This window comes from Flavobacterium sp. GNP011 (assembly GCF_056428925.1).
The window spans coordinates 1-57,671 of sequence record NZ_JBWJVJ010000015.1; the positions used below are offsets into that span (position 1 = coordinate 1).

Below are 57,671 nucleotides of genomic sequence, written 5' to 3' on the forward strand. Positions count from 1 at the left end.
CCGACTCAGCGAGTCTCTGCCGAGTACCACGGACAAGCACGAATCGATACCAAAAACAAACATCTACCTGAAATTGCTTCTGCTAAAGAAATGCAAAAAGAAGGTATCAATTTATCTGAAATGAACATCAAGTTGTTGCAAAAGATTGAGGAATTGACGCTGTATTTAATTGAATTGAAAAAGGAAAACCAAATAATTAAAAAGAATCAATTAAACTTAGAAAAAAGAATTGAAAATTTCGAAATTAAATAATTATGAATAAAATATTTTTTTTGACAGCATTAGTTTTTGCTATTTATAATATTAACGCACAAACATTAAACCCGACAGTATCGATTCAAACAGCAAATACTGCAGACAATTTTAGAGGCGGATATACATTTGCTTATGCAACATCGGGAACACCTTGGAACGGTTCATTAATAAGTTTTGGTGGATTTTCAAATCAATACGATACACAAATTAGTTCTGATTATGGGGTAAATGGAGGAAATCATATTTCTTTCAGAACCAGAAACGGAGATTTTGGTAACGGTGTTGGAGTTTGGAATCCATGGGTAGAATTAGCATCTAAAGGTGCGAATAATTTTATTGGTAATCAAATTATAAATGGGAATGTGGGTATTGGTACTATTACACCAACAGAAAAACTTGAAATTGGAGGAGACTCATTTTCAAATATTAAAATTGGTCAATGGGCAACTATAGGAAGTACTGGAGGAGGTTTAGCAACAATAATTGGAAATAATATTAAAGCTTCACAAACTATTAATAATAAAATGGAGTATATTACGAGTACAGTTGATGGTGCAAAAGCGATAAAATTGCAATATAATGAAGGTATTACTTTTCATACCATGTTGGGAACTGTTAATGCCAATGAAACTTTTTCAAACTTTGAAAGGATGAGGATTGATAATAACGGCAACGTAGGCATCGGTACCACGAACCCCACTTCAAAACTAACTGTTGCCGGCAACATCAATTCTAGAGAAGTAAAAGTTTCAGTAGATGCAGGAGCTGATTTTGTGTTTGAGAAAGACTACGCTTTACCCTCGCTACAAGAAGTAGAAAAGTATGTAACTAAAAACAAACATTTACCCGAAATTGCTTCTGCCAAAGAAATGCAAAAGGAGGGTATCAACTTGTCCGAAATGAACATCAAGTTGTTACAGAAGATTGAGGAACTTACGCTGTATGTGATTGAGCAGAATAAGAGGATTGAATTATTAGAAAAGAAAAATAAATAGTCATGAATAGTAAAATTATAGTATCAATTTTTTGTTTTGTTGTTTTTGCCACTAATGTGTTGGCGCAGACTGCCAATGCAATAAATATTCAGGACACCAGAGCGGTAAATGATTTGCCTAACTTTTTTGGACATGGAATTCGGGCCGATTTTAAACAGATAGGAACAATTGGAGCCCCTGGTCAAGGATATTATGGAACAAATATAACTATTGGTCAATGGGATGATTGGAATAATTCGGGAGGAAAAAATCACCAATTGAACTTTAACGATGGAGGGTTTTTTTATAGATCAGCTTATCCAATGGATCCACAATGGGGAACTTGGAGACAGGTTTTAATGACTAATGAAAATGGTAATGTTGGTATTGGAACATCTGCCCCTTCAAATGATCAAGGATGGAGTAAAGTTTTAGATGTTGCAGGTAGTGGAAACTCTAAAATATTAGTTACTTCAGATAATGCTTCACTTAAAACGGGTGTTTTTACTCATTCTTCATGGCATGGAGGGGGAGGGTATGTTGGAACAGAAAGTAATCATTCTCTATTTTTATTGGCGGGTTATGATCCTAAAATGACTATTCTAACTAATGGTAATGTAGGTATTGGATCTAAAACACCAGCAACTAAATTACATATTAGTAGTGCAGGTAACAGTGGATCATTAGATTATAATATGATATTACAAAAAACAGTAGTTACAGACAATGATAAAAGTGCTGTTGGATTGTTATTTTCAACTGAATGTTGTGGTCCTTTTGGTAAAAGTGCAATCGTACATGAGAGAACAGGTGGTTATGGTGTAGGTGATTTACACTTTTTGAATAATAATACAATAGATAATACAAACCCAACCTTAGTTAATTCTAGAATGACCATTAGTTCTAATGGCAACGTAGGCATCGGTACCCCCAAACCCACTTCAAAATTAACCGTAGCCGGCAACATCAATTCTAGAGAAGTAAAAGTTTCAGTGGATGCAGGCGCTGATTTTGTATTTGAGAAAGATTATGCTTTGCCTTCTTTACGAGAAGTAGAAAAGTTTGTAACCGAGAACAAGCATTTGCCAGAAATCGCTTCTGCGAAAGAAATGCAAAAGGAAGGTATCAATTTATCCGAAATGAATATAAAGTTGTTGCAGAAGATTGAGGAACTTACTTTATATGTGATTGAGCAAGAAAAGAAAAATACTATTCAATCGAAAGAAATAGAAAAATTAAAAGAAGAGAAAGAGTCTTATAAAATTATATTCGAAAGATTAACGGAGATAGAAAAAAAAATAAAATAACTTAAAATGAAAAACAAGTATAGAATTTCCGTTATTATTTATTTAGTCTTTATTGTTTTAAAAACTAATGCACAAAATACTACTTTTAACAATGTTGCAATTGGAACAGATTCTCCTGCTCATGGTGTAAAAATAAAAGCTAATTTCCCTGGATATACTGGAGGTTGGGGGCGTGCTTATTTTATTACAAATGAAACTGGAGATCAATCCTTTTTTACATTTGGTTCTACTGGGTATTCCTCTAATGGAGTTTCAAGTGTAACTAGTAGTTATATAGGCAAAGACTTGGAATCTAGATATATGACTTTTTTACCTAGTGGTAATATTGGCATCGGCACTACAAATCCTAGGGCAAATCTTGACATGGCAAAGGACATATCTAATGGTCAACTTGGGACTGTTTTTGGAAGATTACCCGAAGGTGATACAACTGGATTAGGAACTTATTTGGGTGTTAAGGGGTATGCTACACAGGGAGCTGATCCGTATAATATAAAAAGCTTTTCGCTTGTACATGATTTTTATGGTCAAACCAATAGTTCAATCAATTTTTATAGGGGAGGGGGTGTTTTAGGTGGTTTTATTACTTTTAACACATCAGATAATACAGAAAAAATGAGAATTGCAACTGACGGCAACGTCGGCATCGGCACCACTGCACCAGCTCATAAACTCGATGTAATTGGTACTATTCGCTCACGAGAAGTAAGGGTAGATATGAATGGAGCAGATTTTGTTTTTGAAGAAAAATATCCCTTAATGCCTTTGACGGAATTAGAAGCTTATGTAAAGAAAAACAAACACCTACCAGAAATTGCGACTGCTAAAGAAATGCAAGAACAAGGCTCTAATTTAGGCGATTTGAACACCAAACTTTTGCAAAAAATTGAGGAATTGACTTTGTATGTGATTGAGCAGCAGAAATTAATTACTCAGCAAGCAAAAGAATTAGAATCCCATAAAGTGATGTTGGCCAAAATTGATCAGATGGAAAAAACTTTAGCTAAAATGAATACGGCTAATGAAAAATAAACGCGCTATTTATATTTTACTTCCAGTGGTGCTAGGCATTTGGGGTTTGGTGGTTTATGAATTTGTTTCTTTTGGTTCAGCCGAAGAAATAGTTCATGAGTCTCCAAGTAATTGGGTCGTACAACCTCATACCTACAAAGAGCCACAAAAAATAATTATTGAAACCAACTATAGAGATCCTTTTTTGGGAATACTGCATGTTTCGGCTGCACCTGTGACCCAGACCAAAAAACAAAAGAAACCCATAAAAGTAAAAGCAGTCCCAGAACTGGTTTGGCCCGCAATACAATACAAAGGGGTACTCTCTGACGTAAAAGAGAAGAAAAAAACATTCTTATTGATTATCAATGGGAAGAATTGTTTTATGAGTATTGGGGATACCGCTAATGGGATATTTTTAAAGTCAGGAGACAAAGAATCGGTCTATGTTAAATACCAAGGCGAATTGAATTTAATTATGTTAGCCGATTAAATATGCTTAAAAAACTGCGCTCGGGTGCGCTTCAATTTACCGTGTTTATTGGACTATTGATTGCTTTATTGCTTGGAGCATTAGTCTTATATGCCTATACTTTTTATTATATGAAAGAGCAGGCCAAAGGCACGGTAGCGATGATACAGCTTTCTAATTTTGGAATAGATTATGTAATAGCTGCTCCCATAATGTCTTCTGATACGCTTCAAGTGCCTCTACAAGAGGAGGCGAATAAGAGTATACAAGTGCAGCTTGCTCCATGGGGCGTTTTTGGGAAGGCTCATAGTAAAGCACATTTTAGAAACAAGCATTTTGTAAAAACAGCCATCATTGGCGGAAAATTTTCTGCTGAAAATACACCTGTGCTTTATCTACAAGAGACACAAAATGGCCTGTCTTTGGTTGGAACTACTGTGATAAAAGGAGCAGCTTTTTTGCCATCACAAGGAGTAAAAACGGGCTACATTGCAGGAAATAGTTTTTATGGAGTAACGCTAATTGATGGCGCAACAGAAAAAAGTGAAACAAGTTTACCTCCTTTGTCTAAAAATGTTTTAGCATCTTTAGACGAACTTTTTAAAACGAATCCATCAGAACAGCAAGAGATGGGAGCTGTAAATTCAGTAAAACCTTCGGTGCATTCTTTTGAAGCCGCTACAAAATATTGGACTTCTAAAAATTCCATAGTATTAGAAAACCTTTCAATCACAGGGAACGTTATTATCAAATCTACCCAGCAAATACTAGTAAAAGCATCAGCACATTTGAAGGATGTTATTATTATAGCCCCAACGGTTATTATTGAGGACGGCACCAAAGGAGTGTTTCAGGTAGTGGCTTCAAAACAAATCACGGTGCATAAAAATTGTGAGTTAAGCTACCCTTCTTCTTTGGTATTATATCAAGAAGCATTAGATACTAGTCAAAGAAATATGCCCAAAAGTACGATCAATCAAATCTTCATTGATTCAGGTAGCTTAATAAGAGGAGTAGTCTTGTATTACAACAAAAAAGAGGTGTCTAATTTTGATACGGCAATCAAAATAGAGAGCGGCGCTACCGTTAAGGGACAAGTCTATTGTAACGGAAACGTTGACTTGCAAGGCACGGTCTCTGGAACAGTATTAACCAAACAGTTTGTAGCCAATCAAGCGGGGTCTATTTATGTGAATCATATTTACAATGGAAAAATTAACAATGATGATTTACCAACTACTTATGGAGGATTACTTTTTGAACAACAACCCAAAACAATTATGAAATGGCTGTATTAAGAAAAGTAAGCTCGGCTACCTTGGTGGAAGTGTTGGTCGCTACCGTTTTAGTAGTAATACTATTCATGATTGCGAGTTTGATTTTAAATAACCTTATCCTAAATACTTACAAACAGAATGCGCATGCCATCGAAACAAGATTAAATCGATTAGAATATGATATTCAGCATCACACGATTGACTTACCCTATGAAGAAAAATTTCAAGACTGGCAAGTCAATATCGAGTTAAAAAAAAGGGAGAATAAGGATGTAGTGATTTTGAAAGCAAAGAATAATAATGGTAAAAAAGAAAGTTTTAGGGAAGTGATAACGGATGACGATGTTGACACCAGTTTTAAATAAAGTATATGCAAAAGAATAAAAATAAGTTGGACTCCTTTACCTTGTCTGAGTTGTTAGTAGTACTAATTATCACAGCCATCGTTATTGGTATGGCATTCAGTGTCCTGCGATTAGTGCAACGAGAGATTCATGCTATTCAAACCAATTATGATAAAACGAGCAGTTTAGTTCTTTTTGAACAACGCCTTTGGAAAGAGGTGAATCAATTACATGATATCACCTATACCGCTTCCAATGAAACTTTAGCAATGGTTTCAGAGACGGATACCGTATTTTATTCCTTTAAAGGAAATTATGTTTTGCGTAATGCGGATACCATAGCGTTAAAATTGAAGCCCATTCATTTTTTATTTGAAGGCAAAACGATATCCGAAGGAAAAGTTGATGGCATTTATATCTCAGCGGACGAAGAGGTAAAAGGCTATGAGCTTTTTATTTCGAAAAAGAATGATGTAACCTATAGCATGAATCAATAATATGGCTTTTCAACTCGATACACCATCTAATACACCTATTCATTCAAAGAAAGGTGCTACTTTAGAATCCCTACTGAAGCAAGAAATTGTCTTGTTTGGTGAACGCTTTGGGGCTAAGAAAAAACAAGAATTGTATCACGAACTAGCGGTGCTATTACGTGCTGGAATAACTCTCAAAGAGGCCTTGGGATTAATCATAGATTCTCAAAAAAAGAATGCCGATAAAGTCTTACTCGAATCCATACTCCAGCAAGTCATCAATGGAAAGTCCTTTTCTCAAGCTTTGATTGAGGCCAAAGTATTCTCAGAATATGAGTTTTATTCGTTGCAAATAGGGGAGGAAACAGGAACTACCGCACAAGTTTGTAAAGAATTAGGGGAGTTCTACAAACGCAAAAACGAGCAAAAAAGAATCATCATTGGTGCTTTAACATATCCTGCAATTGTGATGTGTACAGCAATTACAGTAGTAGTTTTTATGTTGACGTATGTTGTGCCTATGTTTCAAGATATTTTTAGACAAAATAAAGTCGAATTACCCATGTTGACCAAAGTTATTGTGAAATTGTCAGATTTCACGAGAGCTTATGCGTTATATGTTTTTATCTTGATCCTCATCTCAGCTATTCTTTTTAGAATTTTTAAAGACAATGCCAAGCTTAAGCGCGTGGTAGATTATAGCCTTTTGAAAATTCCTGTTTTGGGCTCTTTTTTGGTAAAAATCTATCTGGCTCAGTTTACACAAGCTATTGCTTTGCTAACCACCGCCAAAGTTCCCTTATTGAACAGCATACAAATGGTAAAAAAAATGATTCAGTTTGCTCCCTTACAAGAATCTTTGACTGCTGTAGAACATAATATCTTAAAAGGACATAGCTTAAGCGAAAGTCTAAAAGCGAATTCTTTGTTTGATAATCGCATCATCTCTATGGTAAAAGTGGCAGAAGAAACCAACCAAACCGACTATGTTTTTCAGCAACTCAGTGAGCAATACAGTCAAGAAGTAGTGCAGCAATCCAAAGTTTTAACTACGGTGTTGGAACCTTTTATTATTCTTTTTGTAGGGGTTTTAGTAGCGGTATTGCTTGTGGCTATGTATTTGCCAATGTTTCAGTTGAGTAGTGTGATTGGATAAAATAATAAATATTATTTTTTTATCTAAAAAAAAATAAACAAGAAATATAATATTAAAATTTATTAATATTGTACTGCTCAATTTTAGCGACTGATATTTTACTAAAGTTTAAAGACTTTAATTTGTTATGATTTACCTATTACAATTATTATATAAACTATGAAACTACATAAATTTATTTTTCTTTATATCATTTTATTTTTTGGCACTCAAGAAGTAAAAGCGCAGGATCCTACAAATCCTATTAAACAATATATTCCGAACATAACTACAGCTTCGCCTCAGGTTGCTTCAATGGGTAAGGTTGGCGAAATACCGATAGATATCTCCACTGGCAGAATTAATTATACAATTCCAATATTTGAAATTCAGGAAGGAAATTTTAATATGCCTATTAGCCTTTCGTACAATTATTCTGGATTATTATTTGATGAAACTCCTGGACACGCTGGTGTAGGATGGACTTTTAATATTGGAGGTTCGATATTGCATACTGTAAATGGATTGGACGACTATCATCATGAACAAGACAAAAAAATAATCGACGATTATTTAAATCGTGTACCTCCTTATGATAATAATTCCTCTGACGGAATTAATCCTACATCAAATTTATTGAAGAGAATTTCAGATGGTTTTATAGATGGAGAACCAGATAAATATTCTATAAATGTTGGTAATATAAATAGTAGCTTTTATCTAGATAAAAATGGGAGTCCTGTATTTTTAAAAAATGAAAATTATAAAATTACTCGCACACAGAATGGTGGTTTTATATTGATTGATGACCAAGGGATTAATTATATATTTGATTTGATTGTAAGAGCCGATAAAGTGCAAAGTGATAATGCATTAAGTTATGCTTCGGGGTATTTGGTAACAGAAATTAATTTTCCAAATACTAGCAATAAAATTATATTTCAATATGAAAAAACTAATTTGTTGAATGAAATCTATCTTAATGAAACTTTAACAAAAACGTATAATCAATTTGGAAATCCTAACTCTTCAGGAAGTTTAGTTACAAACGAGACAACAATAGCAATAAACAATTTTAATTTAAAAAAAATAGTATCAAACAAATGTTCAATTGATATACAGTATAAATACAACCCAATAGAGTCGGGAATTTGTGTTATTAACAACTTAATTGTGAAAAATAATCAAAATAACGAAATAAAGAATTTTGTTTTTTCATATTCTGATTGGGTAGGTAGAAGAAGTAATCTTCTAAGTGTAAGTTGTAATGGAGCTTTTACTAACCAAATGGAATATGATATGACTGTTAATTATCCAATATTTCAAGATATAAATGATTCTTATTTCAAGAAGGATCTTTGGGGTTATTATAATAGTAAAGCTTTGAGAGCAACTAATGCAACAGATCCTTTCTTTAATCCTAGTATAAAGCCTGATTTTACAAGTGTTAAGATAGGCTGTTTAAAAAAAATAACGTATCAAACAAAAGGGTATTCGTTGATTGATTATGAGCCAAATATGGTTGCTTTAACAGGACTATCTTATGATCTTCCTTATAATCCCGATGCAACATTATATTCTGATTATGCTGTGAAAACAAGTTATTCAAGTGGAGGTACTAACGAAAAACAATTTATAGTAAAAACGGTGCCTTGTTATATTGATTTGAATTATAATTTAGTAAATAATACTGCTAGTAATGATCCTTATGAAAGAGAATCCAGTGTGTCATTATTTTTAGATGGAAAAGAGGATAATCCTATATTTAAAGAAATTCAAAGTTGGAATTGGGAGATGCAATGGATTCCTTCTATACGGTCGAAAACTGGAGTTAAGAATAGAATATTAATCAAGCAAGCTGGTACCTATCATTTGAAAGCAACTTCAACATTAGGCATAAGTGCTTCAATGCAAATAAAATTAGCGCAGTATCCAGATTCTTTTAATGAGATTGTCGGAGGTGTCAGAGTTAAGGAAGTTCAAAATTGTGATTTTAACGGCAAGTGTATAACTACTGTTTATAATTTTTCTCAAAACGGAAAAAGTACAGGGTTAATGATCCAAAAACCAAAATTTCATTCAGGATCATTTATTGATGATAGAAAGGATTGTATTGGGGGTTCTTATAATAAAAGTGATTTTTTTACATTCAATAGTGTTTATCCATTATCAGAATATAGAGGAAGTCCTGTTTTATACAAAACAGTAGAGAAATATAATATTTCAGGTACAAACACTAATGGAAAAATTGTATCCTCTTATCTAGGAGAAAAATTAGTAATCCCAAACGAAGATCGATTATTGAATATAGGCCTTTTGGAAAGTGAAGTAATGAAAGATCAATCAAACAATACTATTTCTCGAATTAAAAACAATTATTTACTAGAAAAATCACCTGATCCTTCTAAATATGTTTACGCTTTAGAGTCAAAATATATCTTAGAAAAAAGATGGCAATTTAGTTTTGATGGAAAAACCGATTGTGTTTATTCAACCCCAATTCCTTTGAATAGTTTTAGACAAGGAGGGGTGACGCATAGGGCTAGAAATTATAAGTTGCAGAAAGAAGAAAATATAAGTTACTTCAAAGGAGATTCAATTGTTCAAACTACAGAGTACAATTATAATTTAAGTACAGGATTTCTTAAAAGCCAAAAATCAACAACATCAACAGTTGAAGAATTTAAAGAAATCCAATATTTTTACCCACAAGATCCTGTAATGTCAAGTGAACCTTTTGCATACGATATGGTATCTAAAAATATGATTGGCAGTCCGCTAAAGACAGAAACTTATAAAAACGGAGTTAAATTATCTGAGCAAAAAACCGTTTATGCCAAAGATCCCACAACCAATAATATATTGTTACCAAAATACATTTTAGCTTCGAAGGGGGGACTAACACCTGAAACTAAAATCACCTACAACAGTTACGACCCCAAAGGTAATTTAACCCAATACACTCCAGAAAGTGGTGTGCCTGTTTCAATAATCTGGGGATACAACAATACATTAGTAGTTGCAAAGGTAGAGGGTGTGGCATATAGCAGTATTCAATCGATTCTCATTACCGCAATACAAACTGCTACTGATAGTGCTACAGCGACAGAAGCCCAAGTAATCACTGCGTTAAATGCCTTAAGAACAAATTTACCTAACGCTATGGTCACTACCTATACTCATATCCCATTAGTTGGAGTAAGTACCATTACAGATTCAAAAGGACTAAAAACCACCTATGAGTATGATGCTTTCAATAGATTGAACTGGGTGAAAGATCAGGATGGAAATGTGTTACAAAAATACTGTTACAACTACAAAGGTGAAACTGTTAACTGTCAATAAGTAAGTAGTAGTTCATTTTAAGATTCTTAAAAATATAGAAACACAGCACATGAAAAAACATATTTATCTAATACTAATACTATTTCTTTCTCAGGTACAGATGCACTCTCAAACCTTAAGTAGTGAGAATTTTATTTATACCGAGGCACCGCAAAAGCCGTTCACTAGTGCTAATTATAGCAGTTTGCCGGCATCACAGAAGCAAAAGACCGTAACGTATTTTGATGGCTTAGGTCGTCCTATGCAGACTATTGCTATTGGGCAAGGCGGAAATGGAGAAGATATCATTACACCAGTTACCTATGACGGATTTGGCAGACAAGATAAAGACTATTTGCCTTATACAGCAGCGAGTACTGGAGCATATCGCACGGATGCATTGACAGGTGTTGCTAATTTTTACAATACCGTAAAATATGAAAATACGTTAAACCCCTATAGCCAAAAACAATTTGAAGCATCCCCTTTGAATCGAGTAATGCAGCAAGCAGCTCCTGGGAATGATTGGTCCTTGTCAAACAATCGCACCATCAAGATGGAGTATCAAACCAACACTGCAACTGAGGTAAAATTGTTTCAGGTGACAACAAACTTAGTTTCGGGCTTGTACAATCCAACAATAAGCCAATCGGCTACCTATGGATTAGGTCAATTGTATAAAACCATTACCAAAGACGAAAACTGGAGCGTAGCAGATGGTAACAATAAAACCACCGAAGAGTTCAAAGACAAAGAAGGGCGAGTAGTTTTAAAAAGAACCTACAACAACAATACAGCTCATGATACGTATTATGTGTATGATGATTATGGTAACTTGACGTATGTGCTTCCCCCTAATGCAATGGAGGTATTGAACTCTGGGACCTCACAAGCAACAATGACTTCTACCGCCATTGTATCCTCAGGAACGAATTTGCAGTTGACCGCCTCACAGTACATAATATTGAGTAATGGTTTTCATGCACAAGCTGGAAGTGTCTTTTCGGCAATTATAGCCTCAGGAAGTGATATGGGGTCTATCTTGAATGATTTATGTTACCAATACAAATACGATTACCGCAACCGTCTGGTAGAAAAGAAACTACCAGGTAAACAATGGGAGTATATTGTTTATGACAAATTAGATAGAGTAGTGGCTACGGGTCCTGCATTAGCACCCTTCAATAATCTAGGACAAGCAAATGGTTGGATGATTACCAAGTACGATGCGTTTAATCGTCCTGTGCTTACGGCTTGGATGCCAGCAACTGTTACTTCAGAGGCTAGAGCAGCCTTGCAAAACACTCAAAATGCCAACACGATTAATTTTAGTGAAGCCAAAAGTGCGGCCACAGATACCACAATTAATGGTGTAGCTTTTAGATATAGCAATGTGGCTTGGCCAACATCAGACTATCACGTTTTGACGGTTGCTTATTTTGATGATTACAATTATCCTAATGCCCCAATGATACCTGCAACTATTGAGACACAAAACGTTTTTTATAATAGTACAATACAACCAAAAGGCTTGCCAACGGGTTCATGGACACGCGTACTACAGGCAAGTACAGACTATGCTAATGAGTTGGCTTACTCCTTATATGACGTAAAAGGAAGGCCGATAAGGACTTACACTAAAAACTTTTTGGGAGGCTATACGTATACTGATAGCAAGCTTGATTTTACAGGTAAACCAGAATATACCATAACGTACCACAAACGACTCTCTGGTGACGGTGAGTTGAAGACAAAAGAAGTTTTTACCTACTCGCCACAAGGCAGGTTGTTGACCCAAACCCACCAAATTGGGACCGCTACTCCTGAATTGTTGGTAGAAAATGATTATGATGAATTAGGGCAACTCAAAGCAAAGAAAGTAGGGGCTAATACCCAAAAAATAGACTATAGTTACAACATTCGTGGCTGGTTAACGGAGATCAACAAGGTGGCGGCTTTGCAACAAGTGAATGATCCCAAAGATTTATTTGCCTTTAAGATTAATTACAACACCGTGTCAAGTGGTATTGCAGGAGTAAGAGCGCTCTACAACGGAAACATAGCCGAAACCCAATGGACTTCAAGTACTGATAATGTGGTGAGAACCTACGGTTATAAGTACGACGCCTTAAACCGTTTGAACGACGCCTTGTACAAAAAAGGAACTGTGGTGTCGAATGCTTATGACGAAAAGCTGACGTATGATGCCAATGGTAACATAAAGACATTAATTCGTTTTGGAAGTTTAAATGACACAACTCCTGTTATAATTGATGAACTTACCTATGCGTATAAGAACGCAGCAAGTAATCAATTGATGAAAGTTACGGATACCAAAGCGAACAATGCTAATTTTAGAGACGAGTTCAAAGACAGTGCTACTAACGCTGTGGATGATTATGACTATGATGCCAATGGTAATATGACCAAGGACAACAACAAAAACATCACAGCCATAACCTACAACCACTTGAATTTGCCTACCCAAATTACATTTGGCAGAGCTGGAAATATTAGTTACATTTACAATGCAACGGGACAAAAAGTACAGAAAGTAGTAGTGGAACCTGGCAAAACAACCATAACTACAGACTATTTAGGAGGATACCAATACAGTAACGCCGCATTCAAGTTTTTCCCAACTGCCGAAGGCTATGTAGAACCCGTTGGAAGTTCTTACAAATATGTGTATCAGTACAAAGACCATTTAGGGAACGTACGTTTGAGCTATGACAAAACCTTAGCCATACAAGAGGAGAATAATTATTATCCTTTTGGATTGAAACACAGTAGCTACAGTGTGCCTGTAATTGTTTCTACCAATGATGCGTTAAAGTATAAGTATAACGGTAAAGAGCTGCAAGACGAGCTGGGGCTTAACATGTATGACTATGGAGCGAGGAATTATGACCCTGCACTTGGACGTTGGATGAATATTGACCCGCTGGCGGAACAATATAGAAGATGGACACCTTATAATTATGTTATGAATAATCCACTTAGTTTTACTGACCCAGATGGAATGAGTGCAAGCCCGATTTATGACGAAAATGGTAAATATTTAGGAAATGATAAGAAAGGATTTACTGGAGAAGTAATATTTATGAATCGTTCGGTATTTGCTGTTTTAGGTGGATATGTGCAAGATAGTAATGGTAATTCAAATATCAGCCACGAAACTGCTTTGTCTTATGGACAAACACTTGACCAAATCGACCTAAAACAGGGAGGAATTGATAGGGTAAATAATGCAATAACAGATATAGTCTCAAAAGCAGATGGAATGAGTTTTGAAACAAGTGATTTACTTAATGGAAAGACTTCTTCGTATTTCGCTACAGCTGATACGTCGACTATTTTTCGTGGAGATGATTATATAGTAAAAGTAGCAAATAATGGTAGTCCATATAGCTTAGATAAACCTGAGGTTCCAGCTTATACCTCCGATAATAAAATAACATACAACATGTCAAGTACCTTAGTGTCTGGAAAAGGTCAATTTACTGTTGAGAATATTCAAAATGCAGCAGCTCATGAAGGAAATGGTCACATGGTTAAGGGTATTCCTGGAGATGGAACTGCTCATGCTAAAGCATATGAAATTCAAATGAAACATCCGACTTGGAAGGGTACTACTCCAACATGGCAGAGAGAAATAAAAAAAGCATATAATATGATAAAACAAGGAAAACTTTAAACTATGAAAAACATAATCATAATAATGCTGTTTGCAATAATTATACTTAGCTGTGGTCAAAAAGAGGAAGATTATAAACTTATTGCAACTTGTGATAAGATAATTGTTCAAGATACTGTTGTAAATCATACTATTAATTTTTTGGTAAGTTATAAAAACCCTTATGATTTTGATATCACTTTTTTTGCAAATTCATATGCTCCAAACCATATAAATAAAAGGTATGAAAAAATTGGTGTATTTTTAAATTTTAATAATTCTGATACTCCACTAGGTCAATTCCATCCTTTAAATAAGTTTGTAATTGAAGCGGGAAAAACGCTTAAGGTACTTTATACCTATAGCGACAAATATCCTAACATTAAAATTTCTTTCAATAAAAGTGAAAGTTATAAAAGTCAAATTAAAAGAGCTAGACTATATTATAAATTTGACCAAACTTTGATGACGAAAGCTTTTGGGAAAGAAGAGAATTACATTAAATCTGATTTTGCAATTGATATTAGTGAGGCTAACATTGAATTTAAAAAACGTCTTGATATTGAGGAAGCTATTAGGTTAGTAGATGGAAAAATAAATGGAAAGTAGGTGGTAAATGTATAAGATGTGTTGGTGGCCAGTTATTTCATTTAAGCTTCTCAGAAAACCAATTTTTCATAGTATTATCGTGTTCAAAAACTGAACATTCAGACGTTCTAGGATACATAGTAATTAACCCTGCTCTTGGCAGATGGATGAATGTGGATCCGCTAGCGGAGAAACTTCCTTTTGCTTCTCCATACGCATATTGCTTGAATAATCCAGTCAATATGGTTGACCCAGACGGTCAATTTCCTTACCCTATACACATACGTTCATTTGCACCATTTAAAACATTTGGTGGCGGTTTTTCTGGGGACGGTGTAAAAAGAGGTTATACAACTGCATTAGGGCAAGGCGAAGGAGGTAGTGTAAAATCAAAAGGCCAACACGTCTTTACTGTAGACCCAACAGCTGGAACATATAAAGCAGGCAATACTTGGGCAAATGAAAGCAGTCATCCTGTATTAGGTAAAGCAACGGCAACTCCGAGTGCCAATATATCAAACTTTAAATCAACAAAAGATAAGAACGGAAATAGTACTGCTTCATTTACTGCAAATTTAGCTTCAGCAAATCCTTTAGTTCCAGGATCTCCTGATATTGATGTTCATACAAAGTTTACACTTACTGAAAACTTGAAAGCAGGAACGCTTAATGTAAATGCAGTACAGACAGGTGATGCTTTTCCAGCTGCAGAAACTTTTATAGGAGACACAGGAGGAAATCAATTATTTATCGGAGTTAGTCCTGCTGATGGGAATCCTTATACAAGTTTACCTGACGACAATAACAGACCAATGTTTTCATCTTCATTTACCATTACAATTGATAGCAAAGGAGTTTTTACAGGTGTAAAACAAGGGAATAACACATATAGTACAGCAGATTGGAATAAAATGATGCAATCAAAACCAACAGTAAAAGAATAATAAATATGAGAAATATATTTAAAATATTGAAAACAAATTGGATAAATGTTTTGGGTGTATTCATTACTGTTTTTGTGTATTCATTTTTCAAAACACACATCACAAGTTCATTCACCTTGTATCAAGCCTTTTTATCCACATTAATTTTAGTTTGTTTATATGGTATTATATTTTGGATAGCATTTGTAATTGTTCTAGTAATATTAGACGTTTTACTAAAAATACAATATTCAAAGACTTTACAAACAAAATTAATTTCAGAATGGATTTTAATTAGTACACCATTTTTTTATTGGGTAATGAAGTATGAACAATGGATATTTTTAATAGCGATAGTTACTTTCTTAATCACTCAAATGTTAAGAAAAAAGTTAATATTAAAAATTTTAAATGAATAAAAAAAGTAAAGCAAAAACCCAGCTGTTCGAAGTCTTCCCCAACTGTTCGAAGTCTTCTCTAAAAGGAAAAGGTTATTAAAAGTTGGGCGTGCTGTGCGAATGTCTCCCATCTGTCCGAAGTCTTCTCTAAAACGAAAAGGTTATTAAAAGTTGGTCGTGCTGTGTGAATGTCCCCGCTAACTGAAGTGTTCTCATGAAAAGCTGCGCAAATGTCTCTGACTTTGCGCAATTTTTTTAATACCACACTACGTGCAGTGTTCTTATTTATAAATAAATTTCTTGTGTGTGCTGCTCGAACGTCTCTGACCCCAGCTGTCCGAAGTCTTCCCTAAAACGTAAAGGTTATTAAGAGTTGTGCTTGCTGTGCGAATGTCTCCTGTTTTGGGCTCTTTTTTGGTAAAAATTTATTTGGCTCAGTTCACACAAGCTATTGCTTTACTAACCACCGCCAAAGTTCCCTTATTGAACAGCACACAAATGGTAAAAAAAATGATTCAGTTTGCTCCCTTACAAGAATCGTTGACCGCTGTAGAACATAATATCTTAAAGGGATATAGTTTAAGCGAAAGTCTAAAAGCGAATTCTTTGTTTGATAATCGCATCATTTCTATGGTTAAAGTAGCAGAAGAAACCAACCAAACCGACTATGTTTTTCAGCAACTCAGTGAGCAATACAGTCAAGAAGTGGTGCAGCAATCTAAAGTATTAACTACGGTGTTGGAACCCTTTATTATTCTTTTCGTGGGAGTTTTAGTAGCGGTATTGCTTGTGGCGATGTATTTGCCAATGTTTCAGTTGAGTAGTGTAGTAAATTAATTTTTTTCTTACAAATTTAATTTAAAGAAATTTAATAACAAATTATTATTTGTACGTAATTTATATTATTTTTGTTCGTTCTTTATCAAATTTATATTTTTAATTATATGAAAAATTGCTTTCTAATTTTCTCTTTGCTTTTTACTACGCTTTTATTTTCTCAAAATCCGGAGATAAAATCAGAGTTACCAACAATAATTCCACCTTCACCCACTGTATCATCATTGATGAAATTTGAAGAAGTACCTGTCAGTAATTATACGGGGATTCCGGATGTTAATGTACCTATTATTAATCTTCCTACACATTCTAAAGACGTCAAAGTGGACATGTCACTTAAATATCATGCGGGAAGTGTAAATGCAAATGAATTCGCAAGTTATACAGGCTTAGGTTGGAATTTAATTGCGGGAGGAACTATTTCAAGAACAGTAAGAGGATTACCCGATGAAATATTAATTGACCAAAAACAAGGTATTCATCAAAATGATCACGGAGCGAATTCCAATAATTATTATCAATTTTCTAGTTTAGCGGGGGGGGTTATAAGCAAAAATGTTATCAAGGACTATAATAGATTTTTATGGGAAAACCAATATTCTGGTTTGTATGACTCTGAACATGATCTTTATCAATATAATTTCATGGGTAATACAGGTAGATTTATTATAGTAAAAAATAATGGAAATTATGAGGTTCATAAGCTTGATAATGATAACAACACTTTAATAGAATACGATCACGAAACAAAAAATTTTACAATTTATGATGATAAAGGAATAAAATACTTTTTTGATGTTAAAGAAACAACCACTGAAAGTACTGCGGCAAGTAACACCTGGTTTGACAATACTATTACTGCTGACCTTAGTAACTCTATAAATTATACTAGTGCTTTCCATTTGTCAAAAATTTATGATCAAAACAACAATAAGTTGGTCGAAATTATTTATAACAATGAGTCGTTGATGGAATCAACTACTGTAAGTTCAAGTACGGTTAGTAAATTACCTTATCGCATACTAGATCCTCCATTTGATATTAGGAATTATCCCGATCAAATTACAAAATGGGATCCCAATTTGCAAGAAATATCAAGTTTAAGATCAATATCTACGAAAAAAATGAAACAGTTATTGATAACTGATATTGCCAAGATAGAATTTACAAACGAGTCCGGTAGAGAGGATGATCAATTAAATAGAGACGCAGTAAAATTAAAAAATATTACCATCAAAGATTGGTTAAATAATACTATCAAGAGCTACAATTTTATATATTCTTACTCTACTGTATTAAGGAAAAGAATGATGCTTGAAAAGGTAATCGAAAATGATGGGAGTAGCGGAAGCTATAGCTTTTCATATTTCAAATCAGTTAATCAAACAGATCGCATTGGAAAAGATTACTGGGGTTATTTCAATCAAAATCCAATAAATTTCCCAGCAAAACCATATATGGAGGTTGATCCAGAAATATGTAAAACTGATGTACTAGAAACATTGACATACCCAACAAAAGGAACAACTACTTTTGTTTATGAACCGAATCAATATTCATATGAAGGAAATCACGCTTTGACTAATTTTGACGATAATCCAGAAAATTGGAATAATTCGTATAATACTTTATTTTTTAAAAGTAGAGGTGGGGCTTCACCAAAACAAAATTTAAATTTTTCTCTCACTGAAAATCAAAGAGTATCTTTTGACGTTACTTCAAGTTTTGTAGATGGTCAAGAAGGCTCATTTAGTTTATCAAAAATCAATAGTGATAATACAGAGGAATTTATAATGTTTATAGGTGATGACACAACAGACGGGATGAGTCCTTTTAATGGGATTACACTTCAGGCTGGAGTTCAGTACGCTATTCGTTTCCATTGGTTTAATAGTGAGTTTTTGGGTTATGGTAATGTTGCTATAACTTATAAAATAAAAAACGCAATTCAGAAAAATTATCTTATTGGTGGGGGAATTCGCATCAAAGAGATAAAATATTCTGATGGCTTCTCACCGATAATGAAATCCAAAAAGTTTAACTACAACAATATTGGTAATCAGCTTATATCAAGCGGATCTCTCGCCTATCCAAAACCTATATTTGATTTTGAAATCGTAAAAAAAGTCTATTATGAGGAGAAACCTGGTAGTATAGTTATGAAAAGGATACTTTTAGATGCACCATATAAAAAACACACCACCTCCAATAATATTCTTGCTATTAGAACTAAAGGATCTGATGTGGGTTATAAAAACGTTTCTGTTTACGAAACCGATAACGGAAAAAGCGAATTTGTATATACAAATGCTCAAGATTATCCTGAGGAAATGATCACTATATCTTATCCTTTTTTACCAGCAAAAAATTTTGATTATAAACGAGGACTTCTTCTTAATGAAGTAAAAAAAGACAATTACAACAGAAAATTGAGTGAAACGGCTATGACATATGAAATAGATGAAACCGAAAAGAAAACGGGTGTAAGAACATTTGTTAGTAATTCCTGTCCTTACTTATATCAGCATGCCACTTTTGAAGGTTACTGGGGAATGCTCCCATTGGCAAGAGCTAATCCAGATTCATATCCACATTCTGTATGTGGTGAGCCAAACACTATCTTCGGTTACTTATTTATTTATGAAGCATTTGGTTGGGCTAAATTGTCAACTAAGGTAACAACAAATTATTTTTATTCAGGAAGTGAAACTACCCCAACTTCATTAATTAATTTTGAAAGTTATTCGTATAATCCAACAAACAAAAAAATCCAAATGTTAACAACAACGACAAGTAATGATGAAAAGGTTATAACAAATTACGTTTACCATGAAAGAAGTAATCCATCAGTTAAAAATAGGATTTCAGAAATTGAAAGTATCACCACTCAAAAAAATAATGTATTTAGAGATGTTTTTTTATTATCAAAGTCAACAATAAATTATAGTAATCTTTGGCAGAACTACGCATCATATCTTCCATCATCTGTTATGTCTGCTAAAGGTGCCAATATTCAAGAAAACCGAATTGAATACAGTCACTACAATACATTTGGTAATCCACTAGAGCTTAAACAATCAAATGGTATCCCAATAACTTATATCTGGGGTTACAATCAAACGCAACCCATAGCAAAAATAGAAAATGCAACTTATGCACAAGTACAACAATACGAAGCAAATTTGCAAGCGTTATCAAATGGCACTGATGAAAATGCATTAACAGCTGCATTAAATGCCTTAAGAACAAATTTACCAAATGCTATGATCACTACCTATACCTATATTCCATTGGTGGGAGTGAGAACCATTACAGATCCTAAAGGACTAAAAACCACTTATGAGTATGATGCTTTCAATAGATTGAAATGGGTGAAAGATCAAGATGGAAATGTGTTACAAAAATACTGTTACAACTACAAAGGTGAAACTATTAACTGTCAATAAAATAGTAATAGTTCATTTTAAGATTCTTAAAAATATAGAAACACAGCCCATGAAAAAACATATTTATCTTATACTAATACTATTTCTTTCTCAGGTACAGATGCACTCTCAAACCTTAAGTAATGAGAATTTCATCTATACCGAGGCACCGCAAAAGCCGTTCACTAGTGCTAATTATAGCAGTTTGCCGGCATCACAGAAGCAAAAGACCGTAACGTATTTTGATGGCTTAGGTCGTCCTATGCAGACTATTGCTATTGGGCAAGGCGGAAATGGAGAAGATATCATTACACCAGTTACCTATGACGGATTTGGCAGACAAGATAAAGACTATTTGCCTTATACAGCAGCGAGTACTGGAGCATATCGCACGGATGCATTGACAGGTGTTGCTAATTTTTACAATACCGTAAAATATGAAAATACGTTAAACCCCTATAGCCAAAAACAATTTGAAGCATCCCCTTTGAATCGAGTAATGCAGCAAGCAGCTCCTGGGAATGATTGGTCCTTGTCAAACAATCGCACCATCAAGATGGAGTATCAAACCAACACTGCAACTGAGGTAAAATTGTTTCAGGTGACAACAAACTTAGTTTCGGGCTTGTACAATCCAACAATAAGCCAATCGGCTACCTATGGATTAGGTCAATTGTATAAAACCATTACCAAAGACGAAAACTGGAGCGTAGCAGATGGTAACAATAAAACCACCGAAGAGTTCAAAGACAAAGAAGGGCGAGTAGTTTTAAAAAGAACCTACAACAACAATACAGCTCATGATACGTATTATGTGTATGATGATTATGGTAACTTGACGTATGTCCTTCCTCCAATGGCAATGGAGGTATTGAACTCTGGGACCTCACAAGCAACAATGACTTCTACCGCCATTGTATCCTCAGGAACGAATTTGCAGTTGACCGCCTCACAGTACATAATATTGAGTAATGGTTTTCATGCACAAGCTGGAAGTGTCTTTTCGGCAATTATAGCCTCAGGAAGTGATATGGGGTCTATCTTGAATGATTTATGTTACCAATACAAATACGATTACCGCAACCGTCTGGTAGAAAAGAAACTACCAGGTAAACAATGGGAGTATATTGTTTATGACAAATTAGATAGAGTAGTGGCTACGGGTCCTGCATTAGCACCCTTCAATAATCTAGGACAAGCAAATGGTTGGATGATTACCAAGTACGATGCGTTTAATCGTCCTGTGCTTACGGCTTGGATGCCAGCAACTGTTACTTCAGAGGCTAGAGCAGCCTTGCAAAACACTCAAAATGCCAACACGATTAATTTTAGTGAAGCCAAAAGTGCGGCCACAGATACCACAATTAATGGTGTAGCTTTTAGATATAGCAATGTGGCTTGGCCAACATCAGACTATCACGTTTTGACGGTTGCTTATTTTGATGATTACAATTATCCTAATGCCCCAATAATAACTGCAACTATTGAGACACAAAACGTTTTTTATAATAGCACAGTACAACCAAAAGGTTTACCAACGGGGTCTTGGATACGCGTATTGCAGTCAAGTACAGACTATGCTAATGAGTTGGCTTACTCTTTATATGATGTAAAAGGAAGACCTATCCGAAGCTATACGAGCAACTTTTTGGGAGGCTATACCTATACTGATAGCAAGCTTGATTTTACGGGTAAACCAGAATATACCATAACATATCACAAACGACTCTCTGTTGACGGTGAGTTGAAGACAAAAGAAGTTTTTACCTACTCGCCACAAGGCAGGTTGTTGACCCAAACCCACCAAATTGGGACCGCTACTCCTGAATTGTTGGTAGAAAATGATTATGATGAATTAGGGCAACTCAAAGCAAAGAAAGTAGGGGCTAATACCCAAAGAATAGACTTTAGTTACAACATCCGTGGCTGGTTAACGGAGATCAATAACGTGGCGGCTTTGCAACAAGTAAATGATCCTAAAGATTTATTTGCCTTTAAGATCAACTACAATACGGTATCCAGCAATATTCCTGGAGTAAGTGCACTCTACAACGGAAACATAGCCGAAACCCAATGGACTTCAAGTACTGATAATGTGGTGAGAACCTACGGTTATAAGTACGACGCCTTAAACCGTTTGAACGACGCCTTGTACAAAAAAGGAACTGTGGTGTCGAATGCTTATGACGAAAAGCTGACGTATGATGCCAATGGTAACATAAAGACATTAATTCGTTTTGGAAGTTTAAATGACACAACTCCTGTTATAATTGATGAACTTACCTATGCGTATAAGAACGCAGCAAGTAATCAATTGATGAAAGTTACGGATACCAAAGCGAACAATGCTAATTTTAGAGACGAGTTCAAAGACAGTGCTACTAATACTGTAGATGACTATGCCTATGATGTCAATGGTAATATGACCAAAGATAACAACAAAAACATCACAGCCATAACCTACAACCACTTGAATTTGCCTACCCAAATTACATTTGGCACTACTGGTTTTCCAAATATTAATTACATTTACAATGCAATTGGAAAAAAAATACAAAAAACAATTCGCACTTATTCTTCAAAATCTCAAACTACAACAACAGTAGATACTTACTATCTAGATGGCTTTCAATATAAGAGAACAAGTTCAACTTCACCAACTATAACAACTATTCCATTGACAATTTTAGAGTTTTTCCCAACTGCTGAAGGTTATGTAGAACCTGTTGGAAATTCTTATAAATATGTGTACCAATACAAAGACCATTTAGGGAACGTACGTTTGAGTTATGACAAAACCTTAGTCATACAAGAGGAGAATAATTATTACCCTTTTGGATTGAAGCACGCAGGCTATGCTAATACAATATCTTCTACTAATAGTGCGTTAAAGTATAAGTACAATGGAAAAGAGTACCAAGACGAGAATATTGGTGGTCAACAGCTAAACTTGTATGATTATGGAGCACGTAGTTATGACCCAGCATTAGGCAGATGGATGAATTTTGACCCACTAGCGGAAAAGATGCGTAGATATTCTCCTTACAATTATTGTTTTAACAACCCGATGAGATTTACTGACCCTGATGGAATGGCACCTACTGATGATATTTTTTCAAAGTCTGGAAAATTTTTAAGACATGTAAACAATAATTCCAATAATATATATATTGAATCCGGTAAGGGGAAATATACTTTACTAAGCAGATATGACACAGGCATAGATAGGGCATATTTTATCGGTTCTGATAAAAATGCTGGAAATAGAGAAATGGTAAGTAATATTGCTACATATTTTGCAAAAAGTGCAGGTGTTAAAGATAGAATACATATTAGTTCAGGTTCTAATGAATCACTTGCTTTCTTTAATTCTAATGATAAAACACTAAATTTAAATAATGCTAATGGAGGAAAAATTAGTTCACTCTTAAATAACTCTTACGCTTTAAAGAGTGTACTTGGTCATGAAAATAATCATAAAACTGACAGTGGGATAAAAGAAACTTATACCTCACATTCTCAAGTTTATATGAATCAAATTTTAGATAACAATTTTGAAAACGCTCCTATGAAATTTCAACAGGGTACTGTTGGTTCATTTGCAAACCATATTTATAACGCGCAGGTGAATGGAGAAGATCAAATTGATGATTTAGTAAATAGTTTTAATAAAAGTCAATCCAATTGGAAAGTTGGAACTGAGTATAAGTCTGGATATGGTTATCCAATTTTCTACAAGGGAAAAGAACTTTCTGTACCGGTAAAAGAACTTAAATCACCTTCTGAATAAGTATTATGAAAAAGATAATTATAGTTACTTGTCTCTTGTCTTTGTCTTGCACCAAGCAAAATAAATTTGATGAAATTCTAACTACTAAAAGTGATAGTACATTTTGGATAAGAAAAGTCGAAGATAAAAAAGGGAATTATATTTATATGAATTCTCAATTAGTTTTTTTTGCAAACCATAAAATGATGAGTTTTAATTCGTTTGAGGAAAACAAATTAGGAAATCCTTCTGTACTAAATATAGAAGGGTCAGACGAAGAAAACTGGACTTATGATAAAAAAGATAGCACCTTTAAAATATGTGCAGTTTGTATTTACAAAATTGACAAGTATTCTGAAGATACTATATTTATGAAAAATAGGGATAATGGCGAAAAATTTATTTTAATTAGGAAATCCGATGCCAGCTGTTCGAAGTCTTCTCTAAAACGAAAAGGTTATTAAGAGTTGGGTGTGCAGTGCGAATGTCTCCAGCTGTACGAAGTCTTCTCTAAAACGAAAAGGTTAATAAAAGTTAGGCGTGCTGTGCGAATGTCTCCGACTTCGCAACCGTTCCAATAGGCAACGAACGAGATCAGACAAAACAAGTCAATGAAAAACCGAGCAATTGCTCGGTTTTTTGTTTGATATAATTAAGTTTTTATCTCCTGTTGTAATTGATTAACTTACCTATGCGTATAAGAACGCAGCGAGTAATCAATTGATGAAAGTTGTAGATGCCAGACCGAATGATGGTAGTTTTAGAGACGAGTTCAAAGACAGTGCTACTAATACTGTAGATGACTATGCCTATGATTCCAACGGGAATATGATAATGGATAATAATAAAAACATTACAGATATAACTTACAACCACCTGAATTTACCTACTAAAATTACATTTAGTACAAAAGATGCCCCAAGTATTAGTTACATATACGATGCAATTGGGAAAAAATTGCAAAAAATAGTACGCACGTATGATTCAAAATCTCAAACTAGAACAACTATAGATACTTATTACCTAAATGGTTTTCAATACAAAAGAACATTTTCAACTTCACCGACTAGCAAAACTATCGCTGTGACTAATTTAGAGTTTCTTCCAACTGCTGAAGGCTATGTAGAACCCGTTGGAAGTTCTTATAAATATGTGTATCAGTACAAAGATCACCTTGGTAATGTGCGTGTAAGCTATGACAAAACCTTAGCCATACAAGAGGAAAATAATTATTATCCTTTTGGATTGAAGCACGCAGGCTATGCTAATACAATATCTTCTACTAATAGTGCGTTAAAGTATAAGTATAACGGCAAGGAGTTGCAAGATGAGCTGGGGCTGAATATGTATGACTTTGGCGCGAGAAATTTTGACCCTGCGTTAGGTAGATGGATGAATATTGACCCATTAGCAGAGAAAATGAGAAGACATAGTCCATTTAATTATGCTTTTAATAATCCAATGTATTTTATTGACCCAGATGGTATGGAAGCAAAGTCCCCAATTTTTGATAGTAAAACTGGGGCATATTTAGGGAATGATAGTCAAGGTTTCTTAAAAGGCGAAGTACTCTTCATGGACAAGGAAAAGTTTAGTAATTTGAAGAGTGAATCTAAAAATGGAGTTATCGACCATAATGTAGCTGTGGAGAATAGCCAAGCAATATCTGAATTAAAATCGACAGAAAGTAATATGCGTCTGTTTAATAAAGCGACAGACTTTATAGATAAAACGCTTTATAAATTCTTTTATGGCGAAAATCCAACGAAAGAATTACGTGGAGGAAGTGTACAAACAGCGTCTGCGGAATTAGGAATTGGTACCCCCTATGCACGCCCTGTAGATACTGAATTTGGTAATTATCATAATGTGGGTGGGAATATAGACGTAATAACTCAAAGTTTTGACAATAGGAAGATATTAAATACAGCCGCTAATATTTTTAGTAATTTTGAGCATGAATTTAGGGGGCATGGAGGACGAGCAGATTTTAACATTTCTGTATTACCAAGTTCTTCAAAATACGATAATTTAGAACATAAGGCTATATATAAAATGCAATTGAATAGTCCAAATTTTAAATTTACTTCAGGTGCGTATCGACAACATATATTAAATGCAAACAAATTATAATTCAAAATTTAATAAACTTAGATAAAAATGAAAAATACTATTTTGATTTTTCTTGTAATTCTTTTCTTCAGTTGCAAAAAAGAAGATTTAAAAGAAGATTTAGTGATTAATTACAAAGGTTTTGATGTTTATTTGAAATCTCCAAAAGGTAGTGATGCACCACTACCACCTATATTTCATTTAAATTTTATTATTAAGAATGTATCCAATTATGAGAAATTATTCACTAGTAAAGGAAATTCATTTGATAAAACAAAGTCAGTGATGTACATATTAGATACTGTACAAAATAAAATAATTCCATTGTATTCCAAAACAATAAATTCAATTGCACCAAAAGATTCAATAAAAATGATGGGAGATATTTATTTAAATGAATCAAGGGATTATTTTGGTTTATCAGAAGAGTTTTTTCATAAGCAAGATTTTAAAAGTGATGAAGAAAAGTTAAAAAGACTTTATTTAAATATGCTTAAAAGCTCAGTAATTATATATATTCCTGATTCAACAGATTTACGCAGTTATAAAATGGATGATAAAAATCTAACTAATTTTAGAAATAATTCTATTATAAAAATTATAAAATAAATTTCTTTGTTCGAATAAAATCAAGAAAGCCATTCCATAAACGGAGTGGTTTTTGGTTTTATAACGCCAATTATGCGTACCAAAAGATTAAAATCTGTACCCAAATTAGCCTGCAATCATTAGGAAGCACAAAAAAAATGCAAATTACGATTCAATACCTCGTCTCCTCCCTGTATCAGCTATTCCAATACTAAATTCCCCGATTTAGTTCCTGAAATTACCCCCAGCTGTCCGAAGTCTTCTCTAAAATGAAAAGGTTATTAAGAGTTGGGTGTGCTGTGGGAATGTCTGCGACTTCGCACCCACAACAATGAGCGACAAACATAATTAAACGAGAAAGCCACTTCATTACGGAGTGGCTTTTGGTTTTTATAAGTCTAGTGTTGAATCTCGAAAATAAATAGCATAAATGGTTAAAAGGGAGAACACAAACAATCCACAATAGAACTCCAGCTGTCCGAAGTCTTCTCTAAAACGAAAAGGTTATTAAAAGTTGGGCGTGCTGTGCGAATGTCTTCGACTTCGCACCCGTTCCAATAGGCAACGAACGAGATCAGACAAAACAAGTCAATGAAAAACCGAGCAATTGCTCGGTTTTTTGTTTGATATAATTAAGTTTTTATCTCCTGTTGTAATTGATGAACTTACCTATGCGTATAAGAACTCGGTAAGTAATCAATTGATGAAAGTTACGGATACCAAAGCGAACAATGCTAATTTTAGGGACGAGTTCAAAGACAGTGCTACTAATACTGTAGATGATTATGATTATGATGCCAATGGTAATATGACCAAGGACAACAACAAAAACATCACAGCCATAACCTACAACCACTTGAATTTGCCTACCCAAATTACATTTGGCAGAGCTGGAAATATTAGTTACATTTACAATGCAACGGGACAAAAAGTACAGAAAGTAGTAGTGGAGCCTGGAAAAACCACCATAACTACGGACTATTTAGGAGGATACCAATACAGTAACGCCGCATTTAAGTTTTTCCCGACTGCCGAAGGCTATGTAGAACCCGTTGGAAGTTCTTATAAATATGTGTATCAGTACAAAGATCACCTTGGTAATGTGCGTGTAAGCTATGACAAAACCTTAACCATACAAGAGGAAAATAATTATTATCCTTTTGGATTGAAACACAGTAGTTACAGTGTGCCTGTAATTGTTTCTACTAATGATGCGTTAAAGTATAAGTACAACGGGAAAGAACTGCAGGACGAGCTGGGGCTTAACATTTACGACTATGGAGCTAGGAATTACGACCCTGCACTTGGGCGTTGGATGAATATTGACCCGTTGGCGGAAGTATCGAGACGTTGGACACCATATAATTATGCATATAATAATCCAGTAATAAATGTAGACCCTGACGGAATGTTATCGCAATCCTTTATGGATAAGTTGAAGAACTCTGCTAGTGGAACTAAATATACGAATAACAATGATGGAACATTTTCTGGTAATAACGGCAAGACCATTGATAATGACGGGAATGAAGTTGAAGAAGGTGGCTCTGACTGGAGTCCTTTAAATAGTGCAACTTTTAATAACTATGTTCAAAAAAAATATGGAGTTGCAGATAATCAATTAGGTGATTTTGCAGGAAAGTTATTTGAGCAAAAGTTTATAGAATTTGGAGAAAGTAATTTTGAAGAAGATGCTAACTTTCATGGTGTACCTGGTCGTTCTACATTATCAATACCTGATGCTTACTCTGATGGACAACATTTTAATTTAATGAGATTAAGAAGTTACAGATATTCTAAATCAGTTTGGTGGGAAGTTAAGGTACGTAACAAAAATGTCACTTTGGATAAACAAACTAAAGGTTTTATAGATGGTATTGCGAACGAATTTCAATATACTGCTACAAAAACGGGAGCCGCATTTTTATGTTTTGTGACAACAAGTAATAGTAATGTCAGTCCTGAAGTTTATATTTATGCGCAATCTAGGGGAGTCAATATTCAGCACTGGCAAGCGCAATATAAAATAGAAAATGGTTCAATGCATGTGGATTTTGGATATAAAAATAGTCCAGTTACTCCACCTGTTTTTCAAAGTAATTGGAAGCCAGTAAAGCTATGAGTTGTATAAAACTAATAATATTAAACATACTAATCATGAGTATGAGTTTAAAATCGTATTCGCAAAAATTTGAAATTGTTAATTCAAGTTTTGCTAGAAACCTAATGTCAAAATCAGAGCCGAAGCTTATTAAAAATTTGGAGAGAAATAATTGTCCTGTTTATAAGTTGGAAGGCAATCAATTCTTAGTTTATTCATCAATAAGTAAATTCAGTATTCTATTTAAAGACATTAAAAACTTAAAAGAAATAGAGACTGTTAAAAGATTTTCAATTGATTTAGAAACTGAAGATATTAGAGAAAGTGAGCAAGAACGAATATTAAACATGACAACATCCGCAAATGATTATACTAAAGATTTAGAAAAAAAATTTAATATAAATTTGGATTTGAAAAACTTATCAAATCTTGATATTCTTGATGAAAAAATTAAGGAATTTGTAGTTGAAAATCTTTCTGAAAAAGAAATATTTGCTATTAGTATTTATTTAGATGAGTTCTTTAGGAATAATACAGAAACATATTGGGCAATTGAGAAAGTTTTTACACTAAATACTTACTGGATTCCTTTTCTTAAAAGTAAGAATGATAACAAGGAATATAGTTTCTATAGGACATTATTTAAATCATATACTGATAATGAAAGTGGTTATCTCAACCTTAAATTAAACTATCTTTTAGAGCTGGCTAAATACAAAAACATCCCAGTCTTATCACAAGAACATATTGATTTTATAAAATCATTTCAAACAACAAATTAGACTTGAACATAGAAAAGCCACTTCATTACGGAGTGGCTTTTTGCTGTTTATAGAGTTGCTACATTTTTAGGGAATAGCCGTAAATGTACCTGTGGTGATATTGAATCTTTTTTCTACTATTTTAGTACCATCACAGTAACCTAGTGGAAAACCATTACCCCTGATGGCTCGGATATGTCGGCAACGATAGCGCAGATTTGCAATCTGTGCCCGCAAACAAAGTCAAGTAAAACAAGTTAAAAAACAAAAAACCGAGCTAAACTTGCCCCCGCTAACTGAAGTGTTCTCATGAAAAGCTGCGCAAATGTCTCTGATTTTGCGCAATTTTTTTAATACCACACTACGCGCAGTGTTCTTATTTATATATAAATTTCTTGTGTGTGCTGCTCGAACGTCTCTGACTTCGAGCTATTTTAGATCGTGTTGTAGGCTTTAAACGAGATAAAAGTCTCCTTACTTTGTCTGAGGATGTCTTTATTAGGCTTAAATAGCTTCATATTTGCATCGAATGTCTACTTAAATTAAAAGATAAATCGTAGCGTTTGCAACGCGGATAAAACAATGAAAGCCACTTCACTACAGAGTGGTTTTTATTTCCTTTGCAGACCAATTATAACTAGTTGTACTCTACTAAAAAGCAAAATTATGCTAAGTTATTCTACAAAGCGAATAAACTATCTAATGTACTTAGAATAATCATCAGGAATATATGCATTTATCTCTCTTAAGTACTTTCTAAGAGCCGTTTTACTGGTGTGGTCAGTAATAGACATTATATTTGATTCGGCTTCATCTGGTGTCATTTCTTTTATGAAGGTATTGTAAAGTTTAGTTATAAAAGTATGTCTAAAACTATACAATCCGTAATTTTTATCAAACCCAAATTTCTTTTTGACTTCTAAAAAATAATCCGAAAAATCATTTCTTCTGCTATTTTCTGTAGCCTCCCAGTATTGGCCCAAATCTTTTCTTCCAAATAAATAGGCATCACTTATAAATGGAGAGATTAGGAATTTCATCAATAAGCAGTTGAGGGATCCTCTTTACTTTGAATCTTGTTTTGGTTTTAATTTTTAAAATTTTATCATTTAAATCAATGTCGCCAATTTTAATACGATTCACTTCCACTGGTCTTAAAAAGTTAAAGGAAATGAATTTAACATACAAGGATAGTAAGGTATTGTTTTCGTTTAAATATTTAAAAATTTCAGTTTCTTGATCACTAGTAAAAGATTTATTTTTCTCAGGAGTACTTTTTAAAACTGGAATTTTATGAATAAAGTTGTCAGGGATAATTTCATTATCTGCTAAAACAGTAAACATAGAACTGATGTCAGTGCGTGTGTTATTTCTGTTTTTAGCCGATGTAGCAATTAAAATTTCGTTTAAGTAGGAGGTGACCACTTTCTTGTTTACAGATGTAATTAGGCTGTTTTTAAACCCATTTTCATTCAGCCATTTTTCAAATCGCAGCATTCTGCCCTCTAATCCCTGATAGGACGTACCTGCTAAGGTGCTTTTTTTAATGTTCAGCGCAAATTCAAAAGCTTCTCTTATAGAATGGCTTAAACTTTCTTCACTTTCAAATTCAAAGTTGTTATTTGGGTCATAGGGATTGAAGCCGTCCTTTAAAAGTATAGATAAGTTACGTTGGATACTTTTTAACCATTGAAGTCTCCCTTTTTTATCAAGATGTTGCGGAGCATAAATGTGACTAGGAAATCTAGTTAGGGTTAGATCAGCAGTTTTTCTAAAAGAAAAATAAACATACCATCGTTTTGACAAATCACCGTCATCGTCGTAGATCTTGGGTTCGGAGTATTTCTTCTTTTCTTTCAAATCGTGTTCAGATTGTAAATATCGTAATAAATTCGACATAAAAAAGCGGTATTAAATTGCTTTAATACCGCTTAAAATCTAGACTTTATGATTTTTAAAACTTGTAGCGAGACCGAGATTTGAACTCGGGACCTCAGGGTTATGAATCCTGCGCTCTAACCAACTGAGCTATCTCGCCATTGTAGGGTGGTTAACTGTCCCTCATTGCGGGTGCAAATATAGAAATAAATTTAGAGCTTGCAAGCATAAATTAATAAAAAAAAATATTTTTCAAAATGCTTTTTTTATGTGGTAATAATCTATATATTTCCAAAAAAATACAAAAGCTTCTCATGGATCAAAAAGTACGTTACGAAATCGAGTTTCCCATAAATTCATCCCCTCAATTACTGTATCAATACATATCAACTCCATCAGGGTTGTCAGAATGGTTTGCAGATAACGTTAACTCTAGAGGCGAATATTTTACTTTTATTTGGAATGATTCAGAGGAAAAGGCCAGACTTGCTTCAAAAAAAACGGGAGAGAAAGTTAAATTTAAGTGGGTTGATGAGAATAGTAAGGATACGGATTACTTTTTTGAACTACACATACTTGTTGATGAGCTGACTAAAGATGTATCTCTAATGGTGGTGGACTTTGCCGAAAAAGGAGAGGTTAGTGAAGCTACTTTATTATGGGAAAATCAAATTTCTGATTTAAAACATCTCATCGGTTCCGTTTAAAAATAGTATTTATAACTATATTTGCCTTAAATAATTTTAGGGCTTTTTTTATGGTTAATTTTAACGGAACAATTATTTCTCAAAACGATTGCAAATGGAGTCAAAACCGTGCTTTTTTGTATGGTGATGGTGTTTTTGAAACAGTCAAAATTGTTAATAGTAAAATTCTTTTTCTAGAAGATCACTATTTCAGATTAATGGCATCCATGCGTGTACTCCGAATGGAAATCCCCATGAATTTCACCATGGAATTTCTTCTTCAAGAAATTATTACTTTGGCACTTAAAAATGAAATATCTAGTTCGGCAAGAGCCCGAATTACGGTCTTTAGAAACGAAGGAGGATATTATTTGCCACAAAATCAATCCGTTTCATATGTGATTCAAATAGTACCTATTGAAAATTCTCGTTATTGTATAGAAGATAAAAAGTATGAAGTTGATTTATACAAGGATTTTTACATCTCAAAGCAATTACTTTCTAGTATAAAGACAACAAATAAAATTATCAATATAACGGGTAGTGTTTTTGCTAGCGAAAACGGCTTAGACAATTGTATTTTGCTTAATGATAGTAAAAACGTAGCCGAAGCATTGCAAGGAAATATATTTATGGTTCAAGGTAATAAGTTGATAACGCCACCCATTTCAGAAGGTTGTTTGAATGGGATAATGCGAAAGCAAATTTTACTATTAGCAAAAAAAATTGAAAATATTGAAGTGCTTGAGGAGGTAATTTCTCCCTTTGATCTTCAAAAAGCAGATGAATTGTTTGTTACCAATGTTATAAAGGGAATTCAGCCCATAACACACTATCGTAAAAAAGTATATGTTTCAAAAATAGCCTTACAATTACTTAATGAAATAAATAATCTTATGTAAAATTAGTTTAAATACGGGTTTTCGGGTGCGTTTGACCATATGAGGTAGTCTCCCCCGAGTTCCATTATTTGTTCTTTCCAGAAATGAGTTGCAGACTTTCCAATGATCTTGTTTTCATAGCTATTTGCTGTTATGATCCATGAATTGCTTTTCATTTCGGTTTCCAGTTGGTTTTCATGCCAGCCAGTGTAACCCAAAAAGAAACGAATGTTGTCATTATTTATGAAACCTTTATTGATAAGCTCTTTTGTGAATTCAAAATCACCACCCCAATAAATACCATTTGATATTTCAATACTATTTGGAATCAAATCAGGTATGTTGTGAATAAAATATAAGTTATCTTGCTCTACAGGTCCGCCATTGTAAATTTTGAAAGAAGCATCAATTTCAGGAATTAAATCGTGAATAGTGTATTTTAAAGGTTTATTAATGATAAAACCTATTGATCCTTCTTGGTTATAATCAGCTAGTAAAATTACTGATCTGTTGAATGATAAGTCACCAATTATGGAAGGTTCTGCAATGAGCAAATGTCCTTTTTTTATTTTATCTGTAATCATTGGATTAATTTTTTTATTAAAATTAAGGTTTTTATTATTTAATTCATAAATATTTTCGTTGAAATGCAAAAAAAAACCTTCCGAATGGAAGGTTTTGTCTATATATGGTGTTCTAAAATTAGTTCACTGCACTCTCAAGTTCAGCTCCAGCTTTAAATTTCACTACATTTTTTGCTGCGATTTGAATCGTTTTACCCGTTTGAGGGTTTCTACCATCTCTTGCAGCTCTAGCAGATACTGACCAAGATCCAAAACCTACTAATGAAATTCTACCACCTTTTTTCAAGGTTTCTCCCACGTTACCTAAAAAAGACTCTAAAGCTAATTTTGCAGCAGCTTTTGTTATTCCTGCATCTGCAGCGATAGCATCGATTAATTCTGATTTGTTCATAATAATAGTTATTAATTGTTGGTTATCAAATATTGTTAATATACAAATTTAAGTGGATTTCCTTTCCTCGCAAGTGTTTTGTGTTAATTTAGTTTAATTTGTTGATAACTTGCTTTTTTTGTTGATAAATCTAGATTCCACACTGTGATTCCCTTGTTTTATTGGGTCTAATACGCTTTTGCGAAAGCAGAAAAGACAATTCCGTTCAATAAATCGCTTGTGTTCATTCTTTTCTTTCCAGGAAATTGTAAGCTGAGTATTTTTACAAATCCGTCTGAAATAGCAATTTTTAATTCTTTCTTAGTAGCATGTAAACTTCCTATTTCATGACAATGCTCCTCAATAATCACCGCAGATTCATAAATTTTCACATTCCATTCCTCATCCTTATCCTTGATAAAGCACCATGCTGCTGGGTAAGGACTAAGTCCTCTTATTAGGTTGTGCACTTCACTAGCGGGTTTTGTCCAGTCTATTTTACAGTTGTCTTTGTGTAATTTATAAGCTGTTTTTATATCTTGATGGTCTTCTTGAATTTGGGTACTTACATTGCCATTTGCAATCATTTCGAGCGTTTTAATAACAGTTTTACTTCCTAGATTCATTAATCTATCGTGAAGTTGTCCTGCATTTTCATTATCATCAATATGGATTTCATCGCTCATAATCATCGCTCCCGTATCAATTTTATCTTCAATGAAAAAGGTAGTTACTCCGGTTTTGCTTTCGCCATTGATAATTGCCCAGTTTATGGGAGCTGCACCTCTATATTCAGGAAGCAGGGAAGCATGTAGGTTGAATGTTCCTAACGCGGGCATGTCCCAAACGACCTTTGGTAACATTCTAAACGCTACAACAATTTGTAAGTTTGCCTTTAGGTTTTTTAATTCGGTTATAAAATTCTCATCTTTTAAACTTACCGGTTGTAATAAAGGTAACTCTTGTTTCAAGGCATATTCTTTTACGGCTGAGAACTTTATTTTTTGACCACGACCTGAAGGTTTATCTGCTGCTGTGATTACGCCTACTACATTATAGTTGTTTTTTAAAATAGTATCAAGTATCCCAACTGCAAAGTCTGGAGTTCCCATAAAAACAATTCGTAATTTCTCTGTCATAATCGTAATTTGTAAGTGTTGTCTGGTTGAACCAGTATAATGTTATTTTCTAATAAATCTTGTAAAACGAAAAAAATATCGTCAATAGTACTGTTTGTTTTACTTTGAATATCTCTAGAGCTTAGATCTCCTTGTTTGAGCAAAGTTACTATTTCTTGAGCAAGATTCTTACTGTCTTTTTTCTTTATTTTATGGGTAATACAGTAGGAGCAATGACCACAATCTTCTGTTTTTTTCTCCCCAAAATAGTCTAGAATTAATTGACTTTTACAAGTGTCTTTATTGTTTATATATTCAATTACAGATTCTAGCTGTGTCTTTTTTAATTGGTTTTGATGTTCTAAGTGTTTGGATACTCTATTTATTGTTCTTTCGTCTTCTCGAATTTCGTTAAAAACCAATGTGGTATCATTGTTTTTAGAGTGGTATTCTACTATATTTTTTTCTTTTAATTTGTGTAAAACAGCTTGTACTTGAGCTTCATTATGATTTGATTTTTTTGCTACAAGCTGCAGGTTGAAAGGGGTTTGCATCTCATATATGCCTGGATATGTACGCAAAATAGCTAAAATTATTTCTTCATCATTTGGATTCAAACTCATGTATCGAATTACTTCTTTTGAAGGTATGGTAAATTGCAAAGTAATTTTCTCTGAGAATTCTTGTGATAAAGTAATAACTCCTTGGCGATCTAAAAACTGCATTGCAGCGTACGTTTTTAAGGTAGGAAATTTATACTTGATACAAAATTGGTTCAAATTAAACGTAAATTGTTCATCAATACCTTCGCCATAGGCAATTTGGAAATAATTGCAAAGCTTAACATACATTAGGTTTAAAAATTTCTTGTCAGGCAAATTGTTTAAAAACTGATTTTCAGCATGAATTATATCTGATGGACTCGTGAGTAGAATTGCAAAAGCTTTTTCTTCATTACGTCCGGCACGACCAGCTTCTTGGTAATAATTCTCCATGTTTTCTGGTAATTGTATATGAATTACCGTTTTTACATTGGGTTTGTCTATTCCCATTCCAAAAGCATTTGTTGCTACAATGACTTGTGCCTCTTCCTGCATCCAGGCCTGCATGTTTTTATCTTTCTCTTTCGTAGTGAGACCTCCGTGATAGTAAGTAGCTTTAAATCCTAAACTGTTTAATTGGGAAGCAATATCAAGAGTTGATTTTCTGTTTCGAACATAAATAATAGATGGTTCTGGATTTTTTTTTAAAACTTGCTCCACTCTAAATAATTTATCCTCTACTTCAAAAACCATGTAAGCAATGTTTGGTCTTGAAAAAGATTTTTCAAATAATATTGGTTTTTCAAGACTAAGCTGTTGTATGATATCCGTTTTTACTCTAGGAGTTGCGCTTGCGGTTAAGGCCAGAAAAGGAGTTTTTGGGAAGTACTCTTTAAGTGTAGAGATTTTAAGGTATGCTGGTCTAAAATCATGTCCCCATTGCGATACGCAATGAGCTTCATCAATTGTAATTAAATTTATAGGAAGTTTTTTTATGCGGTCAATAATCCAGTCTGATTGTAATCGCTCGGGTGATAAATAAAGAAATTTATAATCACCGTATTGACAGTTGTCTAGCAAATCTATCATTTCTTCGCTTTTAATTCCTCCTGTCAAGGCAATTGCTTTGATGCCTTTTAGTTGTAAATTAGCTACTTGATCTTTCATTAATGCTACCAGCGGAGAAATGACAAGGCATATTCCTTTGTTTAAAAGCCCTGGGACTTGGAAACACACTGACTTTCCACCTCCTGTAGGCAATACTGCAAAGGTATCTTTACCCTGCAGTACAGATTCAATAATCTCATTTTGAAGCGATCGAAAGGAGTCGTGTTTCCAATATTTTTGAAGAACAGCAAGAGCATCATTCATAAAGTATTTGTTTTATTACCATGAAAAATTAAAACTCCTTGTTGATGCAACTAATTCGAGATAGTGTTTAAGATAAAATGAATTCTATTTTCCATTGTGTCTTTCGGAACTTCAATCAAATCGTAGCCATAGTTTTTATATGTTTCAATAAGATGACTGTGAATAAGTTTTGCTTGTTCAAAATTTTCGTAACGAGCATCATCGCTGATATAGATTTCTTCCCAAGGTGGTAAGATGAATATTTTTGAATACGTGTGTTCTTTACAGGCAACATCAAAACTTGCAGGGTAACTATCGCCTATGTAGTGCATGTAAGCCAAAACATCAGGGATTCCTCGGTCTATAAAAACTACATTATGAGCCTCGTTTTGAGCGTTATAAAATTGTTTTATCCTGCCTTCAAGCAATAATTCACTAAAAAGCAATGGTTTTTCAAGGAATAATTGTTCTATTCCTTGTTTTTTTGCCTCCATGGTAACTTCACGTGAAATTTCGGGATAACAGCAATGGCCTTTTGCGACCAATCCGTCTATAATAGTAGTTTTTCCTGTACCAGGACCACCTATGATAACAATGATTTCTTTTTGCACTTTTAAAAAATAAGGGGCAAATTTACTTAAACTTATTGGGATTATAAAAATTCAACACATATAAAATGCAAATAGATAAAAATTCACAAATCAAAAATTCATAATTAACGGTTGAAACCGTATATTTGCCTTTATTTTAAATCAAAATGGATAAAAAGACTGAAGAATTTTATGATCGATTAAAAGTAGAGTTAGACCTAAATAATACTTGGCCTGCAGAATACTTATTTAAATTTATAGTGCCAAGTGATGCTAAAAATATTGAAAAAGTACAGACTGCTTTTGATTGTATGGGTGCTGTTATAAAAACAACAAAATCTAAAACGGGTAAGTTTACAAGCATATCTATTGATGTGACCATGAAAAATTCACAAGAAATTGTAGATAAATACTTAGAAGTTTCTACAATTGAAGGCATTATTTCTTTATAAAAACATAATTTTTTTGATGTGCTTCTCGATTGGGTGAACTTCTCGATAATGCAACCGAATTAAAATAGATACATTCAAAACATGAATTCAAAATATATTAAAGAAAATTCGAATGATGTAGTACATCATCTTGAGTACAATGCCGAAAGGTCACACCTGATAATTCCAGAATACGGCAGGCATTTGCAAAAACTTATTGACTTGGCTACAAACATTCAAGATGAAGTAGAGCGTAATAAAGCTGCAAAATATATCATTCAGGTGATGGGGAGCTTGAATCCGCATTTAAGGGATGTTCCAGATTTTCAACATAAATTATGGGATCAGCTATTTATTATGTCTGATTTTAAACTTGTTGCTGATTCTCCTTATCCTATACCATCGCGTGAAGTATTGCAGTTAAAGCCAGATGTTTTGAAATACCCTCAAAATTTTCCAAAATATAGGTTTTACGGGAATAACATTAAATATATGATTGATGTTGCCAATAAATGGGAAGATGGCGATATGAAAAAAGCTTTGGTAAAAGTAATTGCCAATCACATGAAAAAATCCTATTTGAGTTGGAATAAAGACACAGTTAAAGATGATGTAATCTTTGAGCATTTATATGAACTCTCTGATGGAAAATTAAATTTAATACAAAGTTCAGAAGAATTGCTTAACACCACTGATCTGTTAAGAACTAATAAACGAGTTTCTAATAAAATAGCTCCTATTGGTCAACCTAAAATTTTAAGCAACAAAAATTTGAAAGCAGGTAAGCCAAACCTACCTCACAAAAACCAAAATAGAAAACCCTTGTAATTTAATTTTACAATTAGTATCTTTTTTCGTTTTCGTCACTTTTTTTTAAAATCATTACTTGCAATTAAATAATTTATAACTCATAACCATAAAAGATGGGAATTTTCAAAATAGAGGGAGGCATAAGTCTTCAAGGAGAAATCACTCCACAGGGTGCAAAAAATGAAGCATTACAAATATTGTGTGCTGTTTTATTAACGCCTGAAAAAGTTATTATCAATAATATTCCAGATATTATTGACATTAATAAATTGATCACTTTATTAGGTAATTTGGGTGTAAAAATTCAAAAAACAGGTTCTGGTTCTTACACATTTCAAGCAGATGAGGTAAATATTCAATACCTGGAGACTGAAGCCTTTAAAAAAGAAGGTGGATCACTTAGAGGATCAATAATGATTGTAGGACCTTTGTTAGCAAGATTTGGTAAAGGATATATTCCAAAACCGGGTGGAGATAAAATTGGTCGCCGAAGATTGGATACACATTTTGAAGGTTTCATAAATCTTGGAGCTAAGTTTAGATACAATAGAGAAGATCATTTTTATGGTGTAGAAGCTGCTGATGGATTAGTTGGAGCTGATATGTTATTAGATGAAGCATCAGTAACCGGAACTGCAAATATTGTAATGGCGGCCGTTTTAGCAAAAGGAAGAACAACGGTATACAATGCTGCTTGTGAACCGTATTTACAGCAATTGTGTAAAATGCTGAACTCAATGGGTGCAAATATTACCGGAGTAGGGTCAAATTTATTGACTATTGAAGGGGTAGAAAGCTTAGGTGGTTGTGAGCACAGAATTTTGCCTGACATGATTGAAATAGGAAGTTGGATTGGTCTTGCTGCCATGACAAAATCTGAAATTACTATAAAAAATGTTAGTTGGGATAACCTTGGAGTAATTCCAAATACATTTAGAAAATTAGGGATTACCCTAGAGCGTCGTGGAGATGATATTTACATTCCTGCTCATGTAAATGGGTACGAAGTTAAAACAGATATTGATGGTTCTATTCTAACCATTGCTGATGCACCATGGCCTGGATTTACACCAGATTTATTGAGTATTGTACTTGTAGTGGCTACACAAGCAAGAGGAGACGTTTTGATTCACCAAAAAATGTTTGAAAGTCGTTTGTTTTTTGTTGATAAACTAATTGACATGGGTGCTAAAATCATGTTATGTGATCCACACCGTGCTGTAGTTATGGGACATGATTTTAAATCACAATTGAAGGCTACAACTATGTCATCACCAGATATTCGCGCTGGTATATCATTATTAATTGCCGCACTTTCTGCAAAAGGAACAAGTACCATACAAAACATTGAACAAATAGATAGAGGGTATGAGCGTATTGACGAACGTTTGAGAGCTATTGGTGCTCAAATCATTAGAGCGTAAACCTACTCAATTCTTAATATATCGTTTAAGTAAACCACCTAGCAATGCAAAAATGCAAGTGGTTTATTTAAACGATTCTTTTTTAAACGAAACAAATGACAAAAGAACAAACAGCAATTAGGGCTACTTATTTTAGTATTGTGGGCAATACAATACTGGCCATTATAAAAGGATTTGCAGGTTTTTTTGGCAATTCATACGCTTTGATTGCTGATGCTATCGAGTCTACAACAGACATTTTTGCGTCATTTTTAGTCTTGTTCGGAATTAAGTATTCCAATAAACCTGCTGATGAGAATCATCCGTACGGACACGGTAGGGCTGAGCCATTGATTACATTTCTAGTAGTGGGGTTTTTAATTACTTCGGCAACAATAATTGCTTATGAAAGTATCATTAATATTGGTACACCGCATCAATTGCCAAAGCCTTGGACACTAATTGTTCTTGGAGCCATAATTATCTGGAAAGAGTATTCCTTTCGAGTAGTTATGAAACGCAGTATAGAGACTAATAGTTCTTCATTAAAAGCCGATGCTTGGCACCATAGGAGTGATGCCATCACTTCGGTAGCTGCTTTTTTAGGGATTTCTATTGCTTTAATTTTAGGTAATGGTTACGAAGCTGCCGATGATTGGGCAGCACTTTTTGCATCTGGATTTATATTGTATAATAGTTACTTGATTTTCCGTCCTGCTCTTGGCGAAATCATGGATGAACATTTATACGATGATTTGATTGAACATATTAGAGAAGTATCTGTTCAAGTTGACGGAATTTTAGATACCGAAAAATGTTTTATCCGAAAGGCAGGCATGCAATACCATGTTGATTTACACGCAACAGTGAACTCAAATATAACCGTAAAGGAAGGGCACGACCTAGCTCATAAACTCAAAGATACCTTAAGAGAACAAATCCCAGAATTAGGGCACGTATTAATTCATGTAGAACCTCATGAGTAGATTTGCACTAATAAAAAAGGCACCGAGATTATTTTCAGGTGCCTTTTTTATGTATTGTGAGTTGTTGTTTATCGAGATAAAACTACGTACTGTTTTAATCAATTATGTTTAAAAATTTAAGTCCAAACACCACTCCGTCGCCTTTAAAACCACTTTGATAGGAGCGAACATAATCTATCCTAAACATTTTAAATTTCCCAATTCCTATATTATCTAGACCAATACTCATTTCAGAATATGGTTTCTTATCTGGTATAGAAAGTGAATGAGCTCCTATATTTATAGTAGATTTTAATTTGTTCAATAGTGGAATTTTATTCATAATATATCCTTTATCATTATATTCTGCATGAGCTTCTGCAAAACGGTCGTTAGTACTGCTGGAATAGTAAGGCAGCAAGTTAAAAACATTCAAATAACGTTCAGTTTGCCCAATGCTTGTTTGGTTTCCATTAAAATGTTTGTAATCCATAAAAGCAATATTTTGAGCATTTAAAAACACACCTGCTTTTGCATTCACACCAAGAACTCCTTTGTTTCCTAATTTTAAATCATAAGTAGCGCGCAGGTTGAAATAGTCATATTCATATTTTTTTTCGCTTGCGCCAATGGCTTTTTCATAAGCTACATAAAGCGTAGGATATTTTTCGTTTCTAATATTGAATTTCCCATCTGGTCTGGAGGAATATTTATTACCAAAATTGATTTTGAAAAACAGATTTAATTTAGTTAAATGATGTTTTTCAAAAGCTGATGAACTGAAATTAGTGGGGTCTAAGGGATTGTTTGACGTATAAAAATCAGATTTGTTAAACAGCGAATAATCAGTAGTGTTGAATAAAGGTTTGCGTTGTTGATACTCAATTTTACTGTTAAGATTAATACCATTTGCAATATTTTGTGTAAACCCAATAACCATAGATTCTAGGTTGTACAATTTCATGAAATTATTCTTAAAGTAAAGAGTACTTACACTGTTTATGGCTTTACTGATAGGCTCATTTAGATTGAATTGTTTTACAGAACTTCCACCTGTTACATAAACGGTAGCATAATTTTGATTGTTAAATCTATGAAGGAATTGCCCCGTTACGCGCAGACGATCTTCTGAGAAACCATAGTTAAATGTGGTACTCAAAGAGGTGTAGATGCCTTTTTTTTCTTGATTTTTCCAGTTTGTATATCTAAAACCCGAATCAAGATTATACCCTTGAACAGTATTAAAACTAAGGGAACCTATATTAACCAACCCAGCATAACTAAAACTATATTTTTGTGAACTGTTTTTAAATGTATAACCAGTAAGCAGTTTGAGTGGATTAAATTTGTTGTTTTTTTTGTCAATAGAGTCTAAGTATTTTTTTGAATTTCGAACCGTGTAAATACTATCCTTTCTATAGTAATCTAAATTTTCTTCGCTTGTTAAGGGAATTGGTCTGTTATTGTTCCAGAACGTGCTGTCTTTTTGATTTGCGTTCAGTTCAATTTTTGTAATTTCATTAGTAAACGTTTTGGGAGCAAAAGAAGTTACAAATTCATAATTACTATAGACATAGTTGTATTTCCCGTTGAATTTAATTCCAAAGGCTCCTGCTGTAATCTCGAGACTCTGCGTGTTTTTTGTCCAAATTTTCGAATTATTGTTGTAGCTAAAATTTTGTTTTAAAGTCATTACATCGAGAAAATCTTCTTTTATTCGGTACCCTTTAATGTCAAGTTCTACGGCGTAAATAGCCCAAGTATCCTCAACAATGTAGATGTATCCCTCAAAAACAGGTTCGCTATCTCGTTTTGCACTAACCTTAATTTTATTGATCATCTTGTTATTATCATCAAAAAAAGTGCTTTCTAGTTTGTAATTGTAATAATTCAATGCATTGCTGGCAATTGGCGAAATCATTGCTATGCCAAAGTCGATTGTATTATCATAAAAATCATAAAATGAAGATCGAGCAGTGTTGTAACTGTAGCCGTTATTGTCACCACTTACTTTTGATGCCACTACTACTTCACTGAGTTTATTGGGTTTTTCATAAACAATTTTAGAAAATGTTTCAGATAAAGAAATAATCCCCGTTCCTGTTGAGTCTAATGCGCCATTTAAGTCGCCTATTTTTTGTCCAAAGATTTTTTTAGGAGCATTTTTCAGTTTAAATATACCACGGGAATAGAAATCTGCACGGTATTTATTGGTGTTTTTAGTATTAGAATCCCTATTTGCAATTGCATTTTTTATGATTGCTATGGCGAGATTACTTTTGGTGTTTATGATTACTTCATTTAGTGAAAAACTTTCTTCAACGAGTTTTACATTTAAAGTATAAGGCAACTTTGCAGTTTCAATAGTAATTTTTTGAGTTTTGAATCCTAAAAATTGAAAAACTAATGTTTGCTTTCCCTTTGGAAGCACATTAAATTCGTAATTCCCTAATTCGTTTGAGGTAGTTCCATTATAAGTATCTTCTTGAAAGATGTTTACAAATGCTAATGGATTGCCTTTTTCGTCAGTGACGTTTCCTTTTATTTGTGCATTGCAAAAAAATGTAGAAACTAATAAGAGTAACAGGTAGTGTTTTTTCATGAAAGTTTTTTCTTCCACAAAAATAGCAGTACTTTTTACATAGGTTATTAATTATTTGTTAAACAATAACTTAAGGTATTGTTAATTATTTTTGTTCAAAAGAAAGTACAGCTAAATCATAACTTTGCAAACCAAAACCTAGAATGACACCTTTGGCATTTCCAGAAATATAGGATTGATGTCTAAAGCTTTCTCTAGAAAATGTATTTGATATATGAACTTCAATTACAGGTGTTGTTATTGCTTTTACAGCATCTCCTATACCTATGGAGGTATGTGTGTATGCTCCAGCATTTAGAATTATACCATCAAATGAAAAGCCAAATTCCTGTATTTTATCAATCAATTCACCTTCAATATTACTCTGAAAATAACGGAACTCAACGTTCATGTATTTTTTTTCTAAAATATAGAAGTAGTCTTCAAATGTTTGGGTTCCATAAACCTCAGGTTCGCGTTTTCCTAATAAATTTAGGTTTGGACCATTGATGATAACTATTTTCATAATATTGATTTTGGTAAAAATAAAAAAACCGTTCTAATTTATAGAACGGTTTTACAATTTAATTATAAATATTTTTAGAATTTAAAACCAGCTGATAACTGGACTACTGAATTTTTGACTTCAGCATCTTTAGTAGCTTCGGTTAATCCTAGTACATATCTACCTTGTATGAATAAACCTTTAGTGATATTTAAGGTCAAACCTGCAGCAGCGCCAAATTCAAATGTTTCAGCTTCTTTAAAATCAACATTTTTTCTTTCACTCAATAAAAAAGAAGCCTGAGGTCCAAGGTCTAAACTAATACTGTTGTTAAGGCTGAATTTTGCCATTACAGGAATTGAAATATATCCTAATTCATTTTTAAATTCTTCCCCTGCATTTTTATAGGTAGCACCCTGAGTGGAGTATAATAGTTCTGGTTGAATAGCAAAACCATCGGTTAATTTTATTTCAGCAATTAAACCAGCATGGTAGCTAGTAATAGCCTCTTTTTTATAATCAACAAGGCTAGTGCCAATATCACTACCTGACTGATTTGCGTAATTTAAACCTGCTTTCAATCCGAATTTAATGGCTTGTGCTTGCATGTTAGCAGAAGCTGCAAACAATACGATTGTTGCTAGAAGTATTCTTTTCATAATTTACATTTTTATAATTATTGTTGTTAGTTATATAGCACAATACTTAAAAACTATTTTGTTTCAAAATTATTGCTATTCATCATAATTTTTAACGTTTCAATAACTGTTCCAAGAAGTGTTCAATTATTTTTTTTAAGAAGTTTTTTTAATAAACTTTAAAGGAAACGGATCTTTTTAAAATTATAATAATACGTTATACTTTTGAGTTAAAACAGTTTCTTTTTAAGGTTTAGAATGATGTTGAAATCACAATATTATTAAAAATTTTCCTATCTATTAATTTATTTTTTTATCTCACTAATTTCCGTTACAAGGTGTTTAATTAATCTATTGAATAACAAATATTTACTATTAATTTGTATATGGATTAGTACAGTAATTCAATTTCATGTGATATAAAAATCTTATTAAATTTTTTTTTTTAAATAACGGTTTATATATATTTGATTCATAATTAAACAAAAAAACAAAATGAAAAGAATTATTTTAACAGTTGCGGCTGTATTTGCTTTCGGATTTGCTAATGCACAAGAAAATGTCATTAAAGTTAATCCTTTGTCTATTTTAGGGGGTACTGATTTAGTAAGTTACGAGCTTAAATTAGGTGAGAAATCATCTTTTTTAGTAGGAGCAGGAATTGGTGGATTTAAAATTGGAGATGCTAAGTATTCAAACTTGGGTGGTGAGGTTCAATATCGCTATTATTTTAATGAAGCATTAAAAGGGTTTTATGCTGGAGGTCAGGCTGGATATTCTTCAGGTAAAGTAGAGTTAGGAAATAGTTTTTCTTTTGATGGAGATGGTAATTCAAGTTCAACTACAGACGAAACAAAATTTGGATCGTTCAAAGTTGGAGCAAAAGGAGGGTATCAATGGATTTGGGATAGTGGTTTCTCACTTGACTTAAATTTAGGTTTAGCTTATAACAATTTTAATTATAAAGATTCAGATTCTTCAACTTCTTCTTTGAAAGCTAGTGGTGTTTTACCAAATTTTGGATTTGGTTTAGGCTATGCATTTTAAGTAAATTGAAAATAATGTATAGAAACCTCCTCTTAAAAAAGGAGGTTTTTTTATGCCTTAAAAAGATGTTTCCTCTAAGATTTTAATAATATGCTATAATTTTATTGAAAGTATTCTTATTTTTAATTTTAAAACATCTTAAAAGTATTGTATTATTAATGTTTTTCTTATTTTTTAATATTTTTTTTAATAATTTTTATCTCACTAATTTCCGTGATAAAGGGTTTTTATAATGTGTTGATTACGAATTACATGTAATTTATCTGTGTTTAAATAAGTACAGGGATTTATTGTCATGTAATATAAAAATCCTATAAAAAAGTTTTTTTAAATTAAGAGTTTATTTATATTTGATTCATAATTCAACAAATAAAAACAAAATGAAAAAAATTATTTTAACAGTTGCGGCTGTATTTGCTTTCGGATTTGCCAATGCTCAAAAAGAAGGGTCTTTTAGAGTAGGTTTAGATTTAGGTTACACAATTCCTTCAAACGGTGGAGGAGGTATATTGTTATCAATTGAGCCTAAATACAACATTAAAGATAACATGAATGTAGGTCTTCGTATCGGATCTGCTGCAATGGTTCGTGATATAGCAACTGATGGAGAATCATCAAGTGCTAAAATTTCAGCAAATGGATCTTATGTAGGTACATACGATTATTATTTTAATAACTCAGGAAAATCTTTTGTTCCTTATGTAGGAGCGGGAGCTGGTTATTATACAATAGCTAATGTGGAGTTTGATAGTAATAATAACAACGATCAAGTAGCATTAGATGCCAGTGGAAAAATGGGTGGTTTGATGAGAGCTGGTTTTGAATGGGGTAAATTTAGAATGGGGTTAGAATATAATCTTGTTCCTAAATCTACTTTGCAAAATATTAATGGAGACAAAGTTGGTACAATTGCAAACTCTTATTTAGGAATTCACTTAGGGTTTTACGTAGGTGGAGGAAAATGGGGTAAATAATTCATTATTCTACTTTTAAAAACCACGTTAAAAACGTGGTTTTTTTATGTCTAAAAAACATATTTCATTTAAAATTGCAATAATATGTTTTAGGTTTAATTGAAACAGTACCTATTTAGGTTTAAGATATATCTTTGATGAAATATTTGAAATAATTTTCTTATTTTAATATTCTTTTTAATATTTTTCATATCATCAATTTTCGTGACAAAATTATTGTTAAGGTGTTTATTGTTACTAAATTATTATCTATTTGGGCTACAGTTATCGCAGTGGTTTATCATCTAACAGTATAAAAATCTTATAATAAAATTTTTATAAATTAAGGGTTTATTTATATTTGAACTATAATTTAACAAATAATAAACAAAATGAAAAAAAATATTTTAACAGTTGCGGCTGTATTAGTTTTCGGATTTGCAAATGCGCAAGAGGGAAATTTTAAATTAGGTGCTCATGTTGGATTAACAACTGGAGATACAAAAAATTTTAGCTCGCTAAATGTGGGAGGCGACGTTGCTTACACCTGGAAAGTTGCTGATAAGTTTAGTGCTGGTATTGCTTCAGGATATACTAATTTCTTAGGTAAAAAAGAAGAAGTTAATATTGGTTTTGGAGTTGTAGAATTTAAAGCTGAAGATTCTGGCTTTATACCTGTAGCGGCAACAGCGCAATATTCTCTTACTGATAACTTATTTCTTGGAGCAGATTTAGGATATGGAATTTACCTAGGTAAAGATGAAGGAAATGGAGGATTGTATTACCAACCAAAAATAGGTTACCAAACAGAACAAATCGAATTGTATCTTGGTTATAAAGGGATATCTGTAAATGGTGGAAATTACTCTTCTGTAAATTTAGGTTTGAATTTCAAATTGTAAATTACAGTTATTGAATAACTAATTAACCTCCTCTTTAAAAAGGAGGTTTTTTTATACCCAAAAAAAATACGTTCCTTTGTCAGTATGAATTGGGAAAGTATTATAAAAAGTTATCAGTCATACTTAAAGATTGAGCGAGGATTATCTAAAAATACGGTAGAAAATTATTCGTTTGATTTAGAGCGTTTATTGCTTTTTTTATCTCAAAATGAAATTGTCGTATCGCCTTTAAAAATTACTGACGAAATCATCCAGCAATTTATTTATAGCGTTGCCAAAGAGGTAAATCCGAGATCGCAGGCTCGAATTATTTCGGGTTTAAAAAGCTTTTTTAAATATTTAGTTTTTGAAGATTATCGCAACGATGATCCTATGGAGCTCATTGAAACACCCAAAACTGGTCGAAAACTTCCTGACACGCTTACGGTTGAAGAAATTGATCGTTTAATACAGTCAATTGACCTGTCTTCAAATGAAGGCGAACGCAATCGTGCCATGCTAGAAACATTGTATGGTTGTGGTTTAAGAGTCTCGGAGTTGGTAACATTAAAGATATCAGATCTGTTTTTTGAAGAAGGCTTTATCAAAATCACGGGTAAAGGAAATAAACAGCGCTTAGTTCCGATAAGTGATGTGACTCAAAAATACATTCTTCTCTATAAAAATACTGTGAGGACCCATCTCTCTATTCAAAAAGGGTTTGAGGATACTCTTTTTTTAAACAGGAGAGGAAAACAACTTACACGGGCTATGATTTTCACTATTATAAAAAATTTAGCCGTTACAATTGATCTTAACAAAACCATAAGTCCTCATACACTTAGACATTCATTTGCTACTCATTTACTGGAAAATGGTGCTGATTTACGAGCTATACAACTCATGCTAGGACACGAGTCTATTACAACTACTGAAATATACGTGCATCTCGATCGTACTTTTTTAACACAAGTAATGAATAGTTTTCATCCTAGGAAGTAGAGAATAAACTTCAAAAAAAATCCAAATTCCAATAAATTAGCATTGGGATTTGGAATTTCTTTAATGGAATTAAGTGTCTTACTTAGCAATATTTACAGCTCTTGTTTCACGAATTACAGTAACTTTTACTTGTCCAGGATAGGTCATTTCGGTTTGAATTTTCTGCGAAATATCAAAAGATAAACTTGCAGCATTTTCATCAGAAACTTTTTCGCTCTCAACAATTACACGAAGCTCTCTTCCGGCTTGAATAGCATAAGCATTTTTTACACCATTAAATCCGTAAGCAACTTCTTCAAGGTCTTTTAATCTTTGTATGTATGAGTCTAGTACTTGTCTACGTGCTCCTGGTCGTGCTCCTGAAATAGCGTCACAAACCTGGATTATAGGTGAAAGTAAAGATTTCATTTCGATCTCGTCATGGTGCGCACCAATCGCATTACAAACTTCTTCTTTCTCCCCGTACTTCTCCGCCCATTGCATTCCTAATAAAGCGTGTGGCAAATCACTTTCAGTATCAGGTACTTTACCTATATCGTGAAGTAATCCAGCTCTTTTAGCTAGTTTTACATTCAATCCTAGTTCCGCTGCCATGATACCACATAGCTTAGAAACTTCTCTCGAGTGTTGTAATAAATTTTGTCCATAAGAAGAACGGTATTTCATTCTACCCACAACTTTGATTAATTCAGGATGTAAACCATGAATACCAAGATCAATTACAGTACGTTTTCCAACCTCAATAATTTCATCATCGATTTGCTTGGCTGTTTTGGCAACAACTTCTTCAATTCGTGCAGGGTGAATTCTTCCGTCGGTAACCAGTTTATGCAAGGCTAGACGAGCAATTTCTCTACGTACAGGATCAAAACAAGAAAGGATAATTGCTTCTGGAGTATCGTCTACAATGATTTCAACACCTGTCGCGGCCTCAAGAGCGCGTATGTTTCTACCTTCACGACCAATGATCCTACCTTTTACATCATCAGATTCAATATTAAATACCGATACGCAGTTTTCAACAGCCTCCTCAGTACCTACTCTTTGTATGGTGTTAATGATTATTTTCTTGGCTTCTTGTTGTGCAGTAAGTTTAGCTTCTTCAATAGTGTCTTGTATGTGAGACATTGCTTTGCTTTTGGCTTCAGCCTTTAGCCCTTCTACTAGTTGGTTTTTTGCTTCCTCTGCAGATAGACCTGAAATGACCTCAAGTTGTTGTAATTGACTTTTGTGTAAACGATCAATTTCTGTTTGTTTTTTCTCTAAATTTTCAATTTTTGAACTGTATTCTTGAGTTTTAGCTTCAAAATCATCATTTACCTTTTTAGCTTTTGATAGTTCATTTGATACTTGAGATTCTTTGTCGCGTATTCTTTTTTCGATTTCAGCTACTTTTTTATCTCGTGCCAGGATTACTTGCTCATGTTCAGATTTTAACTCAATAAATTTTTCTTTTGCTTGAAGGATTTTATCTTTTTTAATATTTTCGGCTTCAAGGTTTGCGTCTTTAAGTATGGATGCGGCTTCCTTTTTTGAATTTTTTATGAGATTTGAAATATTGCTTTTCTCAATTAGTTTTGCTATCCCAAAACCAGCTGCGATACCTATAATTCCTGTAATAACGATCGTTAATATGTTGTCCATGTTTGTTAAAATTTATATATAAAAAAAGCCTACATTAGATTGCTTGTATAAACTCGAAAAGACAAGTTTTGAGCTAACTCGTTGTTCAAGCTTCCAAACTAAATTGGCTTGCTATAGTAACGATGATTTGCTCATTCTAAATTGTTAGTGTTGAGTTTACCAAATATGAACTAATGTAGGCAGTATCTTAGTTTTTGTAAAGAACGTTTATTTGTCGAGATATTGGTCTAAAAGTGCGTTAATTTTTTTAATTCGCTCCATGGTTTCTTCGCCATTTATTTGATTGTCAATTTGTTTTTGTTCTGTTTGCGATGCAAATTGTAACGCACACATTGCTAATACATCTTGTTTATCACGTACAGCATAGTTTTCTTCAAATTGCTTAATCATTATATCAATTTTTTTTGAAGCGCTTCTTAAACCTTCTTCTTGTGAAAGATCTACTGTTAAAGGATAGATTCTATCTGCAATTGATATTTTAATTTTTAGCTTTTCGTCCATATTTCTTAATCTGATAGCTGAGCTATACAGTAGTCAATTTCCCGAATTAATGAATTTATTTTTAGCTTTGTATCCCTTTTATTTTCGTCACTGCCCAGTAATGAGTTTGCCATCTTGAGTGTTTCATACTGCATTTTTAGTGCCTCAATCTCTCTTGATTGAGTTTGTATTGTGGTTGCAGACCTTATTAATTTGTTTTTTAAATCTTGATTTTCTTGTTCTAAAATTTTCATTTTGCTAAAAATTTTTAGAACCTTATTTTCAAGAGTATCAATAATTTCTGCAATTGTACTCATTATTTATCCTTTTCATTACATATCTTACAAAGTTACTATTCCTTTTTAATTTTGCAATAATTTATTATTTTTTTTGCATTAAATAAATTAAAATACTTATTTTGAAAGAGTTACATTTTTGTGTTTCTCATTTGGTTTCCATTGTTTTTTTTTATCTTAGCCAAAATGTAAATTATGAGATTTTTTGTCCTTTTTCTGTTTTTTTGCTGCTCAATTCAAGCGCAAAATGACTATCCAAAAGATTATTTTCGTTCACCTCTTGACATTCCTATGCAATTGTCTGGGAATTTTGGTGAGTTGAGGCCCAATCATTTTCATGCGGGTTTTGATTTGAAAACACAACAAAAGGAGGGTTTAAAGGTTTATGCCGTAGCTGATGGATATGTGTCTAGAATTAAAATTTCTACTTTTGGTAATGGAAAAACAATTTATATTAATCATCCTAATGGGTATACTTCTGTTTATGGTCATTTAAAAACAGCTGAAGGCGCCATTGAATCGTATATTAAAAACACCCACTATAAAGAACAGTCTTTTGAGATTGAAATGTTTTTAAAACCAGAAGAATTGCCAATAAAAAAAGGAGACGTTATTGCTTTGTCTGGTAATACAGGAGCTTCTGAAGGTCCGCATTTGCATTTTGAATTTAGAGATACAAAAACAGAATTTGTTATAAATCCACTACTTTTTGGTTTTGATACTTTTTTAAAAGACACTAAAAAGCCACTTGTTACGGGTGTTTATGTCTATCCACTAGATAGTAAAACCACTGTAAATAATGCGAAGCGTCCTGTGTTATTAAATGTTTCTTTACAAAAAGATGGTACCTACTTGTCTGATAAAGTTGTTTCAAATGGTGTTATAGGTTTCGGTATAACGGCTCATGACGTTGATGATGTATCATTTAATAATAATGGTGTTTATAAGGTCCAGACTTTTTTGAACGGCAAACCAAATTTTGGTTATGCATTTAACACCTATTCTTTTACTGATATGAGGTATATCAATGCTTTAATTGATTTTTCTCGTTATAAAAAAATGCAACAACGGGTACAAAAGCTATTTATGAAAGCACCTTATGATTTGCGTTTTATTCAAGCAGATGAAAATAAAGGAGTTTTACAGGTTTCTCCTAACTTAGCCTCGTTATATCGAATTGAAGTATCTGATTATTTTGGTAACAGCAGAATCGTTTCTATACCCATACATTATGATTTGTTACCTACAATTATTGGCACTGATCAGCCGCAGTCTAAATATTTTGTAAAAGCCTTAAATGACAGTAATTTTGAACTTGGAAACATGTCAGTATTTTTTCCTGCAGGCACTTTTTATGAAGATTTCAATATGAATTTTAATGTGGTTAATGATACTTTATTTTTGCATGATGATACTGTTCCAGCTCATTCAAATTTTACAATTACCATTAAAGATGCAAAAAGTACTGAAGAGCAACGTCAAAAAATGTTTATAGGTAAAGTGCAAGGCGGCAAAATAAGTTACAATTCTACTTACAGAAAGGATAGTGTTTTTTCTACCAAAGTGAAGGTTTTAGGAAATTATAAGTTGGTATCGGACACGGTGGCGCCTACAGTAACGATGGCTAATCCTATTGAAGGCAAATGGATTAATGAGCAAAAGTCTTTACAGCTTAATATAAGTGATGCTTTATCTGGAATTAAAACCTACAACGGATACTTGAATGGGAAATGGGTGCTTTTTGAATACGATAATAAAACTCGAAAAATCACTCATATTTTGAATCCAGAATTTTTACAAGAAGGTGCTAATAATTTAAAAGTAGACGTTACTGATAATATGGGAAATTCAACTACTTTTGAAACGCGTTTTTACAGAGGTCAAAAAAAATAAATTCAAATCAATTGAGTACTAATAAATTCTTTCTTTTTTTATCGATTATTTGTCTTGGTTTTTCGGCAACTGCACAAACGGCAAGAATACGCGGTATTGTTTTGAATGAAAACAAACAACCTTTAGAGAATGTCAATATTACATTTGACGGTTTTAATACACAGTCTAATGAGAATGGTTTTTATGATGTTAAAGTCCCGGCAAATCAAAAAGTAACAGTTGTTTTCACACACGTTTCTCTTAAAAAAATTACTGTTGTTTTTATGCTTGAGGCTAATGAGCAAAAGGAATTTAACCCTATAATGAACAGTCAGGCAGAGCAAATGGGAGAAGTTGTTGTAGTGACTGGGAATAGGAGTGTGGTTCAGGGAATAGTAAATCTAGAACCCGAAATGATTCGTAAAATTCCGGGTGCGAATGCTGGTGTAGAAAACATTTTGAAATCCTTGCCAGGTGTGAATTCCAATAATGAGTTAAGCACACAATATGCTGTGCGTGGAGGGAATTATGATGAGAACTTAGTCTATGTAAACGAGATTGAAGTCTATCGTCCATTTCTGATTCGCTCAGGTCAGCAAGAAGGTTTGAGTTTTACCAATACTGATTTGGTTCATAATGTAGATTTTTCTGCTGGAGGATTTCAAGCTAAGTATGGAGACAAACTGTCTTCGGTACTAGATATAACTTATAGAAAGCCAACCACCTTTGGCGCAAGCCTAGAAGCAAGTTTTCTTGGCGGAAGCGTTGCTATTGATGCGGTTTCTAAAGATAAAAAATGGTCAGCTGTAACGGGATTACGCTATAGAAACAATTCGCTACTAGTGAACAGTCAAGAAACACAAACTAATTTTACACCATCGTTTGCTGATATCCAAACCAATATTAATTATCAGGCTTCGGCCAAATGGCAGTGGAGTTTTTTAGGGAACATTTCTCAAAATAAATACCAATATCGTCCTTTATCACGCGTTTCAAATTTTGGAACACTAGACAGTCCAATGGCGCTTACTGTTTTTTATGAAGGTCAAGAAAAAGATAAATACGATACGTATTTTGGAGCAATAAAATCAGTCTTTAATGTTTCAGATAATTTTACTTTAAAATTTATAGGTTCTATCTTTCATACTTTAGAACAAGAATATTTTGACATATTGGCGCAATATAGACTGGGTGAAGTTGATACCAATATTGGTTCAGAAACTCTAGGTGATGTTTCATTTACGAGAGGTATTGGATCGCAATTGAGTCATGCTAGGAATGATCTTGATGCCTTAATTGTAAATACTGAAATAAAAGGATTTCAAGACTGGAAAAACAGTCAAATAGAATGGGGTGTTAAGTATACTCGTGAATCAATTAGAGACCGAATAATAGAGTGGGAAGTCATTGATTCTGCTGGTTTTGCTTTGAATCCACCTATTTTAAATTTGCCAAAAAACGATCAGCCTTATACTCCTTACACGGGACCGTTGGTTCCATATCAAGATATACGAGCGATAAATTTCAATTCTATAAATCGGTTTTCGGGTTACGGACAATGGAGTTTAAAATCAAATTTAGGAACGAATGAGGTTTGGTATAATGCAGGAATCCGAATGCACAACTGGGAAGTTTCTGGCGCTAGCACATTGGGTAAGTCTCAATTTACAATAAGTCCAAGGGCTCAGTTTGCCATTAAACCAAATTGGAAACAAGATGTTGTTTTTCGGATTTCTGGAGGACTTTATCATCAACCGCCTTTTTATAGAGAGCTCAGGGATGAAGACGGCATTGTAAAGCCCAATACTAAAGCACAACAATCCTTTCATATTGTATTAGGAAATGACTACAGTTTTAAATTGTGGGATCGTCCTTTTAAGTTACTTTCTGAAATATATTATAAATCTATAACTGATGCTAATACATACACTATTGATAATGTACGCATACGGTATGCAGCTAATAACAATGCAGTGGCTTACGCCCAAGGTGTAGACGTTCGTTTGAATGGTGAGTTTGTACCGGGAACCGAATCGTGGATTAGTTTTGGGTATTTAAAAACAGAGGAAAACAGCAATTATAAAGGATTTATTGCCAGACCCACAGACCAAAGATTGAAATTTGGTATTTTGTTTCAGGATTATATGCCAAATATTCCTAGTTTAAAGTTATATTTAAATTTAGTCTACAATACAGGATTACCAGGAGGATCACCATCATACGCAGATCCTTATTTGTATCAAAACAGATTGAATGACTACCGCAGGGTTGATGTAGGCTTTTCTAAAGTATTTATTGATAACACTACAAGGAAAAGAAGCTCGGGTTTATTTAAAGATTGTAAAGAATTAGCTCTAGGATTAGAAATTTTTAATCTTTTTAACAATCAAAATGCTATTACAAATACTTGGGTTAGGGATGTATACTCTAAAAATCAATATGCAATACCAAATTACATGACTACACGAGTTTTTAATGTGAAATTGACTGCTAAGTTATAAGGTTCTTTCAAAAGTCAAATTCATTCTATTTATTCGTTAAATTGTACTTAGAATAAGGAAGCTATTTTTAAAAATGATTACATTTGAGTTTTAATACTATCAGCACATGAAAAAAATACATTTCACTTGTTTAGGAATTGCATTGCTATTTTTAGCAAGTTGTAAAGAGGATACAGCAACGCCAAAAGTGACTTACGATGCAACTAATAAAGCAAAGTCGATTGTGAAGGCAGACTCAACCCAAATACAAATTGCTGATTTGCCTTGGCAAATGGAAGGTACGGATTATTTAATTCACCCTGTTGCTGATTTGAGTATTCGTGATCGTGGCGTTAAATCTCGCTACGGTTCCTCTAGCGTTAATGATTTGAGTTTTACTATTTCAAATTATGGAGAATATGAAATTACAGGTTATTTGCAAAATTTAAAATTCCAAAAAGTAAATTCAGATTCTATTCGAAAATTGACTGAAAAGCCCGTTTTGATTCAAACGGCTACTTATTTAAAAACAGTTGCCGATAAAACTAAAAACCAAATCATGGTGTACACTATGGTTGATATGGATACCAATAAAGATGGTAAGTTAGATACAAGTGACATTAAATCCTTGCATTTGAGTACTATAAGTGGGGAGCGACTTACTAAAATTTCGCCTGACTTTCAGGAATTAATAGATTGGAAACTTCTAGCCTCTCGCAATCGTTTGTATTTTAGAACGGTTGAGGATACTAATAAAAACGGTCAGGTTGATAAAAATGATTTGGTTCATTATTATTATATTGATCTAAGCAATAACGAGTGGAAAATTAATGCTTACGAGCCAGTTTAAGTGGTTTTTCTAAATCAAAATCTCACTTTCTAAATCGGATTTTTCAATAGTGAAGTCAAAGCCGAGTTGTTTTACTAGTTGGATTACCAAGTTTTTATACCAGTTTTCGGATTTTGGGTGAATGTAAATTTTTTCAATTAAGGTATTAATGTCAATGTTAATTTTCAGACCTTCATTGATTTTAACTTCGCTTTCGCCAATATCAGTGATGATGCGTACCTCACCTTCATATTGAAAACTTTTTCTTTTAAATAAAAAAGGAAAAAACAAGTCGTCAAATGGAATGTGCTCTTTCTTGTAATCAATGTAGTTGACTTCTCCTATGTATTGTTGATACTCTTTTTCTATTTGAAGGGACTGTTGCAAACGTCCAATTGTAGATTGAATGGCGAGCCCTTCTGTATTTTGTGTAAATATTTGCCACATAGCAAAGGATTCGTATTCATTAATGTGCCAGCTGCTAATGGCTACTTTTTCCCGATGTTTTTTGTAATAATTTAAAAAATCAGGATTGTCTTTGGATAATTTTTTGATTTCCTCAAAAGTGGGTTCGCTAAATGTACCTTCGTACTGATCTTCAAATTTATCAGATCGCGACATGAATAGCTTTTGCGAAAGTAATAAATCCAGAAATTTAGATAGGTCTAGGTATTTCCATACTACTGTGTGCGGATCTTCAGGAAGTTTAATATTGGCGTTATCAACGTACATAGCTGCAATTTAAGAAGAATACTTTTTAGTAAAGTTCATCATTTTTTTTTAAATATGATTTCAGAACTTGTCTTTTTAGTGTTACCTTTTTTCCATTTACTAATAATAGTTCCATTGTGTCATTTGTTGTTGCTTTGATACGCCATAAAATAAAATCGCATTCATTTTTAAAATCGTTGGCATGTAAACCGTTAACAGCTTGTATTTCATCTCCGAGTAAAACTTCTTTTGCTGTACTCTCTGGATGATTGCTTTTTCCAGTAATTATTAGTTTGCTATTTTGTAGAAAAACATCAGCATCAAAACTCAATTGCAACGATATGGGTTTGTTAGACAATTGCAAATGATAGGTTGACGTACTGTTGTTCAT

General features: G+C 33.3%; 48 protein-coding genes, 1 tRNA gene and 1 pseudogene (1 of these 50 running past the window's edge). 34 read left to right on the forward strand and 16 right to left on the reverse strand.

Translation table 11 applies throughout. From position 1 onward, the window contains the following. From AC061E_RS12210 to AC061E_RS12310, 21 genes and pseudogenes are all read left to right on the forward strand, one after another. Positions 1 to 252 (forward strand): annotated as a pseudogene (locus tag AC061E_RS12210) (hypothetical protein); the annotation flags it as partial. A 2-nt stretch (positions 253 to 254) separates the two neighbouring features. Further along, positions 255 to 1,250, forward strand: a complete 996-nt coding sequence (locus AC061E_RS12215) for an autotransporter outer membrane beta-barrel domain-containing protein (protein ID WP_478286489.1) — start codon at positions 255 to 257, stop codon at positions 1,248 to 1,250. 2 nt (positions 1,251 to 1,252) lie between these two features. Next, a complete protein-coding gene (locus AC061E_RS12220) occupies positions 1,253 to 2,536 on the forward strand; it encodes a hypothetical protein (RefSeq protein WP_478286490.1) in 1,284 nt (427 codons plus the stop codon). 6 nt (positions 2,537 to 2,542) lie between these two features. Further along, positions 2,543 to 3,568, forward strand: coding sequence for a hypothetical protein (locus AC061E_RS12225; RefSeq protein ID WP_478286491.1), 1,026 nt, complete (start codon positions 2,543 to 2,545; stop codon positions 3,566 to 3,568). Next, complete coding sequence (locus AC061E_RS12230) at positions 3,558 to 4,040, forward strand: hypothetical protein (RefSeq protein WP_478286492.1); 483 nt, start codon at positions 3,558 to 3,560, stop codon at positions 4,038 to 4,040. The genes AC061E_RS12225 and AC061E_RS12230 overlap by 11 nt, the downstream gene beginning before the upstream one ends. 2 nt (positions 4,041 to 4,042) lie before the next feature. After that, on the forward strand, positions 4,043 to 5,317 hold the full coding sequence (locus tag AC061E_RS12235; protein ID WP_478286493.1) for a hypothetical protein: 1,275 nt from the start codon (positions 4,043 to 4,045) through the stop codon (positions 5,315 to 5,317). Next, positions 5,305 to 5,661, forward strand: coding sequence for a PulJ/GspJ family protein (locus AC061E_RS12240; RefSeq protein ID WP_478286494.1), 357 nt, complete (start codon positions 5,305 to 5,307; stop codon positions 5,659 to 5,661). The genes AC061E_RS12235 and AC061E_RS12240 overlap by 13 nt, the downstream gene beginning before the upstream one ends. A 5-nt stretch (positions 5,662 to 5,666) precedes the next feature. Next, positions 5,667 to 6,137, forward strand: coding sequence for a PulJ/GspJ family protein (locus AC061E_RS12245; protein WP_478286495.1), 471 nt, complete (start codon positions 5,667 to 5,669; stop codon positions 6,135 to 6,137). Position 6,138: 1 nt separating this feature from the next. Beyond that, positions 6,139 to 7,272, forward strand: a complete 1,134-nt coding sequence (locus AC061E_RS12250) for a type II secretion system F family protein (RefSeq protein WP_478286496.1) — start codon at positions 6,139 to 6,141, stop codon at positions 7,270 to 7,272. 159 nt (positions 7,273 to 7,431) lie between these two features. Beyond that, positions 7,432 to 10,596, forward strand: a complete 3,165-nt coding sequence (locus AC061E_RS12255) for an RHS repeat domain-containing protein (protein ID WP_478286497.1) — start codon at positions 7,432 to 7,434, stop codon at positions 10,594 to 10,596. 49 nt (positions 10,597 to 10,645) lie between these two features. Then, on the forward strand, positions 10,646 to 14,272 hold the full coding sequence (locus tag AC061E_RS12260; RefSeq protein ID WP_478286498.1) for a DUF6443 domain-containing protein: 3,627 nt from the start codon (positions 10,646 to 10,648) through the stop codon (positions 14,270 to 14,272). Between the two features lie 3 nt (positions 14,273 to 14,275). After that, complete coding sequence (locus tag AC061E_RS12265) at positions 14,276 to 14,860, forward strand: hypothetical protein (protein ID WP_478286499.1); 585 nt, start codon at positions 14,276 to 14,278, stop codon at positions 14,858 to 14,860. 122 nt (positions 14,861 to 14,982) lie between these two features. Further along, positions 14,983 to 15,783 carry an RHS repeat-associated core domain-containing protein gene (locus tag AC061E_RS12270; RefSeq protein WP_478286568.1) on the forward strand — a complete coding sequence of 267 codons (801 nt, stop codon included), beginning with the start codon at positions 14,983 to 14,985 and terminating at the stop codon, positions 15,781 to 15,783. Positions 15,784 to 16,589: 806 nt separating this feature from the next. Beyond that, positions 16,590 to 16,997: a type II secretion system F family protein gene (locus AC061E_RS12275; RefSeq protein WP_478286500.1), complete on the forward strand. Its 408-nt coding sequence runs from the start codon at positions 16,590 to 16,592 to the stop codon at positions 16,995 to 16,997. 107 nt (positions 16,998 to 17,104) lie between these two features. Beyond that, a complete protein-coding gene (locus tag AC061E_RS12280) occupies positions 17,105 to 20,443 on the forward strand; it encodes an RHS repeat domain-containing protein (RefSeq protein ID WP_478286501.1) in 3,339 nt (1,112 codons plus the stop codon). 49 nt (positions 20,444 to 20,492) lie between these two features. Beyond that, positions 20,493 to 24,212 carry a DUF6443 domain-containing protein gene (locus AC061E_RS12285; RefSeq protein WP_478286502.1) on the forward strand — a complete coding sequence of 1,240 codons (3,720 nt, stop codon included), beginning with the start codon at positions 20,493 to 20,495 and terminating at the stop codon, positions 24,210 to 24,212. 5 nt (positions 24,213 to 24,217) lie between these two features. After that, entirely contained in the window at positions 24,218 to 24,655 is a 438-nt protein-coding gene (locus AC061E_RS12290; RefSeq protein WP_478286503.1) for a hypothetical protein, read from the forward strand. A gap of 259 nt (positions 24,656 to 24,914) precedes the next feature. Beyond that, the gene (locus AC061E_RS12295; protein WP_478286504.1) at positions 24,915 to 26,324 is read left to right on the forward strand and encodes an RHS repeat domain-containing protein; all 1,410 of its coding nucleotides are present in this window, start codon (positions 24,915 to 24,917) and stop codon (positions 26,322 to 26,324) included. Positions 26,325 to 26,351: 27 nt separating this feature from the next. Beyond that, positions 26,352 to 26,912: a hypothetical protein gene (locus AC061E_RS12300; protein WP_478286505.1), complete on the forward strand. Its 561-nt coding sequence runs from the start codon at positions 26,352 to 26,354 to the stop codon at positions 26,910 to 26,912. A gap of 598 nt (positions 26,913 to 27,510) precedes the next feature. Then, positions 27,511 to 29,013, forward strand: coding sequence for an RHS repeat domain-containing protein (locus AC061E_RS12305; protein ID WP_478286506.1), 1,503 nt, complete (start codon positions 27,511 to 27,513; stop codon positions 29,011 to 29,013). Positions 29,014 to 29,117: 104 nt separating this feature from the next. Next, the gene (locus tag AC061E_RS12310) at positions 29,118 to 29,774 is read left to right on the forward strand and encodes a hypothetical protein (protein WP_478286507.1); all 657 of its coding nucleotides are present in this window, start codon (positions 29,118 to 29,120) and stop codon (positions 29,772 to 29,774) included. 674 nt (positions 29,775 to 30,448) lie between these two features. Here the strand turns inward: AC061E_RS12310 and AC061E_RS12315 are convergent. From AC061E_RS12315 to AC061E_RS12325, 3 genes are all read right to left on the reverse strand, one after another. Beyond that, positions 30,449 to 30,793 carry a site-specific integrase gene (locus tag AC061E_RS12315; protein ID WP_478286508.1) on the reverse strand — a complete coding sequence of 115 codons (345 nt, stop codon included), beginning with the start codon at positions 30,791 to 30,793 and terminating at the stop codon, positions 30,449 to 30,451. Continuing rightward, a complete protein-coding gene (locus AC061E_RS12320) occupies positions 30,762 to 31,652 on the reverse strand; it encodes a site-specific integrase (protein WP_478286509.1) in 891 nt (296 codons plus the stop codon). Before AC061E_RS12320 ends, AC061E_RS12315 begins: the two co-directional genes overlap by 32 nt. A 65-nt stretch (positions 31,653 to 31,717) precedes the next feature. Further along, positions 31,718 to 31,791 (reverse strand) — tRNA-Met (locus AC061E_RS12325). A gap of 154 nt (positions 31,792 to 31,945) precedes the next feature. Here AC061E_RS12325 and AC061E_RS12330 point away from each other — a divergent pair. Both AC061E_RS12330 and AC061E_RS12335 read left to right on the forward strand, forming a co-directional pair. Beyond that, complete coding sequence (locus AC061E_RS12330; protein WP_478286510.1) at positions 31,946 to 32,338, forward strand: START-like domain-containing protein; 393 nt, start codon at positions 31,946 to 31,948, stop codon at positions 32,336 to 32,338. 50 nt (positions 32,339 to 32,388) lie between these two features. Next, positions 32,389 to 33,219 carry an aminotransferase class IV gene (locus tag AC061E_RS12335; RefSeq protein ID WP_478286511.1) on the forward strand — a complete coding sequence of 277 codons (831 nt, stop codon included), beginning with the start codon at positions 32,389 to 32,391 and terminating at the stop codon, positions 33,217 to 33,219. Between the two features lie 2 nt (positions 33,220 to 33,221). On the opposite strand, the gene AC061E_RS12340 is transcribed toward AC061E_RS12335, so the two are convergent. The 5 genes from AC061E_RS12340 to AC061E_RS12360 form a co-directional block, all read right to left on the reverse strand. Continuing rightward, the gene (locus AC061E_RS12340) at positions 33,222 to 33,782 is read right to left on the reverse strand and encodes a YqgE/AlgH family protein (RefSeq protein WP_478286512.1); all 561 of its coding nucleotides are present in this window, start codon (positions 33,780 to 33,782) and stop codon (positions 33,222 to 33,224) included. 118 nt (positions 33,783 to 33,900) lie between these two features. After that, on the reverse strand, positions 33,901 to 34,173 hold the full coding sequence (locus AC061E_RS12345; RefSeq protein WP_086454747.1) for an HU family DNA-binding protein: 273 nt from the start codon (positions 34,171 to 34,173) through the stop codon (positions 33,901 to 33,903). A gap of 167 nt (positions 34,174 to 34,340) precedes the next feature. Continuing rightward, entirely contained in the window at positions 34,341 to 35,291 is a 951-nt protein-coding gene (gene fmt, locus AC061E_RS12350; RefSeq protein ID WP_478286513.1) for a methionyl-tRNA formyltransferase, read from the reverse strand. Further along, complete coding sequence (locus AC061E_RS12355) at positions 35,288 to 37,183, reverse strand: RecQ family ATP-dependent DNA helicase (protein WP_478286514.1); 1,896 nt, start codon at positions 37,181 to 37,183, stop codon at positions 35,288 to 35,290. The genes fmt and AC061E_RS12355 overlap by 4 nt, the downstream gene beginning before the upstream one ends. Positions 37,184 to 37,233: 50 nt before the next feature. Then, positions 37,234 to 37,773, reverse strand: a complete 540-nt coding sequence (locus AC061E_RS12360; RefSeq protein ID WP_086454750.1) for an AAA family ATPase — start codon at positions 37,771 to 37,773, stop codon at positions 37,234 to 37,236. A gap of 146 nt (positions 37,774 to 37,919) precedes the next feature. On the opposite strand from AC061E_RS12360, the gene AC061E_RS12365 reads away from it, so the two are divergent. From AC061E_RS12365 to AC061E_RS12380, 4 genes are all read left to right on the forward strand, one after another. Then, positions 37,920 to 38,204, forward strand: coding sequence for a DUF493 family protein (locus tag AC061E_RS12365; RefSeq protein WP_086454935.1), 285 nt, complete (start codon positions 37,920 to 37,922; stop codon positions 38,202 to 38,204). A gap of 81 nt (positions 38,205 to 38,285) precedes the next feature. Then, complete coding sequence (locus AC061E_RS12370) at positions 38,286 to 39,011, forward strand: DUF4290 domain-containing protein (protein ID WP_478286515.1); 726 nt, start codon at positions 38,286 to 38,288, stop codon at positions 39,009 to 39,011. 95 nt (positions 39,012 to 39,106) lie between these two features. After that, complete coding sequence (gene murA, locus AC061E_RS12375; RefSeq protein ID WP_478286516.1) at positions 39,107 to 40,417, forward strand: UDP-N-acetylglucosamine 1-carboxyvinyltransferase; 1,311 nt, start codon at positions 39,107 to 39,109, stop codon at positions 40,415 to 40,417. Between the two features lie 95 nt (positions 40,418 to 40,512). Further along, positions 40,513 to 41,382: a cation diffusion facilitator family transporter gene (locus tag AC061E_RS12380; RefSeq protein ID WP_478286517.1), complete on the forward strand. Its 870-nt coding sequence runs from the start codon at positions 40,513 to 40,515 to the stop codon at positions 41,380 to 41,382. A gap of 94 nt (positions 41,383 to 41,476) precedes the next feature. On the opposite strand, the gene AC061E_RS12385 is transcribed toward AC061E_RS12380, so the two are convergent. From AC061E_RS12385 to AC061E_RS12395, 3 genes are all read right to left on the reverse strand, one after another. Then, entirely contained in the window at positions 41,477 to 43,963 is a 2,487-nt protein-coding gene (locus AC061E_RS12385) for a DUF5686 and carboxypeptidase regulatory-like domain-containing protein (protein WP_478286518.1), read from the reverse strand. 85 nt (positions 43,964 to 44,048) lie between these two features. Beyond that, positions 44,049 to 44,468 carry a type II 3-dehydroquinate dehydratase gene (gene aroQ, locus AC061E_RS12390; RefSeq protein WP_478286519.1) on the reverse strand — a complete coding sequence of 140 codons (420 nt, stop codon included), beginning with the start codon at positions 44,466 to 44,468 and terminating at the stop codon, positions 44,049 to 44,051. A 74-nt stretch (positions 44,469 to 44,542) separates the two neighbouring features. Beyond that, complete coding sequence (locus AC061E_RS12395; RefSeq protein ID WP_478286520.1) at positions 44,543 to 45,106, reverse strand: porin family protein; 564 nt, start codon at positions 45,104 to 45,106, stop codon at positions 44,543 to 44,545. A 474-nt stretch (positions 45,107 to 45,580) separates the two neighbouring features. Between AC061E_RS12395 and AC061E_RS12400 the strand changes: the two genes are divergently transcribed. The 4 genes from AC061E_RS12400 (at position 45,581) to xerD (ending at position 48,968) form a co-directional block, all read left to right on the forward strand. Then, positions 45,581 to 46,132 carry a DUF3575 domain-containing protein gene (locus AC061E_RS12400; RefSeq protein WP_478286521.1) on the forward strand — a complete coding sequence of 184 codons (552 nt, stop codon included), beginning with the start codon at positions 45,581 to 45,583 and terminating at the stop codon, positions 46,130 to 46,132. 380 nt (positions 46,133 to 46,512) lie between these two features. Next, positions 46,513 to 47,106, forward strand: coding sequence for an OmpA family protein (locus AC061E_RS12405; protein WP_478286522.1), 594 nt, complete (start codon positions 46,513 to 46,515; stop codon positions 47,104 to 47,106). A 371-nt stretch (positions 47,107 to 47,477) separates the two neighbouring features. Then, on the forward strand, positions 47,478 to 47,987 hold the full coding sequence (locus tag AC061E_RS12410) for a hypothetical protein (protein ID WP_478286523.1): 510 nt from the start codon (positions 47,478 to 47,480) through the stop codon (positions 47,985 to 47,987). 84 nt (positions 47,988 to 48,071) lie between these two features. Next, positions 48,072 to 48,968 (forward strand): site-specific tyrosine recombinase XerD, encoded by an 897-nt coding sequence (xerD, locus tag AC061E_RS12415; protein WP_478286524.1) that lies wholly within the window; start codon positions 48,072 to 48,074, stop codon positions 48,966 to 48,968. Positions 48,969 to 49,046: 78 nt separating this feature from the next. Here xerD and rny read toward each other — a convergent pair whose 3' ends face one another. The 3 genes from rny to AC061E_RS12430 form a co-directional block, all read right to left on the reverse strand. Then, positions 49,047 to 50,612: a ribonuclease Y gene (gene rny, locus AC061E_RS12420; protein WP_144888928.1), complete on the reverse strand. Its 1,566-nt coding sequence runs from the start codon at positions 50,610 to 50,612 to the stop codon at positions 49,047 to 49,049. 207 nt (positions 50,613 to 50,819) lie between these two features. Further along, on the reverse strand, positions 50,820 to 51,113 hold the full coding sequence (locus tag AC061E_RS12425) for a cell division protein ZapA (RefSeq protein WP_086455282.1): 294 nt from the start codon (positions 51,111 to 51,113) through the stop codon (positions 50,820 to 50,822). 5 nt (positions 51,114 to 51,118) lie between these two features. Beyond that, positions 51,119 to 51,409 (reverse strand): coiled-coil domain-containing protein, encoded by a 291-nt coding sequence (locus tag AC061E_RS12430; protein WP_182648191.1) that lies wholly within the window; start codon positions 51,407 to 51,409, stop codon positions 51,119 to 51,121. A 174-nt stretch (positions 51,410 to 51,583) separates the two neighbouring features. On the opposite strand from AC061E_RS12430, the gene AC061E_RS12435 reads away from it, so the two are divergent. From AC061E_RS12435 to AC061E_RS12445, 3 genes are all read left to right on the forward strand, one after another. After that, positions 51,584 to 53,281: a M23 family metallopeptidase gene (locus AC061E_RS12435; protein WP_478286525.1), complete on the forward strand. Its 1,698-nt coding sequence runs from the start codon at positions 51,584 to 51,586 to the stop codon at positions 53,279 to 53,281. An 11-nt stretch (positions 53,282 to 53,292) separates the two neighbouring features. Then, positions 53,293 to 55,761: a TonB-dependent receptor gene (locus tag AC061E_RS12440; RefSeq protein ID WP_478286526.1), complete on the forward strand. Its 2,469-nt coding sequence runs from the start codon at positions 53,293 to 53,295 to the stop codon at positions 55,759 to 55,761. A gap of 106 nt (positions 55,762 to 55,867) precedes the next feature. Then, positions 55,868 to 56,590, forward strand: a complete 723-nt coding sequence (locus AC061E_RS12445) for a hypothetical protein (RefSeq protein WP_478286527.1) — start codon at positions 55,868 to 55,870, stop codon at positions 56,588 to 56,590. Positions 56,591 to 56,599: 9 nt separating this feature from the next. On the opposite strand, the gene AC061E_RS12450 is transcribed toward AC061E_RS12445, so the two are convergent. Then, positions 56,600 to 57,301, reverse strand: a complete 702-nt coding sequence (locus AC061E_RS12450) for a hypothetical protein (protein ID WP_478286528.1) — start codon at positions 57,299 to 57,301, stop codon at positions 56,600 to 56,602. 25 nt (positions 57,302 to 57,326) lie between these two features. Further along, positions 57,327 to 57,671, reverse strand: partial view of a retroviral-like aspartic protease family protein gene (locus AC061E_RS12455; protein WP_478286529.1) — the end only. Its footprint extends 822 nt past the window's final position; the window shows 345 of its 1,167 coding nt (coding positions 823-1,167); the start codon falls outside the window, past its right edge; it ends in the stop codon at positions 57,327 to 57,329.

Bases quoted from the DNA above. Each gene is read 5' to 3' on its own strand.
- AC061E_RS12215 (WP_478286489.1), top strand. From the start codon at position 255: ATGAATAAAATATTTTTTTTGACAGCATTAGTTTTTGCTATTTATAAT.
- AC061E_RS12220 (WP_478286490.1), top strand. From the start codon at position 1,253: ATGAATAGTAAAATTATAGTATCAATTTTTTGTTTTGTTGTTTTTGCC.
- AC061E_RS12225 (WP_478286491.1), top strand. From the start codon at position 2,543: ATGAAAAACAAGTATAGAATTTCCGTTATTATTTATTTAGTCTTTATT.
- AC061E_RS12230 (WP_478286492.1), top strand. From the start codon at position 3,558: ATGAAAAATAAACGCGCTATTTATATTTTACTTCCAGTGGTGCTAGGC.
- AC061E_RS12235 (WP_478286493.1), top strand. From the start codon at position 4,043: ATGCTTAAAAAACTGCGCTCGGGTGCGCTTCAATTTACCGTGTTTATT.
- AC061E_RS12240 (WP_478286494.1), top strand. From the start codon at position 5,305: ATGGCTGTATTAAGAAAAGTAAGCTCGGCTACCTTGGTGGAAGTGTTG.
- AC061E_RS12245 (WP_478286495.1), top strand. From the start codon at position 5,667: ATGCAAAAGAATAAAAATAAGTTGGACTCCTTTACCTTGTCTGAGTTG.
- AC061E_RS12250 (WP_478286496.1), top strand. From the start codon at position 6,139: ATGGCTTTTCAACTCGATACACCATCTAATACACCTATTCATTCAAAG.
- AC061E_RS12255 (WP_478286497.1), top strand. From the start codon at position 7,432: ATGAAACTACATAAATTTATTTTTCTTTATATCATTTTATTTTTTGGC.
- AC061E_RS12260 (WP_478286498.1), top strand. From the start codon at position 10,646: ATGAAAAAACATATTTATCTAATACTAATACTATTTCTTTCTCAGGTA.
- AC061E_RS12265 (WP_478286499.1), top strand. From the start codon at position 14,276: ATGAAAAACATAATCATAATAATGCTGTTTGCAATAATTATACTTAGC.
- AC061E_RS12280 (WP_478286501.1), top strand. From the start codon at position 17,105: ATGAAAAATTGCTTTCTAATTTTCTCTTTGCTTTTTACTACGCTTTTA.
- AC061E_RS12285 (WP_478286502.1), top strand. From the start codon at position 20,493: ATGAAAAAACATATTTATCTTATACTAATACTATTTCTTTCTCAGGTA.
- AC061E_RS12290 (WP_478286503.1), top strand. From the start codon at position 24,218: ATGAAAAAGATAATTATAGTTACTTGTCTCTTGTCTTTGTCTTGCACC.
- AC061E_RS12295 (WP_478286504.1), top strand. From the start codon at position 24,915: ATGAAAGTTGTAGATGCCAGACCGAATGATGGTAGTTTTAGAGACGAG.
- AC061E_RS12300 (WP_478286505.1), top strand. From the start codon at position 26,352: ATGAAAAATACTATTTTGATTTTTCTTGTAATTCTTTTCTTCAGTTGC.
- AC061E_RS12310 (WP_478286507.1), top strand. From the start codon at position 29,118: ATGTCAAAATCAGAGCCGAAGCTTATTAAAAATTTGGAGAGAAATAAT.
- AC061E_RS12315 (WP_478286508.1), bottom strand. From the start codon at position 30,793: ATGAAATTCCTAATCTCTCCATTTATAAGTGATGCCTATTTATTTGGA.
- AC061E_RS12320 (WP_478286509.1), bottom strand. From the start codon at position 31,652: ATGTCGAATTTATTACGATATTTACAATCTGAACACGATTTGAAAGAA.
- AC061E_RS12330 (WP_478286510.1), top strand. From the start codon at position 31,946: ATGGATCAAAAAGTACGTTACGAAATCGAGTTTCCCATAAATTCATCC.
- AC061E_RS12335 (WP_478286511.1), top strand. From the start codon at position 32,389: ATGGTTAATTTTAACGGAACAATTATTTCTCAAAACGATTGCAAATGG.
- AC061E_RS12340 (WP_478286512.1), bottom strand. From the start codon at position 33,782: ATGATTACAGATAAAATAAAAAAAGGACATTTGCTCATTGCAGAACCT.
- AC061E_RS12345 (WP_086454747.1), bottom strand. From the start codon at position 34,173: ATGAACAAATCAGAATTAATCGATGCTATCGCTGCAGATGCAGGAATA.
- fmt (WP_478286513.1), bottom strand. From the start codon at position 35,291: ATGACAGAGAAATTACGAATTGTTTTTATGGGAACTCCAGACTTTGCA.
- AC061E_RS12355 (WP_478286514.1), bottom strand. From the start codon at position 37,183: ATGAATGATGCTCTTGCTGTTCTTCAAAAATATTGGAAACACGACTCC.
- AC061E_RS12365 (WP_086454935.1), top strand. From the start codon at position 37,920: ATGGATAAAAAGACTGAAGAATTTTATGATCGATTAAAAGTAGAGTTA.
- AC061E_RS12370 (WP_478286515.1), top strand. From the start codon at position 38,286: ATGAATTCAAAATATATTAAAGAAAATTCGAATGATGTAGTACATCAT.
- murA (WP_478286516.1), top strand. From the start codon at position 39,107: ATGGGAATTTTCAAAATAGAGGGAGGCATAAGTCTTCAAGGAGAAATC.
- AC061E_RS12380 (WP_478286517.1), top strand. From the start codon at position 40,513: ATGACAAAAGAACAAACAGCAATTAGGGCTACTTATTTTAGTATTGTG.
- AC061E_RS12385 (WP_478286518.1), bottom strand. From the start codon at position 43,963: ATGAAAAAACACTACCTGTTACTCTTATTAGTTTCTACATTTTTTTGC.
- aroQ (WP_478286519.1), bottom strand. From the start codon at position 44,468: ATGAAAATAGTTATCATCAATGGTCCAAACCTAAATTTATTAGGAAAA.
- AC061E_RS12395 (WP_478286520.1), bottom strand. From the start codon at position 45,106: ATGAAAAGAATACTTCTAGCAACAATCGTATTGTTTGCAGCTTCTGCT.
- AC061E_RS12400 (WP_478286521.1), top strand. From the start codon at position 45,581: ATGAAAAGAATTATTTTAACAGTTGCGGCTGTATTTGCTTTCGGATTT.
- AC061E_RS12405 (WP_478286522.1), top strand. From the start codon at position 46,513: ATGAAAAAAATTATTTTAACAGTTGCGGCTGTATTTGCTTTCGGATTT.
- AC061E_RS12410 (WP_478286523.1), top strand. From the start codon at position 47,478: ATGAAAAAAAATATTTTAACAGTTGCGGCTGTATTAGTTTTCGGATTT.
- xerD (WP_478286524.1), top strand. From the start codon at position 48,072: ATGAATTGGGAAAGTATTATAAAAAGTTATCAGTCATACTTAAAGATT.
- rny (WP_144888928.1), bottom strand. From the start codon at position 50,612: ATGGACAACATATTAACGATCGTTATTACAGGAATTATAGGTATCGCA.
- AC061E_RS12425 (WP_086455282.1), bottom strand. From the start codon at position 51,113: ATGGACGAAAAGCTAAAAATTAAAATATCAATTGCAGATAGAATCTAT.
- AC061E_RS12430 (WP_182648191.1), bottom strand. From the start codon at position 51,409: ATGAGTACAATTGCAGAAATTATTGATACTCTTGAAAATAAGGTTCTA.
- AC061E_RS12435 (WP_478286525.1), top strand. From the start codon at position 51,584: ATGAGATTTTTTGTCCTTTTTCTGTTTTTTTGCTGCTCAATTCAAGCG.
- AC061E_RS12445 (WP_478286527.1), top strand. From the start codon at position 55,868: ATGAAAAAAATACATTTCACTTGTTTAGGAATTGCATTGCTATTTTTA.
- AC061E_RS12450 (WP_478286528.1), bottom strand. From the start codon at position 57,301: ATGTACGTTGATAACGCCAATATTAAACTTCCTGAAGATCCGCACACA.